45 protein-coding genes (1 of these 45 running past the window's edge) are annotated in these 57,284 nt (G+C 72.3%); 19 read left to right on the top strand and 26 right to left on the bottom strand.

Features of this window, described 5'->3' with window-relative positions:
• The first annotated feature begins 419 nt into the window (after window positions 1-419).
• Both ACWD4O_RS33445 and ptsP read left to right on the top strand, forming a co-directional pair.
• Window positions 420-869, top strand: a complete 450-nt coding sequence (locus ACWD4O_RS33445; RefSeq protein ID WP_450948772.1) for a PTS sugar transporter subunit IIA — start codon at window positions 420-422, stop codon at window positions 867-869.
• Window positions 870-949: 80 nt separating this feature from the next.
• Window positions 950-2,620, top strand: a complete 1,671-nt coding sequence (gene ptsP, locus ACWD4O_RS33450) for a phosphoenolpyruvate--protein phosphotransferase (protein WP_451285679.1) — start codon at window positions 950-952, stop codon at window positions 2,618-2,620.
• A 90-nt stretch (window positions 2,621-2,710) separates the two neighbouring features.
• On the opposite strand, the gene ACWD4O_RS33455 is transcribed toward ptsP, so the two are convergent.
• Both ACWD4O_RS33455 and ACWD4O_RS33460 read right to left on the bottom strand, forming a co-directional pair.
• Complete coding sequence (locus ACWD4O_RS33455) at window positions 2,711-3,604, bottom strand: hypothetical protein (RefSeq protein WP_451285681.1); 894 nt, start codon at window positions 3,602-3,604, stop codon at window positions 2,711-2,713.
• 207 nt (window positions 3,605-3,811) lie between these two features.
• A complete protein-coding gene (locus ACWD4O_RS33460) occupies window positions 3,812-5,779 on the bottom strand; it encodes an acetoacetate--CoA ligase (RefSeq protein WP_451285683.1) in 1,968 nt (655 codons plus the stop codon).
• A 214-nt stretch (window positions 5,780-5,993) separates the two neighbouring features.
• Here ACWD4O_RS33460 and ACWD4O_RS33465 point away from each other — a divergent pair, with 214 nt between their 5' ends.
• Window positions 5,994-8,360 carry a glycoside hydrolase family 31 protein gene (locus ACWD4O_RS33465; RefSeq protein WP_451285685.1) on the top strand — a complete coding sequence of 789 codons (2,367 nt, stop codon included), beginning with the start codon at window positions 5,994-5,996 and terminating at the stop codon, window positions 8,358-8,360.
• A 111-nt stretch (window positions 8,361-8,471) separates the two neighbouring features.
• Here ACWD4O_RS33465 and ACWD4O_RS33470 read toward each other — a convergent pair whose 3' ends face one another.
• A complete protein-coding gene (locus ACWD4O_RS33470) occupies window positions 8,472-9,008 on the bottom strand; it encodes an NUDIX domain-containing protein (protein WP_451285687.1) in 537 nt (178 codons plus the stop codon).
• Between the two features lie 47 nt (window positions 9,009-9,055).
• Complete coding sequence (locus ACWD4O_RS33475; RefSeq protein ID WP_451285689.1) at window positions 9,056-9,865, bottom strand: M15 family metallopeptidase; 810 nt, start codon at window positions 9,863-9,865, stop codon at window positions 9,056-9,058.
• Window positions 9,866-9,965: 100 nt separating this feature from the next.
• Between ACWD4O_RS33475 and ACWD4O_RS33480 the strand changes: the two genes are divergently transcribed.
• The 3 genes from ACWD4O_RS33480 (at window position 9,966) to ACWD4O_RS33490 (ending at window position 13,361) form a co-directional block, all read left to right on the top strand.
• Window positions 9,966-10,391 (top strand): Zn-ribbon domain-containing OB-fold protein, encoded by a 426-nt coding sequence (locus tag ACWD4O_RS33480; RefSeq protein ID WP_451285860.1) that lies wholly within the window; start codon window positions 9,966-9,968, stop codon window positions 10,389-10,391.
• A complete protein-coding gene (locus ACWD4O_RS33485) occupies window positions 10,388-11,578 on the top strand; it encodes a lipid-transfer protein (RefSeq protein WP_451285691.1) in 1,191 nt (396 codons plus the stop codon). The genes ACWD4O_RS33480 and ACWD4O_RS33485 overlap by 4 nt, the downstream gene beginning before the upstream one ends.
• A gap of 130 nt (window positions 11,579-11,708) precedes the next feature.
• Window positions 11,709-13,361: an EAL domain-containing protein gene (locus ACWD4O_RS33490; protein WP_451285693.1), complete on the top strand. Its 1,653-nt coding sequence runs from the start codon at window positions 11,709-11,711 to the stop codon at window positions 13,359-13,361.
• Between the two features lie 464 nt (window positions 13,362-13,825).
• On the opposite strand, the gene ACWD4O_RS33495 is transcribed toward ACWD4O_RS33490, so the two are convergent.
• The 5 genes from ACWD4O_RS33495 to ACWD4O_RS33515 are packed head-to-tail and all read right to left on the bottom strand — an operon-like array spanning window position 13,826 to window position 21,829.
• Entirely contained in the window at window positions 13,826-14,431 is a 606-nt protein-coding gene (locus ACWD4O_RS33495) for a GTP-binding protein (RefSeq protein ID WP_451285694.1), read from the bottom strand.
• On the bottom strand, window positions 14,412-18,068 hold the full coding sequence (locus ACWD4O_RS33500; protein WP_451285696.1) for a hydantoinase B/oxoprolinase family protein: 3,657 nt from the start codon (window positions 18,066-18,068) through the stop codon (window positions 14,412-14,414). Before ACWD4O_RS33500 ends, ACWD4O_RS33495 begins: the two co-directional genes overlap by 20 nt.
• A 24-nt stretch (window positions 18,069-18,092) precedes the next feature.
• The gene (locus ACWD4O_RS33505; protein WP_451285698.1) at window positions 18,093-18,488 is read right to left on the bottom strand and encodes a DUF742 domain-containing protein; all 396 of its coding nucleotides are present in this window, start codon (window positions 18,486-18,488) and stop codon (window positions 18,093-18,095) included.
• A gap of 9 nt (window positions 18,489-18,497) precedes the next feature.
• A complete protein-coding gene (locus ACWD4O_RS33510) occupies window positions 18,498-18,932 on the bottom strand; it encodes a roadblock/LC7 domain-containing protein (RefSeq protein WP_451285700.1) in 435 nt (144 codons plus the stop codon).
• Window positions 18,929-21,829, bottom strand: coding sequence for a nitrate- and nitrite sensing domain-containing protein (locus tag ACWD4O_RS33515; RefSeq protein WP_451285862.1), 2,901 nt, complete (start codon window positions 21,827-21,829; stop codon window positions 18,929-18,931). Before ACWD4O_RS33515 ends, ACWD4O_RS33510 begins: the two co-directional genes overlap by 4 nt.
• 420 nt (window positions 21,830-22,249) lie before the next feature.
• On the opposite strand from ACWD4O_RS33515, the gene ACWD4O_RS33520 reads away from it, so the two are divergent.
• Window positions 22,250-22,909, top strand: coding sequence for a hypothetical protein (locus ACWD4O_RS33520; RefSeq protein WP_451285702.1), 660 nt, complete (start codon window positions 22,250-22,252; stop codon window positions 22,907-22,909).
• Window positions 22,910-23,064: 155 nt separating this feature from the next.
• Here ACWD4O_RS33520 and ACWD4O_RS33525 read toward each other — a convergent pair whose 3' ends face one another.
• From ACWD4O_RS33525 to ACWD4O_RS33540, 4 genes are all read right to left on the bottom strand, one after another.
• A complete protein-coding gene (locus ACWD4O_RS33525) occupies window positions 23,065-27,684 on the bottom strand; it encodes a hypothetical protein (protein ID WP_451285704.1) in 4,620 nt (1,539 codons plus the stop codon).
• A gap of 70 nt (window positions 27,685-27,754) precedes the next feature.
• A complete protein-coding gene (locus ACWD4O_RS33530; protein WP_451285705.1) occupies window positions 27,755-28,633 on the bottom strand; it encodes a hypothetical protein in 879 nt (292 codons plus the stop codon).
• Window positions 28,634-28,739: 106 nt separating this feature from the next.
• Window positions 28,740-30,266, bottom strand: coding sequence for a hypothetical protein (locus ACWD4O_RS33535; RefSeq protein ID WP_451285707.1), 1,527 nt, complete (start codon window positions 30,264-30,266; stop codon window positions 28,740-28,742).
• A 154-nt stretch (window positions 30,267-30,420) separates the two neighbouring features.
• The gene (locus ACWD4O_RS33540; RefSeq protein ID WP_451285708.1) at window positions 30,421-31,122 is read right to left on the bottom strand and encodes a GntR family transcriptional regulator; all 702 of its coding nucleotides are present in this window, start codon (window positions 31,120-31,122) and stop codon (window positions 30,421-30,423) included.
• A gap of 173 nt (window positions 31,123-31,295) precedes the next feature.
• On the opposite strand from ACWD4O_RS33540, the gene ACWD4O_RS33545 reads away from it, so the two are divergent.
• From ACWD4O_RS33545 to ACWD4O_RS33565, 5 genes are all read left to right on the top strand, one after another.
• The gene (locus tag ACWD4O_RS33545; protein ID WP_451285710.1) at window positions 31,296-32,597 is read left to right on the top strand and encodes an MFS transporter; all 1,302 of its coding nucleotides are present in this window, start codon (window positions 31,296-31,298) and stop codon (window positions 32,595-32,597) included.
• A gap of 116 nt (window positions 32,598-32,713) precedes the next feature.
• Entirely contained in the window at window positions 32,714-33,508 is a 795-nt protein-coding gene (locus ACWD4O_RS33550; protein WP_451285864.1) for a putative hydro-lyase, read from the top strand.
• A 20-nt stretch (window positions 33,509-33,528) separates the two neighbouring features.
• Complete coding sequence (locus ACWD4O_RS33555; protein ID WP_450948756.1) at window positions 33,529-34,296, top strand: LamB/YcsF family protein; 768 nt, start codon at window positions 33,529-33,531, stop codon at window positions 34,294-34,296.
• 2 nt (window positions 34,297-34,298) lie between these two features.
• Complete coding sequence (locus ACWD4O_RS33560) at window positions 34,299-34,952, top strand: 5-oxoprolinase subunit B family protein (protein WP_451285866.1); 654 nt, start codon at window positions 34,299-34,301, stop codon at window positions 34,950-34,952.
• Window positions 34,949-35,821, top strand: coding sequence for a 5-oxoprolinase subunit C family protein (locus tag ACWD4O_RS33565; RefSeq protein WP_451285712.1), 873 nt, complete (start codon window positions 34,949-34,951; stop codon window positions 35,819-35,821). The genes ACWD4O_RS33560 and ACWD4O_RS33565 overlap by 4 nt, the downstream gene beginning before the upstream one ends.
• 22 nt (window positions 35,822-35,843) lie before the next feature.
• On the opposite strand, the gene ACWD4O_RS33570 is transcribed toward ACWD4O_RS33565, so the two are convergent.
• From ACWD4O_RS33570 to ACWD4O_RS33590, 5 genes are all read right to left on the bottom strand, one after another.
• The gene (locus tag ACWD4O_RS33570) at window positions 35,844-36,722 is read right to left on the bottom strand and encodes an SGNH/GDSL hydrolase family protein (RefSeq protein ID WP_451285714.1); all 879 of its coding nucleotides are present in this window, start codon (window positions 36,720-36,722) and stop codon (window positions 35,844-35,846) included.
• Window positions 36,719-37,996: a glycosyltransferase gene (locus ACWD4O_RS33575; protein ID WP_451285868.1), complete on the bottom strand. Its 1,278-nt coding sequence runs from the start codon at window positions 37,994-37,996 to the stop codon at window positions 36,719-36,721. The genes ACWD4O_RS33570 and ACWD4O_RS33575 overlap by 4 nt, the downstream gene beginning before the upstream one ends.
• A 50-nt stretch (window positions 37,997-38,046) precedes the next feature.
• Complete coding sequence (locus tag ACWD4O_RS33580) at window positions 38,047-39,174, bottom strand: glycosyltransferase family 4 protein (protein ID WP_451285716.1); 1,128 nt, start codon at window positions 39,172-39,174, stop codon at window positions 38,047-38,049.
• Window positions 39,175-39,390: 216 nt separating this feature from the next.
• Window positions 39,391-40,812, bottom strand: coding sequence for a HEAT repeat domain-containing protein (locus ACWD4O_RS33585; RefSeq protein WP_451285718.1), 1,422 nt, complete (start codon window positions 40,810-40,812; stop codon window positions 39,391-39,393).
• 324 nt (window positions 40,813-41,136) lie between these two features.
• Window positions 41,137-41,529 (bottom strand): ankyrin repeat domain-containing protein, encoded by a 393-nt coding sequence (locus ACWD4O_RS33590; RefSeq protein ID WP_451285720.1) that lies wholly within the window; start codon window positions 41,527-41,529, stop codon window positions 41,137-41,139.
• A gap of 261 nt (window positions 41,530-41,790) precedes the next feature.
• On the opposite strand from ACWD4O_RS33590, the gene ACWD4O_RS33595 reads away from it, so the two are divergent.
• Window positions 41,791-41,985, top strand: coding sequence for a hypothetical protein (locus ACWD4O_RS33595; protein WP_020128927.1), 195 nt, complete (start codon window positions 41,791-41,793; stop codon window positions 41,983-41,985).
• 40 nt (window positions 41,986-42,025) lie between these two features.
• Window positions 42,026-43,669: a hypothetical protein gene (locus ACWD4O_RS33600; RefSeq protein ID WP_451285722.1), complete on the top strand. Its 1,644-nt coding sequence runs from the start codon at window positions 42,026-42,028 to the stop codon at window positions 43,667-43,669.
• A gap of 200 nt (window positions 43,670-43,869) precedes the next feature.
• On the opposite strand, the gene ACWD4O_RS33605 is transcribed toward ACWD4O_RS33600, so the two are convergent.
• A complete protein-coding gene (locus ACWD4O_RS33605) occupies window positions 43,870-45,369 on the bottom strand; it encodes an SCO1417 family MocR-like transcription factor (protein ID WP_351917041.1) in 1,500 nt (499 codons plus the stop codon).
• A gap of 171 nt (window positions 45,370-45,540) precedes the next feature.
• On the opposite strand from ACWD4O_RS33605, the gene yczE reads away from it, so the two are divergent.
• From yczE to ACWD4O_RS33625, 4 genes are all read left to right on the top strand, one after another.
• Window positions 45,541-46,212, top strand: coding sequence for a membrane protein YczE (yczE, locus tag ACWD4O_RS33610; protein ID WP_451285870.1), 672 nt, complete (start codon window positions 45,541-45,543; stop codon window positions 46,210-46,212).
• A complete protein-coding gene (locus ACWD4O_RS33615; protein ID WP_451285724.1) occupies window positions 46,209-46,976 on the top strand; it encodes a glycerophosphodiester phosphodiesterase in 768 nt (255 codons plus the stop codon). Before yczE ends, ACWD4O_RS33615 begins: the two co-directional genes overlap by 4 nt.
• A gap of 52 nt (window positions 46,977-47,028) precedes the next feature.
• Window positions 47,029-48,390: an MFS transporter gene (locus ACWD4O_RS33620; protein ID WP_451285726.1), complete on the top strand. Its 1,362-nt coding sequence runs from the start codon at window positions 47,029-47,031 to the stop codon at window positions 48,388-48,390.
• A 278-nt stretch (window positions 48,391-48,668) separates the two neighbouring features.
• A complete protein-coding gene (locus ACWD4O_RS33625) occupies window positions 48,669-49,043 on the top strand; it encodes an RNA polymerase-binding protein RbpA (protein WP_020128921.1) in 375 nt (124 codons plus the stop codon).
• 218 nt (window positions 49,044-49,261) lie between these two features.
• On the opposite strand, the gene fxsA is transcribed toward ACWD4O_RS33625, so the two are convergent.
• The 4 genes from fxsA to ACWD4O_RS33645 all read right to left on the bottom strand — a co-directional run bounded on the left by fxsA (window position 49,262) and on the right by ACWD4O_RS33645 (window position 53,334).
• Window positions 49,262-49,777 carry an FxsA family membrane protein gene (gene fxsA, locus ACWD4O_RS33630; protein ID WP_451285728.1) on the bottom strand — a complete coding sequence of 172 codons (516 nt, stop codon included), beginning with the start codon at window positions 49,775-49,777 and terminating at the stop codon, window positions 49,262-49,264.
• 46 nt (window positions 49,778-49,823) lie between these two features.
• Window positions 49,824-50,660, bottom strand: coding sequence for a polyprenol monophosphomannose synthase (locus tag ACWD4O_RS33635; protein WP_451285730.1), 837 nt, complete (start codon window positions 50,658-50,660; stop codon window positions 49,824-49,826).
• Between the two features lie 568 nt (window positions 50,661-51,228).
• Window positions 51,229-52,845 (bottom strand): amidohydrolase, encoded by a 1,617-nt coding sequence (locus tag ACWD4O_RS33640; protein WP_451285732.1) that lies wholly within the window; start codon window positions 52,843-52,845, stop codon window positions 51,229-51,231.
• A gap of 48 nt (window positions 52,846-52,893) precedes the next feature.
• Window positions 52,894-53,334 (bottom strand): Lrp/AsnC family transcriptional regulator, encoded by a 441-nt coding sequence (locus ACWD4O_RS33645; protein WP_310433982.1) that lies wholly within the window; start codon window positions 53,332-53,334, stop codon window positions 52,894-52,896.
• 288 nt (window positions 53,335-53,622) lie between these two features.
• Between ACWD4O_RS33645 and ACWD4O_RS33650 the strand changes: the two genes are divergently transcribed.
• A complete protein-coding gene (locus tag ACWD4O_RS33650) occupies window positions 53,623-54,078 on the top strand; it encodes a hypothetical protein (protein ID WP_451285734.1) in 456 nt (151 codons plus the stop codon).
• Between the two features lie 28 nt (window positions 54,079-54,106).
• Here ACWD4O_RS33650 and ACWD4O_RS33655 read toward each other — a convergent pair whose 3' ends face one another.
• The 3 genes from ACWD4O_RS33655 to ACWD4O_RS33665 form a co-directional block, all read right to left on the bottom strand.
• The gene (locus ACWD4O_RS33655) at window positions 54,107-55,201 is read right to left on the bottom strand and encodes a phosphotransferase family protein (protein ID WP_451285736.1); all 1,095 of its coding nucleotides are present in this window, start codon (window positions 55,199-55,201) and stop codon (window positions 54,107-54,109) included.
• Window positions 55,202-55,205: 4 nt separating this feature from the next.
• Entirely contained in the window at window positions 55,206-56,330 is a 1,125-nt protein-coding gene (locus tag ACWD4O_RS33660) for a hypothetical protein (RefSeq protein ID WP_451285738.1), read from the bottom strand.
• A 455-nt stretch (window positions 56,331-56,785) separates the two neighbouring features.
• Window positions 56,786-57,284: the final stretch of an acyl-CoA dehydrogenase family protein gene (locus ACWD4O_RS33665; RefSeq protein ID WP_451285740.1), read on the bottom strand. The gene runs 677 nt beyond the window's last position; 499 of the gene's 1,176 nt are visible here — the last part of the coding sequence; its start codon lies beyond the right edge, outside the window; it ends in the stop codon at window positions 56,786-56,788.

Raw genomic sequence — 57,284 nt, forward strand, 5'->3', positions numbered from 1 at the left:
ATTTTTGGCACGCTGTTGAGTTCTCAAGGAACGGACGCTTCCTTTGTACTCACCCGAGACACTCTCAGGCTTTCCTCCGGGCAGTTTCCCTTCGGCCTTGCGTTTCCGACTCTATCAGGGTTTTTCCGGCCCTCTGACCACCATCCTGCAGGCATGCAGAAAGTGATCCAAAGATAGGATCTGACAAGTTGGATGCTGCTCGGCAAGCGTGTTTGTTCGCGTCGCTCACCCTCAAGCAGGAGTACGACTGTACACGGGGCCGCGGAGCCGCTGCAAATCGACTACGCTAGTGGTCTAGACCACGGATCGGGAGCTCTCGTGCGGAAGCGGTACTTCGTATGACATACCCTGCTGCACAGTGCGCCGTCCTGGCCAGGCAGTAACGGCCCATATACATCTCCACCCCCGGGAGGCTTCCCATGACCACCGTGACGTCCCCTCTTGCAGGACGCGCCATCGGGCTGGCAGCGGTGCCGGATCCTGTCTTCTCCGGGGCCATGGTCGGCCCGGGCACGGCGATCGACCCGGTGCGTGAGCCTTCCGAGGCCGTCGCCCCCGTGGACGGAGTCATCGTCTCCCTCCATCCGCACGCCTTCGTCGTCGTCGACGCCGAAGGCCATGGCGTGCTCACCCATCTCGGGATCGACACCGTGCAGCTGAACGGCGAGGGCTTCGAGCTCCTCGTGAACAAGGGCGACACCGTCACGCGCGGGCAGAGCATCGTGCGGTGGAACCCGCTCGCGGTCGAGGAGGCCGGCAAGTCCCCGGTGTGCCCGATCGTCGCGCTGGAGGCCACGGCCGAATCTCTCGGCGAACTCCGTGAAGAGGGCGATGTGAAGGCCGGCGACGTCCTCTTTTCCTGGCAGTAGTGCCGAGGCCGTCTAGCCGACGGCGTATCAGGACAATCACCGCGGCGGCGGGACCCGCCGCACTATCGGAGACGGGTGAGATGGAGACAACGCTGCGAGGCGTCGGTGTAAGTCACGGTGTGGCGATCGGCGAGGTTCGGCACATGGGAACGGCGGTGCTGGAACCGCCTGCCAAGCAGATACCCGCGGAGGACGCGGAGCGCGAGCAGGGGCGCGCCCGCAAAGCTGTGGAGGCCGTGGCAGCCGACCTCATGGCTCGCGGCAATCTGGCGGGGGGCGAAGCCCAGGCAGTGCTCGAAGCGCAGGCCATGATGGCTCAGGACCCTGAGTTGATGGTCGACGTGGACCGGCGTATCGCCGTCGGGAGCACGGCCGAGCGCGCCGTGTACGACGCATTCGCCGCGTACCGAGAGTTGCTGGCCGGAGCCGGCGAGTACCTCGCCGGCCGTGTGGCCGACCTCGACGATGTGCGGAATCGTATCGTCGCCCGTCTGCTCGGTGTTCCGATGCCGGGTGTCCCGGACAGTGACGAGCCCTATGTGCTGGTTGCCCGGGACCTGGCGCCCGCCGACACCGCGCTGCTGGACCCGACGCTGGTGCTCGGATTCGTGACCGAGGAGGGCGGGCCGACGAGTCACAGCGCGATCCTCGCCCGCGCGCTCGGCGTACCGGCTGTCGTGGCTATGCCGGGAGCCGGTGAGCTCGCCGAGGGAACGGTGATCGCCGTCGACGGCAGCACCGGCGACATCTTCGTCAACCCGAGCGACGAGAAGAAGGCCCAGCTGCGGGCAGCGGCCGCGGAGCGCAAGGCGGCGCTGGCCGCCTCGACCGGCCCGGGTGCCACCGCGGACGGTCACAAGGTGCCGCTGCTGGCGAACGTCGGCGGACCCGCCGATGTACCTGCGGCCGTCGAGGCCGGCGCTGAGGGCGTCGGGCTCTTCCGGACCGAGTTCCTCTTCCTCGACGACAGCAAGAACGCCCCGTCCGAGGAGAAGCAGGTCGAGGCCTACCGGCAGGTGCTCGAGGCCTTCCCCGAGGGACGAGTCGTCGTGCGGGTGCTGGACGCAGGTGCGGACAAGCCTCTGGACTTCCTGACTCCGGCTGACGAGCCCAACCCGGCACTGGGCGTGCGTGGGCTTCGGACGCTGCTGGACCACCCCGACGTCCTGCGGACCCAGTTGACGGCGCTGGCGAAGGCTGTTGAAGGGCTGCCGGTCTACCTCGAGGTGATGGCACCGATGGTGGCGGACCGCGCCGACGCGAAGGCGTTCGCGGACGCGTGCCGTGAGGCGGGCCTGCAGGCGAAGTTCGGCGCGATGGTGGAGATTCCGTCGGCCGCTCTGCGGGCTCGTTCGATCCTGCAGGAGGTGGAGTTCCTGTCGCTGGGCACGAACGACCTCGCGCAGTACACCTTCGCCGCCGACCGGCAGGTGGGTGCGGTGTCCCGGCTGCAGGATCCGTGGCAGCCCGCGCTTCTGGACCTCGTCGCCCTGTCCGCCGAGGCGGCCAAGGCCGAGGGCAAGAGCTGCGGTGTCTGTGGCGAGGCCGCTGCCGATCCGCTGCTCGCGTGTGTGCTGGCGGGTCTGGGGGTCACCTCTCTTTCCATGGGGTCGGCGTCGATTCCCTACGTGCGGGCGTCCCTGGCGAAGTACACGCTGGCGCAGTGCGAGCGTGCCGCGGCGGCTGCGCGTGCCACGGACAGTGCCGAGGAGGCGCGCAACGCCGCGCAGGCCGTGCTCTCCGGCGAGTAGTGGTCGGATCCGGTCGGCGATGAGCCGGTGAGCAGGGGCGCTCCGCCTTCGGGTGGCGCGCCCCTGCTGTGTGTGGGCGTTGCCCTTCGTTCAGTGGTGGTGGCCCGGCGGCCGTCCTTCCGGGCCGAGGTCCGGTGGGAAGCAGTAGTCCACGCCGGACTCGGGTGAGATGAGGTCGCCGGATTCGACGTCGGTGCAATAGGCGTCGAAGACCTCGCCGGCGGTCAGGGGTTCGAGGCCTTCTCCGCGCAGGCGCCACCCGTAGATCCGGTCGGGGGTGTCGGGGGCGATGGTGCGCATGACCAGGCCGCCCGGGCTCTGGGTGGCGAGTCCCAGGGCGAGGACGGTGGTGAACTCGAGTGCTTCCGCCTCGTCGAGTTGTGTGGCGCTGTCGGCCTCTTCGTCCGCGTGGAGCACGGCGACGAGCGTTTCGGGTGTGCCGGTGACGCTGCAGACGAGGTGCCGGTTGCCCGGTGATGCCGTGTCGAGGATGCGGGCGACGAGGCTCGATGCGCGTGTGAAGGCTGCGCGGCCGATGTCCTCCCCACAGGTGGCGCAGGCGCCGAGGCGGGCCAGAAGGGTGGCCGCGTACTCCCAGGTCGCCTGTCGGACGGCTTCGTCGACGAGGGCGGGCAGGAGGTCGGTCAGGGGCTGGCCCTCGTAGGGGATGGTGGGGCCGGTGGTGGCGAGTTCGGCCGTGAAGCGGGTGCGGTTGGCGGGGATGTCGGGGTCGAGGCCCTTGGTTGCGCAGTATTCGGCGTACTCCTGCGGGTCGAAGAGCGCCACGGTGGTGTGGCTGCCCTGCAGTGCGCGTGTCCTCAGGAGGTCTTCGACCTGCTGGAGGTAGGTCGGGTGATCGTCGAAGGTGAAGGTGCGGTAGCGCCGCATGGCACGGAAGTCGTGTTCGTCGGTGAGCAGGCCGATGGTGCCGGCGATTTCACGGCGCAGGACGCGTCGCATCGTTCGGTGGTCGGTGTGTGCCATGTTTTCCCCCTGTGTGCACAGTCGATCAATGCTCACTCACAGTAATCGACGGCACTGACAACGGGAGGTTCGCGAGTCGACCTCGGACTGCGCGATGCCCAAACCTGCAGGTCATGGCGGTAAGGGCATCGAAGATGAGCCTGCCTAGGGTGCCGACGGCGTTCGCCGTGGTGACGGCGAGTGCGGGGTCGCGAGGGGTGGGCGGGCTCAGGACCGCTTGCGGGCGAGGTCCTCGTAGAAGTGCAGGAGGTTGAGGTTGTCGATGGAACCGGGGTTGACGGCCTTTTCCAGTGGGGTGCCCTGGAGGAGGCGTTTGACGGGGACCTCGATCCGTTTGCCGGTGAGGGTGTGTGGGACTCCGGGTACCTCGATGACCTCGTCGGGGATGTGGCGCGGCGAGAGCTGTTCGCGGATGGCCTGTTTGATGCGGGCGAGGAGTGCCTCGTCGAGGACTGCTCCGGGGGCGAGGTGCACGAAAAGGGGCATCCAGTAGCCGCCGTCGGCCTGTTCGATGCCGATGACCAGGGATTCCTTGATCTCGGGGAGCCGTTCGACGACCTCGTAGATATCGGCGGAGCCCATGCGCACGCCTTGGCGGTTGAGCGTGGAGTCGGAGCGGCCGTGGATGACGACGGAGCCCCGTGAGGTGACGGTGATCCAGTCGCCGTGGCGCCATACGCCGGGGTAGGTGTCGAAGTAGCTGTCGTGGTAGCGGCTGCCGTCGGGGTCGTTCCAGAAGCGGACCGGCATGGAGGGCATGGGGTTGGTGACGACGAGCTCGCCGACCTCGTCGATCACGGGGTGACCGCTCGGGTCCCAGGACTGCAGGTCGGTGCCGAGGCCTGCCGCCTGGAGTTCGCCGGTGTACACCGGGAGCGTCGGGACGGCTCCGGCGAAGCAGGAGCACACGTCCGTGCCGCCGCTGACGGAGGCGATCCACAGGTCGTCGCGCACCTCGTCGTGCAGCCAGCGGAAGCCGTCGGGCGGGAGCGGGGACCCTGTGGTGGCGACGCACTGGACCTTCGAGAGGTCGAAGTCGCGGGCTGGGTGCACCTCCGCCTTGCGGCAGGCCATGACGTAGGCCGCCGAGGTGCCGTAGAGGGTGGCGCCCGTGCGTTCGGCGACGCGCCACTGCGCGCCCGTGTCCGGGTAGCCGGGGCTGCCGTCGTAGAGGACGATCGTCGTGCCGGTCAGGAGGCCGGAGACGAGGAAGTTCCACATCATCCAGCCGGTCGAGGTGTACCAGAAGAAACGATCCTCGGGGCCCAGGTCGCAGTGCAGTCCGAGCTGCTTGATGTGCTCGACCAGAATGCCGCCCTGGGACTGGACGATGGCCTTGGGCAGGCCGGTCGTACCGGAGGAGTAGAGCACCCAGAGGGGGTGGTCGAAGGGGACCTGTTCGAAGACGGGCTCTTCGTCCGCGGCCGTCAGGGCCGCCCAGTCCAGGGCACCCTCGGGCGGCTCCGTGCCCAGGAGGGGGATGTGGACCACGGCGCGCAGCGTGGGCAGTTCGGCGCGCAGTTCGGCGACGACGTCGCGGCGGTCGTGCTCCTTGCCGCCGTAGCGGTAGCCGTCGACGGTGAACAGGACGACGGGTTCGACCTGCTGGAAGCGGTCGAGGACGCTGCGGGCGCCGAAGTCGGGGGCGCAGGACGTCCAGACACCGCCCACGGCGGCTGTGGCGAGGAGGGTTGTGACGGCCTGCGGGATGTTCGGGAGGTAGCCGCTGACCCGGTCTCCCGGGCGGACGCCGAGGGCGCGCAGTTCGGCGGCGAGGGAGCCGACCTGGCGGCGCAGCTCGGACCAGGACACCGGGCTCGGCTCATGGATCTCGTCGACATACAGCAGGGCCGGTTCGGCCGGGCGGGTGGCGGCCGCGCGCAGGGCGTGCTCGGCGTAGTTCAGCGTCGCGCCGGGGAACCACTGGGCGCCGGGCATGGAGCGGTCGCCCAGCACGCGCGCGTAGGGCGTCGAGAACCGTACGTCGAACCATTGCGTGACGGCTTGCCAGAACGTCTCCAGCTCGTCGACGGACCAGCGGTGCAGCGCCGGATAGCCGCCTTCGGACGGGGCTCCGTGATGCTCGGCCGCCCAGGTCTGGAACTTCGTCACCTGGGCCTGGGCGATGCGCTGCGGATCTGGCCGCCAGAGCGGCTCGGGGTTCACGGTCGGCATGGGGCGGCTCCCGAACTCTGCGCGTCGTGTGCGTCGCCCGCGCACGAGCTGGGGTGGTGCGCGTGACGCGGCTGACACGGACGATGCCATGTGATCGACTTCTGCACCAGGGTGGGCTCCACACAGTCCGTGTCGTGAAGATGTGGTCCCGCCACAGGTGAACGGCAGTTGAACGACCCGCGTATGTGGCGCGGTCAGTGACAGGGTGAACAGCATGGACGGTCGTGACCTGGTGCGTTCGATGAAGGCGGTCGGTTCTGCGGGGACCGCCCAGGGTTTGCGCACCGTGAGGTCCGCATGGCGCAGGAGGCGCGCGGACGCATCCGGGTTGCCGGTGCGGGGTCCCGAGCGGGCGCGGGTGCCGGGTCCGGTGCAGGAGGCGGAGCCGGGGCCCGGCGGGGGGACGCTCCGGTTCAGCCGGTCGGAGCTGAGGATCCATGTCGCGGTGAACGGGGCCGTGTTCTGGGGTTGGGACGGTGCGGAGCCCGAGCCGTCGTACGCGTTGGCCGGCCGTTGTCCGGAGCCGGATCCACGGGCGGTGCTGGAGCCGGACAAGGACGGCGGATGGCGGGTCGTCGCCGAGCGGGTGACGGTCGTGGTCTCACGGCACGGCGCCATCGAGGTGTGCACGCCGGGAGGCGTGATGTTGCGCCGTGATCTGCCGCCCCGGTGGTGGGATCCGCAGGACGGTGGCCAGGCGCGCTGGATGCAGCGCTCGGAGGTGGCGGCGGACGCGCGTTTCTTCGGCCTCGGGGGACGGGCGTCCGGGCCGCGGCTGCGGGACGGGACATACCGGTTGTGGAACACGGATCCCGGACACGCGTTCGATCGTGGCGATGATCCGCTCTATCTCACGATGCCGGTGCAACTGGTGGTGGCCGATGCCGCCACCCATCTGGTGTTCCACGACACGTCCTGGGACGGCACGGTCATGCTGCGTGAGGGCGAGGAGGGGGCCGGCTCCGGGCACGACCGGCCGGGAGCGTGCGAGGTGCGGATGGACGGCGGACCGTTGCGCCGTTGGGTGATCGTGGGCACTCCCGCGCGCGTGCTCCTCGCCTGGGCCTCGCTCACCGGGGCTCCGGCGGTGCCGCCCGGGTGGGCGCTCGGTCATCATCACGCGCGCTGGGGCTTCGGCACCGAGCAAGAGGTCCGGCGGATCGTGGCGGGCTATCAGGAGCACGGCCTGCCGCTCGACGCGGTCCATCTCGACATCGACCACTACGACGAGCATCAGGTGTTCACCGTCGACCAGGACCGCTTCCCGAAACTGTCGGTGCTCGCCGACGAGCTGCGGCGGGACGGGATACGTCTGGTGTCGGTCGTCGACCCGGCGGTCAAGGCCGCGTCGGGCAACGCCGTGTACGAGAGCGGGGTCGCCGAGGACGCGTTCGTGCGCGATGCGTCGGGGCAGGTCGTCGAGGGCGTGGTGTGGCCTGGAGAGGCGGTTTTCCCGGACTTCACGCACGCGCGTGTGCGGCAGTGGTGGGGTGGTCTCTACGCCGAACGGATCGCGCAGGGGTTCGCCGGGTTCTGGCACGACATGAACGAGCCGACGTCGTTCGCCGCGTTCGGGGAATCGACGTTGCCTCGCTCCGCGCGGCACTCGCTGGATGGGCGCGGCGGTGATCATCGCGAGGCGCACAACGTGTACGGGCTCTGCATGGCCTGGGCGGCCTACGAGGGCTTGCGGGAGCTGGTTCCGGACCAGCGTCCGTTCGTCTTCTCGCGGTCCGGCTGGGCAGGCCTGCAGCGGTACGGCGGCACCTGGTCCGGGGACGTCGCCACAGGGTGGCCGGGACTGCGGGCGTCCTTGTCCCTGGTGATGGGGCTCGGGCTGTGCGGGGTGCCGTATTCGGGGCCGGACGTGGGCGGTTTCGACGGCAGTCCGTCGCCCGAGCTGTATCTGCGCTGGTTCCAGCTGGGCGCGTACCTGCCGCTGTTCCGCACGCACGCGAGCCTGCGGGCGGGGCGCCGGGAGCCGTGGGAGTTCGGGCCCGAGGTGTTGGAGCACGCGCGTGTGGCGCTCGTGGAGCGTCGGCGGCTGCTGCCGTACTTCGTGACGCTGGCGCATCTGGCCCGGCGTACCGGCGCCCCTTATGTGCGCCCGTTGTGGTGGGGCGCGCCCCGGAACCGGGCATTGCGGGATTGCGAGGACGCCTTCCTGCTGGGTGACTGTCTTCTGGTGGCACCCGTAATGGACCCGGGCGCCGACCGTCGTGCGGTGCAGCTGCCGCGGGGGCTCTGGTACGACACGGCGACGGGGCGGGGGTACCAGGGGCCCGGGCAGGTGCTCGTGGACGCCCCGTTGTCGCGTATTCCGGTGTTCGCGCGCGCCGGTGCCGTCCTGCCCGTGCGGGGCGACGACGGCGGACTGGAGCTGGAGGTGTGGGCGCCGGTCAAGGGGCGGACGGGTGGTGGCCTGGTGGTGCGGGACGCGGGCGACGGCTGGGAGGAGCCGGAGACCGAGCGGTACATCGCCCGTTGGCAGGGCTCGCGGGTCGTCGTCGAGCGGGAGGGCGAGGGCGGCGTGTACGCACCGTCCGACCCGGTGCGCGTACGCGGGCTCGACCAGTGGTGAGCTCCGGTCTGTCCGGCGGATCAGGTCGGAGAAGGGCGACGGTGTCTGATCGGGGCGGGTGTGCCCACGGACCCGGCTCCGCCGCTCCCGCGTGATCCGCAGGCACCGGCCCTAGATGTACCGGCCCTCGAAGAACGCCCGCGCGGCGTGCGTGTGCAGGGGGAAGGCGAGTTCCTCCGCCCTGCGCAGGAGGTGCCAGCCCTCGGTCTCGTCCGTGACGGCGGACTCCGGGAGACGCTCCGCGGGGCACTCCGGAAGGAGCCCGAACAGCAGCAGGTGGCCGTCGGAGGAGCTCATGGCGTCGGCCAGCCGCACATCGCGGGGTGCGGCCTCGATGCCGGTCTCCTCCTTGAGTTCGCGGACGATGGCCTGCTTCCAGTCCTCACCGTCGTCGATGTAGCCGCCGGGCAGTGCGACGCCCCCGCGCGCGGGTTCGATGGTTCGGGTGATGACGACCAGGGCGGTGCCCTTCGTGTCGTACACGGGCTGGAGCGCGACAGCCACCGGTAGCGGGTTGCGGTATGCGACGGTGGCGCAGGCCGGACAGGTGCGGGGCCAGCCGGTGACGCCCTCCCCGTAGGGCGCTCCGCAACTCGAACAGTGGGAGTCGCGCGCGGAGTTCGAAGTGGAGTGCAGAGTTTCGGACACGCGGCGGAGCGTATCCGATCTTGGGGAGGGCGCCGTACTGAGGCTGCTCAGTGGCCGTTGGAGAGGGACCCGACGGAGACGGGGAAGTCGAAATAGGTGTCGGGGTAGGGCTCGGGCTTGAAGGTGTAGTGCCACCATTCCTCGGCGAGGTTCACGAAGCCGAGGTCTTCCAGGGTGCCTTTGAGGAGCAGCCGGTTGGCCCGTTGCTGCCCTTGTACGCGCGCGTCCAGGGTGTGGGCCAGGGTGTCGAAGCAGTCGAACCCGGTGGCCATGTCGACCGAGTTGTCGGGGAAGCGCTGCTCCTGCGGTGCGTAGCAGGGGACGAGCGGTTCGCCGGGCACATAGGGCCTGGTCGGTGCGGCAGGGAGCTTCACGATGGTGAGGTCCATGGTCGAGCCTCGGCTGTGACCGGACTTCTCGGCGATGTAACCGTCCGCGAACAGCCGGGTCTTGTCGACGTTCGGATAGAACTCGGCCTTCGTCGCCTCGTCGTTCAGGTCCTCGGCCCAGCGGACGAAGTGGTCGACGGCTCGCTGGGGGCGGTAGCAGTCGTACACCTTGAGTGTGTATCCCTGCCGCAGCAGTGTGGTCTGGGCCTCGTGGAGGGCTTCGGCGGCCGGCCGGGTGAGGATGCAGACGGGCTGCTGGTAGCCGTCGACGGGGACGCCGACGAAGTTGTGCGGGGTGAAGTAGCGCATCTCCTGAAGGATGGTCGGGTCCACGGTTCTCAGGGCCACGAAGTCGGCGGGGGCCTCGGGGTCGGTGTGCGCCCGCGCCGGGGCGGAGGCGGTGGTCACGGTCAGCAGGGCGGCGAGCACGGTGACGACGCTGCGTACGGCACTGGAGAGTCGTGTCATGCCCCCTCCCTGCCCAATTCCGGGCGGGCATGCCACACTCCTGACGATCCGTCAGATGAGACACCCGGAGGGAGACCCCTTGTCGCGTACACGTACACCCGTGGTCGCCGGCTGGTTCACCGGGAAGGGCGACGACTTCAGACTGCTCGGAACGCGCTGCTCGGGGTGCCGGGCGGTCTTCTTCCCGCGCGAGGACACGCACTGCCGTAATCCGGGCTGCCAGGGCGGCGCGCTGGAGGAGGTCCCGCTCTCGCGGCGCGGGCGCGTCTGGTCGTACACGGACAGCCGGTACCGCCCTCCGTCACCCTATGTGACCGATCCGGAACTTCCATGGGAACCGTACGCGTTGATCGCTGTGGAGCTGGAGTCCGAGCGGATCGTGGTGCTGGGACAGGCGGTTCCCGGGGTCACCGTCACCGATCTGGCGGTGGGCATGGAGATGGAGGTCGTACCGGGCGTGCTCGACGAGGACGCGGAGACGACCTGGACGACCTGGCGATGGCGGCCGACGGGGGTGGCGGGATGACGGCAGAGGTGGCGGTGCTCGGCGCGGGGATGCATCCGTGGGGCAAGTGGGGTCGCGGCTTCGTCGAGTACGGGGTGAAGGCGGCGCGCGCGGCCCTCGCGGACGCGGGCGTGGACTGGCGGGACGTCGATTCGATCGTCGGCGCGGACACGGTGCGTGGCGGCTATCCGGGGTACGTGGCCGGAGCGACGTTCGCGAGAGCCCTGGGGTGGCAGGGAGCCCGGGTCACGAGCGTGTACGCGGCGTGCGCGTCGGGGGCTCAGGCGATCGGCACGGCCCGGGCCCAGATCCTGGCGGGACTGGCGGACGTGGTGCTGGTGGTGGGGGCCGATTCCGCCCCCAAGGGCTTCTTCCGTCCGGCAGGAGGGGACCGGCCGGACGACCCGGACTGGCTACGGTTCCGGGTGCTCGGGGCGACCAATCCGACGTACTTCGGGCTGTACGCGCGCAGGCGCATGGCCGTGCACGGGGACACACCGGAGGACTTCGCCCAGGTCAAGGTGAAGAACGCCGCCATGGGGGCGCTGAATCCGAACGCCCGGTACCGCAAGCGCGTGACCGTGGAGGAGGTCGCCGCGTCCGCGGTGGTCGCCGATCCGCTGCGACTGCTGGACATCTGCGCGACGTCGGACGGCGGCGCGGCGCTGGTGCTGTCCAGCATGGAGTTCGCCCGTCGGCACGGAGCGGTGGATCCGGTGCGGATCAGGGCCGTGTCCACCGTGACGCCCCGATACCCCAACACGGTGCTGGATCTGCCGGACATCGCGACCGACTCCGCGACAGGGGCCGATCCGGCCGCTGAACCGTTCCGGGCCTCGATCGCCCGAGCCGCCTACGAGGAGGCGGGCATCGGTCCCGAGGACCTCTCGCTCGCCGAGGTCTACGACCTCTCCACCGCCCTGGAGTTGCAGTGGTACGAGGACCTGGGGCTGTGCGGCGACGGCGAGGCCGCCAAGCTGCTCCGGGAGGGCGCGACGGCGTCCGGCGGCCGCATACCGGTGAACGCGAGCGGTGGGCTGGCCTCGTTCGGGGAGGCGGTGCCGGCGCAGGCGATCGCTCAGGTCTGCGAGGTCACCTGGCAGTTGCGGGGGCAGGCGGGAGATCGCCAGATCGCGGACGCGCGCGTGGCCGTCACGGCGAACCAGGGGCTGTTCGGTCATGGTTCGGCGGTGGTCGCGGTGCGATGAAGAGCGCCGAGAGGCCTCGCGCCCCGTGCCCTTGATCGAGGTCTTTCACTCTCTGCGATCGCCTCGGAATCCTGTGTGAACGTCTCGTGAACTGGGCTTGGGCGCACGCCGGCAGCGTCATCATGCTCCCGTGCGCTCCTCGACGGACACTCTCCGCTTCGCCTTCCAACCGGTGGTCAACCTGGCCACCGGAGGGGTCGCAGGGCTGGAGATACTCGCCCGCCCGGAGGGCGGCGACGTCCTGGCCCAGGCGCGCCGGGATCCCGAACTCGACGGCCGGTTGGCCGTGTTGGCCGTTCGCGCCGCGGCACGCCAGGAGACGATGCTCCCCCTGCATGTGAACGTGTTCGCAGGCACCCTCGCCGATCTCGGCGGGCTCGTCCCCCTGCACGGCGCCGTGCGCGAGGCGGGGCGGCTGCCGTGGGAGATCACACTGGACGTCGTCCCGCCCTACACGCACGTCCCGCAGGCCGCGCTTCTGGAGGCCTTGGCCGCGCTCCGGGGCCAGGGTTTCCGGATCAGTGCGGACGGCGTCGGGGACGGGGACGCGCCGCTGCGGTTGCTGGTCGACATCGCGCCGGACCTGGTGAAGCTCGACGCCTCGCTCCTGGCACGGCCCGCGGCGGTACGGGCGATGCGGACCCTGTGCGACGAGCTGGGGGCGCTCCTGGTCGTCGAGGGTGTGGAGACCGAGCTGCAGTGTGCGGCCGCGCTGTCGGCCGGGGCGCAGTTGGCGCAGGGCGCGCTGTTCGCGCCGCCGAGCCGGTTGCCCGCCGCGGATGTGTACATGCCGTCGCTCAGCCCCGGCTTCGTGTCGGCGACCAGGTCGGGGCCGTCGGTGCGGGAGTTCGTCCGACCGGCGGCGCTGCTGCCCGCGAGCGCGTCCGCCGGTCAGGTGCGGGCGCTGTTGACCGGGTCGCCGGACGTGTCCGGAGTACTGCTCGTGGACCGCACGGGGGTCCCGGTCCGGTCGGTGCATCGGTCGCGCTTCCTGCTGTCGATGTCGGGGCGCTACGGCCACGCCCTCTACGCGGACCGTCCCGCGGCCAAGCTCGGCGATCCGCCGCGGACGGTGGGCGTCGACGCGACCGCGTGGGAAGTACTGGACGTGGTCGCGGACGGCGACCCGGACCGCACCTCCGACGATGTGGCCGTGGTCGACCACGACGGGCGATGCGTGGGCGTCGTCCGGCTCGCGGATCTCGTGCGAGCGCTGGCCGAGAACCGGGTCGAGGAGGCGGCCGGGCTGAATCCGCTGACGCGGCTGCCCGGTTCGGACGCGATCACCGGGGAGGTGGACCGCCGGATCACGGAGGGGTGGGCGTTCGCGCTGAGTTGGCTGGACATCGACCACTTCAAACAGGTGAACGACGGGGCCGGGTTCGCGGCGGGCGACGAGCTGATCCGGTCGGTGGGACGAGCGTTGCAGATCGCCACGTCCGGGAACGCGCGCGTGGGGCACATCGGCGGGGACGACTTCCTGGTCCTGGCCGATCCGGAGGGCCTGGATCCGCTGGCCGTCTCCGTGCTGGACGCGCCGTGGTCGGCAGGCGGGCTCCCGGTCACGTTGTCGCTGGCCACGGTCCTGTGCCGGCCGGGCAGCGTGACGGATCACCGCCAGGCTGCGGCGTTTCTCGCGCCGTTGAAGAAGGCTGCGAAGTCATTGCGAGGGGCGAGTTGGGTGGTGGGACAGGCGGGGCTGACCGGATACGAGATCCGGCGCGGGTCGCAGCCGATGGCTGCGGGAACCGGGGCGGTGGGTGCGGAGCCGGGGGTGGGCTGACCGGGGGCAGACCGACCGGGACAGCTCGGCGGCCGGTGGCTTCGATGCCACGAGCGGCTGGAAGGGCCGACAGGCGGCGCCGGCGCCCGTCAGAAGCGCCGAGGCCCCGCAGGATCCAGGGAGGACCGCCAGGCCCGTGAGGGGGCCGTCCCGGTCCTTCGCCCCCTGCGCCCCCAACCGTTGTCGTCGGCCTCCTTGACGCTCCCTGAGCGTCGGTGAAAACTTCCCGGTGTCAACGGGACGGACAGTTTTCTGCTGCTCAACACCGGTGACCGGCCGGTGCCGTCGAAGAGTGGGCCAACTGTGTGTGCCAACTGTTCGCACAGTGCTGGTACTCCGACGCGCGCGGTGTCCTCACCGGACTCATCCGCTACGAAGGCACACCTCGCACGCGCGTGTCCCTTTGAGCCACGGCCCGTACCCCGGTCGGCGGGGGTACGGGCCGTGTCGGCCGTGCGGGCGTCTCAGGTGGTGACGGCCTTGCGGCGGTCGGCCCCGTAGTCCATCGCGTGTTGGACCACGCCGACGAGAACGTCTCGGACCGACCTTCGATCGCGGGCGTCGCACAGCATCACCGGGACATCGTCATCGAGGTCGAGGGCCCCGCGTACGTCCTCCTCGGGGTAACGATCGGCGCCCTCGAAGCAGTTGACGGCGATGAGGAAGGGTATGGAGCGCCGTTCGAAGTAGTCGACGGCGGCGAAGCAGTCCTCCAGGCGGCGGGTGTCGGCGAGCACGACGGCGCCGAGCGAGCCCTCGGAGAGCTCGTCCCACATGAACCAGAACCGCTCCTGTCCGGGCGTGCCGAACAGGTAGAGCACAAGGTCCTCGCGCAGGGTGATGCGCCCGAAGTCCATGGCGACGGTGGTGGTGTGCTTGGCCTCGACGCCGGTGATGTCGTCGACCGGCCGGCCGGCCTCGGTGAGGTACTCCTCGGTACGCAGCGGCCTGATCTCGCTGACGGCGCCGACGAGCGTCGTCTTGCCCACACCGAAGCCGCCGGCCACCAGGATCTTGAGCGTGACCGGCTCGACCGGGGGCTTGCCGCGCTCAGAACGCCCGAAGATCATCGATCACTTCTCCTGCTTGATGGCTTGACTGGGGGTTGTCGGGCGGCGGGCCGTAGCCTCCGCCGCCAGGGGTCTCGATGACGAGCACGTCGCCGGGGCCGACGTCCGCGGAGTCGCTGCCGCCGAGCCGGACGACGGTGCCGTCCACGCGTTCCACCCGGTTGGTGCCCAGCGCGCCTGGGGCGCCGCCCGCCATGCCGTACGGGGGGACCCGGCGGTGCTGGGACAGGGTGGAGACGGTCATGGGCTCGTGGAAGCGGATGCGGCGGACCGCGCCGTCCCCGCCGCGCCACCGTCCTGCTCCGCCGCTGGCGGGCCGGACGGCGAACTCGTCGAGCTGCACGGGCAGTCGCCACTCCAGGACTTCGGGGTCGGTCAGCCGCGAGTTCGTCATATGGGTCTGAACGACGCTCGCGCCGGGGAAGCCGTCGCCGGCGCCGGACCCGGAGGCGACTGTTTCGTAGTACTGGTGGCGTTCGTTGCCGAAGGTGACGTTGTTCATGGTTCCGGAGCCCTCGGCCTGGACGCCGAGAGCCGCGTAGAGGGCGCCGGTGATCGCCTGGGAGGTCTCGACATTGCCGGCGACGACGGCGGCGGGCGGTTCGGGCGCGAGCAGGGAGCCACGCGGCACGACGATCCTCAGCGGGCGCAGACAGCCGTCGTTGAGCGGGATGTCGTCGGCGACCAGGGTCCGGAAGACGTACAGGACGGCCGCGTTGACGACGGAGAAGGGCGCGTTGAAGTTGGTGGCCGACTGCGCCGAGGTGCCGGTGAAGTCGACGGTCGCGGAGCGGTTCTCGCGGTCCACGCGCACGCGTACCCGGATGATCGCGCCCGAGTCGGTCTCGTAGGAGTACTCGCCGTCGTCCAGGGCGTCGATGACGCGGCGCACGGATTCCTCCGCGTTGTCCTGGACGTGCCTCATGTAGGCCTGTACGACGTCGAGCCCGAAGTTCTCGATCATGCGGGCCACTTCGTCGACGCCTTTCCGGTTGGCGGCGATCTGGGCGCGCAGGTCGGCGAGGTTGGTCCCCGGATTGCGTGAGGGGTGGGGCGCCTCGGTGAGAAGGCGGAGGGTCTCCCCCTCGCGGAAGCGGCCGTTCTCGGCGAGCAGCCAGTTGTCGAAGAGGACGCCTTCCTCGTCGATGGTGCGGCTGTTGGCCGGCATGGAGCCGGGGGCGATGCCGCCGATCTCGGCGTGATGGCCGCGCGAGGCGACGTAGAAGAGCAGCTTTTGATCACTGTCCGTGATGGCGGCGCTCTCGGTACTGCCGGTGTCGAAGACCGGGGTGATCACGGTGACGTCGGGCAGGTGCGTGCCGCCGTGGTACGGGTCGTTGACCGCGTAAGTGTCGCCGGGGCGCATCGCCGAGCTGCGGCGGCGGATGACCTCTTTGACGCTCGTGCCCATGGAGCCCAGGTGGACGGGGATGTGCGGGGCGTTGGCCACCAGGTTTCCGTCGGGGTCGAACAGGGCGCAGGAGAAGTCGAGGCGCTCCTTGATGTTGACGGACTGGGCCGTGGACTCCAGGCGGGCGCCCATCTGTTCGGCGATGGACATGAAGAGGTTGTTGAAGACCTCGAGCAGAACCGGGTCGGCTCTCGTGTCGAGATCGGAACTCTGCGTAATCGCCGCGCGTTCCATGACCAGATGCCCGTCGTGGGTCGTCGCGGCCTCCCAGCCCGAGTCGACGACGGTCGTCGTGCCGGCCTCGGTGATGATCGCGGGGCCGGTGAGGGTCTCGCCGGGAGGGAGGTTCTCCCGGCGGTGGAGAGGGACGTCGTGCCAGGCGCCGCCGGTGTGGAGGCGGACGGTCTCGGGCGCGGCGGTACGGCCTTCGTACGGGGCGAGGGCCGACAGGTCAGGGGGTCGAGTGATGCCGGTGGCTTCGACGGAGAGCGCTTCGACGACGATCGGGCGGTCGAGCGTGAAGGAGTACGTGGCGCGATGACGTTCTTCGAAGGTGTGGCGCATCGCGGTGGGATCGGTGAGTTCGACGGTGAGGGCAGTGTCGGTGCCGTCGTAGCGGAGCTGGGCGCGGCGGACGATCCGGACACGGTCGTCGGGAACGTCCTCGGCGCGCAGTTCGGCGCGGGCCGCCGCTTCAAGGTCGTCGGCGGTCTTGAGGATCCCGGGCAGGGAGGCGGCTTCCAGGGGCTCTTCGACGGACTGTTCGCGCATGGCGGTCGTGTCGGCGAGCCCGATGCCGAGCGCGGACAGCACACCGGCCATGGGCGGGACGAGGACGGTCCGGATGCCGAGCGAGTCGGCGACCATGCACGCGTGCTGGCCGCCCGCGCCACCGAAGGTGGTGAGGGCGTAGCGGGTGACGTCATGGCCCTTCTGGACGGAGATCCGCTTCACCGCGTTGGCGATGTTGGCGACGGCGATCTGCAGGAAGCCCTCCGCGACCTGCTCAGGGGTGCGGTCGTCGCCGGTCCGCTCGCGGATCTCGCGGGCGAGGGCGGTGAATCGGTCCCGTACGAGTGCCTGGTCGAGGGGCTGGTCGCCGTCGGGTCCGAACATCTCGGGGAAGTGGGCGGGTTGGATGCGGCCGAGCATCACATTGGCGTCGGTGACGGCGAGCGGGCCGCCGCCGCGGTAGCAGGCCGGCCCGGGGTCCGCGCCCGCCGAGTCCGGCCCTACGCGGTAACGGGAGCCGTCGAACCGGAGGACGGAGCCGCCGCCCGCGGCAACGGTGTGGATGTCCAGCATCGGCGCGCGCAGCCGCACGCCCGCGAGCTGGGTGGTGAAGACCCGTTCGTACTCGCCCGCGAAGTGGGAGACGTCGGTGGAGGTGCCGCCCATGTCGAAGCCGATGACCCGGTCGAAGCCCGCGAGCTGGGACATCCGGGCCATGCCGACGATGCCGCCCGCAGGTCCGGACAGGATGGCGTCCTTGCCGCGGAACTGGCTCGCCTCGGCAAGCCCCCCGTTGGACTGCATGAACATGAGCCGCACATCGCGGAGCTCGTCGGCGACATGCCTGACGTAGCGGCGCAGCACGGGCGAGAGGTAGGCGTCGACGACTGCGGTGTCCCCGCGCGGGACGAGTTTCATGAGGGGGCTGACCTCGCTGGACAGCGAGATCTGCGGGAAGCCGGTGCGGGCGGCCAGCTGCCCTACGGCCTGTTCGTGCGCCGGGTGGAGATGGCTGTGCATACAGACGACGGCGACAGCCCTGATCCCGTCGTCGTACGCCTCCCGCAAGGGCCCGGCCAGTGCGTCCAGGTCGGGGGCGCGCAGGACCGTGCCGTCGGCGCAGATGCGCTCGTCGACCTCCAGGACCCGCTCGTACAGCAGCTCCGGGAGTTCGATGCGGCGGGCGAAGATGTGCGGGCGGTTCTGGTAGGCGATGCGCAGCGCGTCACGGAAGCCGCGGGTGATGACGAGCAGGGTGCGCTCGCCCTTGCGTTCAAGGAGGGCGTTGGTCGCGACCGTCGTGCCCATGCGGACGGCCTCGACGGGCTCCGACGCACCTTCCAGGAGGGTGCGGACGCCTGCGACGGCCGCGTCGGCGTACCGCGCCGGGTTCTCCGAGAGCAGTTTGTGCGTCAGGAGCCGGCCGTCCGGGCGACGGGCGACGATGTCCGTGAAGGTGCCGCCCCGGTCCACCCAGAACTGCCAGCCGCTCACGTCTTCACCCCGCTTCCGCGCTGCTCACAGCGCTCGGAGGCCGTTGATCACATCGCGCAGAATACTCTCGTCCGGCAGCTCGGCAGGGGGTACAGGCCGGTTCACATGGACGAATTCCGCGTCCACGAGGTCACCCACGAGGACCCGTACGACTCCGATGGGCAGGTTGAGTTCGGCCGAGAGCTCGGCGACCGACTGCGGAGCGTCCCGGCACAGATCCACGATGTCCACGTGCTCGGGGGACAGCGAGGAGTCCGCGTCCGGATCGTCGGCGTGGGGCTCGACGACGACCACCGCGATCAGATCGAGGCGGTGCTGGACCGCACTGGAGGTACGGCCCCGCGTCATGGCGTAGGGACGGACGACCGGTCCGGCCTCGTCGTCGAACCAGTGACTTCTTCCCTGACCGTCTGTGCTCATGCCATCCCACTACCCGCCTGCGGGCAGATCGGTGCGCGGGGAGGTGCCCAGATGTACGCCGACCCGCTTGACGAGAAGCGTCATCTCGTAGGCCACGAGCCCCACGTCCGAGTCGGCGTCCGAGAGGACGGCGAGGCAGCTGCCGTCACCGGCGGCCGTGACGAACAGAAAGGCGTCGTCGAGCTCGACGACGGTCTGGCGGACGCTGCCGGCCTCGAAGTGGCGGCCGACGCCCTTGGCAAGGCTGTGGAATCCGGAGGCGACGGCGGCCAGATGCTCGCCGTCCTCCCGGGTCAGGTCCTTGGACACCCCCGTCGCAAGGCCGTCGCCGGAGAGGACGACCGCCTTGCGGATGCTGGCGACGCGGTCGACGAGTTCGTCGAGGAGCCAGTTCAGCTCGCCGTTGCCGGTGGTGCTCTCGCCGGTCGCCTTCGGTGCGGTCATCGACCGTCCCCCTTGTTCGTTCCTTGTGGTGCTGTGCCGCTGTGGGCGTCATCGCCCGCGGCGTTCTCTACGCGGCCGCGCTGCCAGCCGCGCTGGAGCGAGGCCATCCGGCTGCGTACCTCGTCGGCGTCCCGGTCTGCGGGGTCGGCTCGGTTCTCGGCGCGCGGAGCCGGACCCTGTCTCAGCTGTGGGGCCAGGTTCGCCTGCCGTACGCGCCGCGGCAACGCTCCGGTGCCGGAGCCGGTGTCGTGAGCCGCGCTTCCCTGGTTCCGGGTGCCGGCTCCGGGCGGGGCGGACGCGGTGTCGGAGCGCTCGGCCGTGTCGTCGGGGCCTCCGGGCCGGGCCGTGGTCTGCCGTGTGCGCCGTGGGAGGGCGGGGGGCTGGGCGGGCTCTTCCGCGCCACGGCCGGGACGCTCCGGCAGCGCGGGGCGCTCGGTCGCGCCGCCGCTGCGGGGTATCTGGGCCGTCATACCGCGGCGGCGGGACGGCAGAGGCGCCGGTCCTTCGTTCTCCATGCGGCGGGGGCCGGGCCGGGCCGGGGACTCCGCGTCCGTCTCCGTCCGCCGGAGTCGCTGTTCCGGGACCGGGCGACCGTGCGAGCTGACCAGTTTGGGCGCGCGGCGGCCCGGCAGCAGCGGTACGGGGCCGGCCGGGTCGTCGGTGACGGACGCGTCGGGTTCGCCGGGGCTGTCGGACAGCCTGCGGTGCGGGTCGACGGCGCCTGCGGCCGACTCGTCCTCGGCGCCACGGGTGAGGGAGCGGCGGGGGCGGAACAGGCCGCCGTGGTCGTCGTCCTCCTCGTCCAGAGTGGCCGGGAAGCCACCGAGGGCGTCCAGGCCGACGGGGGCCTCCAGCTCGACCGGACCGTCGATCATCGAGGCGGGCACTCCGGGCAGCTGCACCGAGGCCGGGGAGAGTGCGGGCCGGCGAGCCTCCGCCGGCTCGCCCTCCTTCGGAGGGCGGGGGCGGTCGAGCCGGAACCCGATGCCGTTGGTGTCGGGGACGTCGTCGGTCAGCAGGGCGTCGGGGATGAAGACGATGGCGGTCGTCCCGCCGTACGGCGAGGGCTGCAGAGAGACGCGGACGTTCTGCCGCTGGGCGAGCCGGCTGACGACGAAGAGCCCGAGGCGGTCGGTGTCGGACAGTTCGAATTCCGGCGTCTCGGCGAGCCGGAGGTTGGCTTCCAGGAGGGCTTCGGGCGCCATGCCGAGGCCCCGGTCGTGGATCTCGAGGGTGAAGCCGTTGGCGACCCGGTCGCCGAACACCTGGACGGCGGTGTGCGGTGGGGAGAACACCGTGGCGTTCTCCAGGAGTTCGGCCACCAGGTGGGTGAGGTCGGCGACGGCCGGGCCGGTGGCCGCGAGGCGCGGCAGGCGACGGACCTCGATGCGTTCGTAGTCCTCGACCTCGGCGACCGCGGCGCGCACGATGTCCATGAGCTGGACGGGTTTGCGCCACTGCCGGGAGGGAGCGGCGCCGGAGAGGATCACCAGGCCCTCGGCGTGTCGGCGCATGCGGGTGGTGAGGTGGTCGAGGCGGAAGAGGTCGGCGAGCTCCTCGGTGTCCTCGGTGCGGCGCTCCATGGTGTCGAGCAGGGTGAGCTGCTTGTGCAGCAGAACCTGGCTGCGGCGGGCGAGGTTGACGAACACCTCGGAGACCCCGGAGCGCAGCTCGGCCTGTTTGACGGCGGCTTCGACGGCGGCGCGCTGAAGGGTGTTGAGGGCCTGGCCGACCTCGCCCATCTCGTTCTTGTCGTATTCGAGCCGCGGCACTTCGGTCTCGACGTCGACCTGCTCGCCGGCGGACAGCCGGCGCATGACGCTCGGCAGCCGTACACCGGAGGCGTCGTGGGCCTCCAGCCGGAGCTGGCGCAGATCGCGGATGAGGCCGCGGCCGATGCGCACGGACAGGACGAGGGAGACGAGCAGGGCTATCAGTCCGAAGACGCCCGCGAAGACGGCCTTGACGATGACCTCGATCGCCACCGGCCGGACGCGGTCCTGATAGCGGTCGTTGGCCTGTTCGTCCAGTGTGCCGAGCTCGTCGAGGACGTTTCCGGCCGCGGTGTCCCAATTCTTGGCGCTGGCGCCCCGGGGGAGGTCGCCGGGCGTGGCGGCGACCACGGCCTGTTCGACCGTGCGCAGCGGGGCGGTGGTGGCGTTCTTCCAGAAGCTCTCGTAGCGTTCGCGCTCCGCGGTGGGCAGCTGGGCGAGGCTGATCTCGTAGACCACCTCCCGCTGGGCCGCCAGATCGGAGACGTCGCGGATCTCCTCGCCGCTGAGGCGGCCCACGACCAGGGCGGACCCGAGCAGCGCGTCCTCCTGGGACAGCAGCTCACGTGCGCGGGCGACGCTGACGAGGGCCCGGTACTGCTTGTCCATCTCCACGCTGTCGACCACGTCCAGCTTGGCCAGCAGGGCGTAGCACGGGTCGATCAACTGCGTGTAGAGGTCGAGGGCCTGGGCTCGGGTGACGGTGCCTTCCTCGACGCTTCGGCGCAGGGAGTCGACGCCCTCGAAGGCGTCGAGCACCGCGGTCAGGCCCTCGCCGTCGTCCTGGTCCAGGACGTCGCGTACATCGGGGTCCTGGGCGTTGCTGCGGATCTCGGCGAGTGCCTCGTCGGTGGCGGTGCGGGTGCGGCGCAGGGCGGACAGGGCGTCGGAGGCACGCGGGTCGGCGAGGTAGACCAGGGTCTGTCGGCGTTCCTGCTGGACGACGCGGACGGTGTCCTCGATGGGGTAGCCGACGTTCTCGACCAGGGACGACACGGTGAACAGGCGGCTCGCCTCGCGTCCCGTGAGTACCGTGGCGAAGCCCCAGATGACGGTCAGGGACACCAGCGGCACGAGAAGCAGCGCCACGATCTTCCGGCGGATGGACTTCCCGCGAAAGCGCATGGCCTCCCCCAGCTCGAACCCCCACCGGTAGGGGGTACGCATGTGCGTCAACAAACGGCGTGAGCCTACTACCGACACACAGTTAACTCGAAGAGCTGTCCGGAAGCTGAACTTCCGTACCGAGGGCGAGACATGGTGCGTTGTCCGGGCAATGCGGGAGATTCCCTCCCCGAATCCGGCCGACCGGGCCCGGCCGGAACCGATCGGCCGGGCAAACGAGTTGGCCAGAATTTTTCGCAACTTGGGAATCTTCGGGGCACGTCGTTCGTCCTACTCATTGGGAATTGGGGGCGGAATCGGCCACACGAGCCGTATGCCGCACCTGGGCGGCGTAAATCAGCGCAAGCCGGGCAGCCACTGGGGAGCCGGGTCTTCGACCCGGAGGCAAGCGGTCTGTCGGCGGTGGGGAGTGACACGGTGATGGGCACGGCGGAGCGGCGTGAGGCACCCGAGGAGGGTGCGACGGCGCGCGGTACAGCGTTGCGGGATCCCAAGGCATCTGAACGCGACATTCCTGGGAACGGGCACGTGACAGCGGAGCGGCGCGATATTCCGGCGGTCAGGCGCGAGTCGCCCGACCGCGCCGTCCCGGCGGCCGCGGGTGCCGCCGCGGCCACGCGGGAAGGCGTCCGGCGGAGCGGTGACACCGGCGTCGGCGGTGCGTCCGCCAAAGGACGGGAGCGGGCGGCCTACCGGCCGTTGTGGGTGGAGGAGCCCGCGCGGCGACGGCGGATGCCCGACCCGGTGCGCACGGCGGCCGTACGAGCGGTGCTCATCATCGCCGTGACGCTGATTCAGGCGATGGTCGCCTTCCTGTGCACCCTGGCCGGATCCTGGCTGGCCTTCCCCATGGTGATCAGCAGTGTGGTCAGCACGGTGCTGGCCACATGGGGCGCACTGGACATCTGGGTGACCCGGCAGGTGTGGAACCAGCGCAACGGCGTGGTGTCGACGCCGAGCAGCACCGCGCGCTCGCTGCGCCGCGAGCGCCGCCGGGCGCGACGGCAGGCACGGGCCACCGAGCGGGCGCACGAGCGGATACGCAGGCAGGGCGGCGCCGGACAGCTGTCCCACTCCTGAGGTGGATCGAGGGCTCCTGAAGCGGGCCGCGGGACCGCACCATCGCGGTACGGTCCCTCTCGCTTCATGGGCCACGCTCGCCGGCCTCCTCCCCGTGGTGGGAGGCGGCGGGCGCCTCCCACCTCATCTGGGCGGACGACCGGGATCGGCCGGGGTCATGCCGGTCGCTTGAACATCCGTGTCGCCGTGATCTCGCTGTGCACCTGGGCCGCATCGCCTTCGGCAGCCGGCGCCTGCTGCGGCAGACCCGGCCGGAGGTGTTCCTCGACGCTGATGTACTTCAGGCCCGCACGGAGGTCGGCGTCGTTGCGCAGGCGGATGACCAGCGGGAACTCCGCCAGCGCCGTCGTGTCGAACAGGCCGGTGGTGTAGAGGAGCTGCACGCCCAGGGCGTCCGAGACCGCGCGCTGGAGTTCCAGCAGATAGGTCGCGTTGGCGCGCCCGATGGGGTTGTCGAGGAACAGCGTGCCGGCGTAGCGGTGCTTGTCCCGGCCCCGGTCGTTGCTCCTGAGCGCCGCCATCGTGCAGTACAGGGCGATGGCCGCGGTGAGCAGCTGGCCGCCGGAGAACACATCGCCCATCTGGCCGACGGGGACGCGCTCGGCGCGCAGGACGGCGTCCGGCTTGAGGATCTCGACGGCGATCCCCTTGGGCTGGAGTGCCGCGCCGACGCCCCGCAGCAGCAGTGACATGCCGTCGCGCCGCAGGTCGGAGTTCTTCTTCACGGCCGCCCGCGTCGCCTCGTCGATGACCTCGCCGAGGCGCTCGGTGAGGGTGGCCTGGTCGGGCTCCTCGAAGCGGATGCGCAGGAATTCCTGCCCCGACCACTCCCCGAGGCCCTCGGGCAGCCGGGAGAGCCGCTGGGCCGAGCGCAGGGTGGCGAGCGCGGACTCCACGAGGCCCCGCAGCCGGTCCACGATCGAGTCCCGGTTGCGCTCCAGCTGCGCCAACTCGTCGGTGAGGACACGGAGTCGGGGCGCGAAGGCGTCCGCCCACTTCTGGGCGTGCTCCGGCAGCGCGGAGGCGGGCAGCTCGCGGATCTGCTGGCGGGCCGGGGTGCGGACCTGCTCATAGCGCGTGGAGTTGGCATGCCGTACGAGGATGTCGCCGGCCTCGCGTACGGCCGACTCCGCGGCGGACAGGTCGGCTGCGCAGCCGCGCAGTGACCGGCGGGCCTCCACGGCCGACTGCCGGGCCTCCTCCAGGGTGCCGGGGTAGGGCTCCGGCTCCTCCTGCTCGTCCTCGGGCGGATGCTCGCGCAGCAGGTCGCGGAGCATCGCGGCGATCTCGTCGAAGCCGCCGGCCGCGTCCTCGGCGGCGCGGTGGGCGGCCAGGAGTTCGGCGTGGGCGTCCCGGGCCTGGCTCAACGCGTCGGTGCGGGAGGCGAGTTCGGCCGTCGCCGTGCGCAGCAGCGCCTGGGCGTGTTCGGCGTCGCGCGGCTGGAGCTCCTCGGTCAGCTCGGTGTGGGCCTCGCCGTCCTCGGGCGCGTGCCGCTCGGCCTCGCCGCGCAACCGTCCGAGCTGCTCGCTCGAGGTGGACACGCGGGTCTCCAGGAGCTGCACCAGCTCCTCCGCGCGCGCGGCGGCGGCCTGCCGGGAGGGCCCGTCGGAGCCGTCGGGCGACTGCAGCAGCAGCTCCGCGCGGGTGCGGACCTTGTTGCTGAGCCGGTCGAGTTCGGCGCGGGCCCCGCTCTCGTCGCTCTCGGCGCGGGCCTGCTCGGCGCGCAGATCGGCGCCGACGCCGACCTTCTCGTACAGCTGGGAGGCTGCCCGGTAGGCCTCGCGGAGGGCGGGCAGGGAGGACTGGGAGGCACCTGCCGCGTCCGCCGGTACGTCGTCGGGGGCGCCGGCGATCTCGGCGCGCTCGGCGCGCAGCGCACGTGCGGTGCGGCGGGCGTCGTCGGCGGCTCGCTGGGCGCCGCGCCGGTCCTCGTCGGCTGCGCGGGCGCGCTCCAGGCAGGACTGGGCGCGGGCCTCCGACTCGGCGGCCTCGTCGGCGAGTTCACGTACCTTCACCTGCCAGCCGGCGCGCTCGCGCAACCGGAAGGCGAGCCCGGCGAGGGCGTCGGCGGCACGCCGGGCCTTCTGCGCGGCCTCCTGGCGCTCGTCACGCATCTGGGCCGCTTCGGCGGCGGTCTCGTCGGCCTCCGCGCGCAGGGTGCGCGCCTCGGCCAGCTCGGCCTCGGACTCCTCGGCGAACGCGCGCGCCTCCCCGGCGGCCTGGGCCAGCTCGGTGAGCCGCCCGGCCGGACAGCCGGTACGCCAGGAAGCGAGCCGCGCCGCGAGCTCGCGGTCCTTGCCGAGCCGTGCCGCGAGCCGACGGATGTCCTCGTCCCGCTCGGTCGCCCGTGCGCGCAGCGTCTGCCGCTCCTCGTCGGCGGCGTGCTCGTCGTGCATGGCCGGGTTCGGCGGGACGAGGAAGACGTCGCCGCTGTGGGCGTCGGCCGGCGGGGTCGGTGCGAGCAGGGCGGCGGCCGTGCCGACGGCCACGGCCGAGCGCGGCAGGAGCGCGGCGTCGCCGAGCGCCTCACGCGCGCGTGCGTGCGAGTCCGGATCGGTGATGATCACGCCGTCGACCAGTTCGGGCCGGGCGGCGAGCACGCGCGCGTGGTCGGCGGGGTCGACGGCCTGTGCGAGGTAGCGCCAGCCGGGCAGCGCGGGGATGCCGTGTTCGCCGAGGAACTCGACGGCGGCCAGCACGTCCGGGCCGGGCGGCAGCAGTCCGCCGTCGCCGAGCGCGCCGAGGATGCGGGAGTCGTCGGCGGCGGCGGTGCGCAGTTCGAAGAGCTGCCGTTCGGCGGAGGAGACGGCGTCGTCGAGGAGTTCGCGCAGTTCGTCGGCGCAGCGGTCCAGGTCCTCGGGGGTCAGCGAGGGGCCGTTCTCCGGTTCGCCCTCCTGCCGAGGCTGCGGGATCGGCCGACGCGCGCCGCCGCCGGTCAGCCCGAGCAGCTCCGTGAGGCGTTCCTCGCCGGCCAGGGACTCGGCGAGCCGCCGCTCGACGTCGTACGACCGTTGCCCGGCCGTCGCCGCGTCCGCGGCCCGGGCTGCGGTGAGTTCGGCGCGGGACTCGGCGGAGGCGGCCTCGCGCGCGTGCTCGCCGGCCCGGCGCGAGGCCTCGCGGGCGGTGTCCCAGGCGGCGACGGCCGTCTTCTCGGCGTCGCTGGCGGCGAGGGCCGCGCGGGCGGGGTCCGCGTCGGGTGCGCTGTCGTCGAGCCAGCCCGCGCGGACGGCCTCGGCGGTCTCCTGTTCGACCTCGGAGAGGCGCTGGCGCAGGTGCCCGACCTCGCTGCGGGCGCGCTGGGCGTCGGTGGCGGCGGAGGTCGCGTCCCGGTGCGCGGACTCGCCGACCTCCTGGAGCGCCGCCGAGCGCTCCTCCTCCTCGTTGGCGAGGGTCTCGGCGCGCTCCGCAGCCGCGTGCAGGGCCCGGACGAGATCGACGGCGGCCCTGGCGCGGGCGGCGAGCGCGGGAGCGGCGTCGCGCTCGGCCTCCTGGATCGCGGCGGAGACGCGCGCGACCCGGTCCGCGGCGGCGCGGTGGCGCAGCACGGCCTCGGCGGCCTGCCAGGCGGCGTGCAGGGTGCGGGCGTCGGCCAGTTCGCGCTTCTGCGCGGCGGCGGACTTCTCCGCGGCGGCGAGCGCCAGTGAGGCGTGCCGGAAGGCGAGTTCGGCGGCGATCAGCGCGCTGCGCTCGCGGGCCCCCTCGGAGTGGGTGACGGCGTAGGCGGCGGCCGTGACGCGCTGGGCGAGGTCACCGGCCCGCGCCTTCTCCTGCACGCCTCGCGCCGAGAGCCGTCGGGCCAGCGCGCGGGTGCGCCGCTCGGCGCCGGCGTGCACGTCACGCGCACGCGCGCGGGCCTCGGCGGCCTCGACGATCCGCCCGAGGAGGTCCACCGACCCGGCGGTGAAGTCCCGTTCGGCGATCAGCTCGGCGCGGCGGCCCAGCTTGTTGCCGAAGCCGCTGACCAGGTCGGCGAGCCCGTCGGTGTCGCGGGTGTCGGTCACCGCGCGCAGCAGCAGGTCGGTGAAGTCGGAGTCCTTCTTGACCGCGAAGAGGCCGGCGGCCTCGCCCTCGTCGGCGTTCATCTCCCGCTGGTAGCGGAAGAGTTCGGGGTCGAGGCCGAGTTCGGTGAGGTGCTCGACCCAGCGGTCGTGGATCTCCTCCCAGTGCACCTCCAGGTGCGGATACGCCTTCCCCGCCTCGGTGATGGCGTCCCGGAACCCCTTCATGGTGCGCCGCCGCCCCTGCGCCCCGGAGGCGCCCTCGACGGGCGGGCGCACGGCGGTGGACTCGGCGACGGGGAGGTTGTCCAGGCTCAGCCCGGGGCCGGGCCGGAACGAGTACCAGGCTTCCGCGAACTTCCGTGGGTCGTTGGACACCTGGCGGCCGCGCCACTCGCTCGCCTTGCCGACGACGACGCACTCACCGGTGAGCACGTGCTGCCACTCCAGCGCCACGTGCCCGCAGTCGTCGGCGAGCAGGAACTTGCGCAGCACGCCGGAGCTGGCCCCGCCGAGGGTGTTGCGGTGTCCCGGCAGCATCACGGAGAAGATCAGCTTGAGCAGGACGGACTTGCCGCCGCCGTTCTCCAGGAAGAGCACGCCCGCGGGCGCGGGCCGGCGCGGCGGGCCGACGGGCTCCTCGTCGAAGAACTCCGCCTGTGTGGGGGCGGGGTCGGGCACGATGTCGCCCACGCCCCGCAGGTCAAGCACGGTGTCGGCGTAGCGCGCACCGGCAGGCCCGATGGAGTAGAGGCGGACCCGGGACAGCTCGTACATGGCGGACTCTCGTAAGTCTTCGGCAGATCAGGGGGGTGGGGGGAGCCTTGAGGCCCTACGGCTCGAGGCTCTAGGAGTGGAACGGCAGCCCGGCGTCGGACACCAGCTCCAGATCGTCGCTCTCCTCGGCGGGCAGCAGGGTCGGCGAGCCGTCGGTGACCGGGACGACGCCCAGCTCCAGCAGCTCGGCCATGGCGGCGGCGCCGGCCATGTCGCGCACCTGGAGCTGGTAGCGGGCGGTCGTCCGGTAGGTGCCGCCGTTGTCGTCACCGGTCCGCTGCAGGAATCCGGAGTCGGTGAGGAACGCGACGGCCTTGCCGACGATGCCGGTCGTCGAACCGGCGAGTCTGCGCGCGTCCTTGGTGGCGCCGGTGGCGCTGCGTCTGGTCCAGATCCGCCAGGCGGCCTCCAGACCGGGCGCGTCGGTCGCGGGGTCGGTGTTCTGGCCCTGCTCCTCCGCCCGCTCCTCCAGCCGACGGCAGGCCTGGCGCACGAAGGCGTCGACCCCGTTGACGCTGACCCGCCCGATGTACCCGTCGTCGGCCAGGTCCTCGGGCCGGGGGAAGGCCATCGCGGCGACGGCGAGATGGGCGAGTCCGTGCAGGAACCGGTCGCCGCCGTCGGCGGACGTGCGACGCGCGTAGTCCCCCATCCGCACGGCGAACACCGAGTCCTCGGCGGCGGTCACCGCCATCCCCGCGCGCGGGGACACCTCCAGCACGATCAGCCCGAGCCCGGCGGCGACGGCGTCGGCGAGCCGTGCGAACGCCGGGTCCTCCCGGTATCGGCGCAGCAGTTCCGCGTACTCCTGGTCCCGCGCGGGCTGCAGTTTGGGCTGCAGCCCGAAGGCGACGAGCCGCGCCGCGTCCGCGGCGTCGGCGGGGGTGACGGGGGCGTGCGCCGCCGGGGCCGGGGCCTCCGTGTCACTCCACTCGACGTGCTCGGTCACGGCTTCGGCTCCTTGCTGCTCTCGTGCTCGTTGCTGCGCTTGCTCTCGGTACCGCTCACGTGCTCGGTACCGCTCACGTGCTCGTTCATTCGGTTCCCGGTGCCGCTCATGCCGCCTCCGTGCGGTCGGCCGCCATCCCCGCGGCGTCCAGCAGGGCGGTGCCGACGATGAGGTCGGCGCCGCCGAACTCGGGGTCGTCCAGCTCCGTCCCGTCGTCCACGGCGAACACCAGTTTCTGCTCGCCCTGCCGGTAGGCGGTGCCGACCGCCGGGCTGGCGGCGTGCACCGCCAGCAGGGCCACCAGGTACGGCAGGTCGGCGTCCCGCCTGCGCGCCTCGGCGAGGAGCCCCGACAGCCGGCGCGGCGCATCGGCCGGCAGATCCAGCAGCTCCGTCGCCGCGGCCAGCTGCTCCTCGCTGAACCGGCTGTCGTCCGGCGTCGCGATGAGGTCCGGCTCCGGCATCTCCGCGCCCAGATGCTCGCGCTCCACGGGCGGGGTCAGCAGCAGGTCGACGAGGTCGCCCACCCGCACGGACACCGGCGTGCGCAGTCCGGTCCCGCGCGCGAAGAAGGCGTCGGTGACCCGGACCGCCCGTTCCAGGGGCAACGGCAGCACGGGCGCGACGAGGTGTCCGTAGAGGTCGATCCCGGACGAGGTCATGGGCGTGGCGAAGGCCTGTCGGTCCTGCTCGGCGCGGAACAGCGGGCCGGCCTCCAGCAGCCGGGACTGCAGCTGTGTGTGGCGGCGGATGCAGTCCTTGACGATGTCGACGAGTTCGGCGGCGCGCCGCTTGTTCTCCGCGTCCTCGATCTCGTCCCGTGCCTTGCGGATGTTGGTGAGGATCGCGTTCTCGTGGCGGTAGCGGTCGGCGACGTGGTCGAGGGCCTCGGCGATCATGTCGGGCACCGCGTTGAGCCAGTCCACCGCGCGTACGTTGCGCCGGGTCGCCTCCAGGGCGCGGCGCAGCGTCTCCGAGTACTGCACGGTCCGGTAGCGGGCCTGCTCGGCGGCCAGCTGGGCGTCGGCGAGACGGCCGCGGCGGATGAGCACCTCGAGCTTGACCTCGGCGGCGATCTGCGCGCTGGTCACATCGGTGTCGAGGGCGCCGACGAGGACGTTGACCGCCTCGTCGGTCGTCCGGAGGTAGACCACGCCGCCGTGGCCGGGGACCTCCTCGATCAGCTTGAAGTCGTAGTCGCGGCGCACATAGGTGCCGTCCGGCGCGAAGGTGCCGTACGCGGCGCGGAAGCCGCGGTCGACGCTGCCGACGTTGATCAGGTTCTCCAGGACCCAGCGGGCAACCCGCTCGTGCTCGGCAACGGGCCGCTGCGGGGCCTGTGCGGCGATGCGCGGCAGCAGGCGGGCCACTATCTGGTCGTGGTCGGCGCCGGTGTCGAAGTCCATGTTGAGCGTGACGAGGTCGATGGCGGCGAGGGCGATCTCCGCCATGCCGTAGACCGAGTACTCACCCGCGAGATTGGCTTTGCGCATGTCGAGGTCGTGGATCGGCGCGGTGCAGGCGAGCGCGCGCAGCCGCCGCGCCAGGCCCTCGTCGGCGGCCGGGCCCAGAGCGGGTCGCGGCCCCGCGCTGAGCTGGGGCGGAACACGGTCCGTCGAAGCAGGCGAAGTCACGGTGCACAGACTAGGTCCTCGGTCTGACATCGACCCAAACGGCGCCTATCGCCTCCGGCGGGTGGCCGGGCGACTGCGGGTGGTTCTCCGGCCGCGGGCCGGTGGGGGCCGGTGGGGGCCGGTCGCGCAGTTCCCCGCGCCCCTGGAAAGACGACTACGACGTGCCGTCCTCCTCGACCCTTCCCCGATAGGCGTCGACCACGCGTTCGAGCGAGTCGGCCAGATAGACGGCCAGCAGCCGCTCGGCCTCTTCCGCGTCCCGCGCCTGGAGGGCCTCCAGGATCTGGCGGTTGCGCTGGAGGTACGGCTCGTGCAGCCGACGCGGATCGTCGACGACGTGGAAGGCTAGGCGCAGCTCGGCGAAGACACTGTTCATCAGCTCGGCGGTACGGGCGCTTCCGGCCAGCGCCACCAGTTCCCGGTGGAAGTGGATGTTGGCGGTACCCAGTCCTTTCCAGTCATTCTCGACGGCCGCCACCTGCCCCTCCGTGACGGCCGCCCGGAGGCCCTCCAGCGGGTACGGCGGCTCGCCCAGCCCTCGCACGACGGCACACTCGACAAGCGTGCGCGTGCGGTAGATGTCCTCGACGTCCTCGACGGTCAGGACCCGGACGAACACCCCGCGGTTCAACTCGTGGACGAGCAGCCGCTCGTGGGTGAGCAGCCGGAACGCCTCGCGCAGCGTGTTGCGGGAGACCCCGAGCGCCCCGCCGATGCTGTCCTCCGACAGCCGTGTCCCCGGCGGGAAATAGCCCTCGGCGATGCGGCTTCTGAGGATGTCCGAAACCCGTTCGGCCGTGCTCGTACGGCCCAGGAGGGCACGGTCGTCGGCCAGTCCCGCCAGCTGCTCTGCCATGCCCGGAATTCAACCGCAGACACGAGAACGAAACAACACGGGTATTGAAGGATCGTTCAACGATCCTCTACCTTCCTTTTCATGGCACCGCCCCGTCCCCACCGTGGCGACCCGCCTCCCGCACGGCACGGCTCACTCCCAGCACCCTCCGTCATCCCTCAGCGAGGTGCCCCATGAGCACGACCCGTCCACCGAAGGCCCCCACCACCGACGTCCGCCCAGGGACGACCGAACACACCCCCGACGACGGCGCGCTGGCCTGGCTGCGCGCCCTCGGGCCGCGCGGCCGACGCGCCTTCGCCGGCGCCTTCGGCGGCTACGCCCTCGACTCCTACGACTACTTCACGCTGCCGCTGAGCATGGTCGCGCTGGCGGCGTACTTCGGTCTGGACAGCGGCCAGACCGGCCTGTTCACCACCGTCACCCTGGTCGCCTCCGCGGTCGGCGGCGCCGTCGCGGGCGTCCTGGCCGACCGGATCGGCCGGGTCAAGGCCCTGATGATCACGGTGATCACATACGCCGTCTTCACCGTCGCCTGCGGCTTCGCGCCCACCTACGAGACGCTGTTGGTCTTCCGCTCCCTGCAGGGCCTCGGGTTCGGCGGCGAGTGGGCGGTCGGCGCGATCCTGGTCGCCGAGTACTCGAGCGCGAAGCACCGGGGGCGCACGCTCGGCGCGATCCAGAGCTCGTGGGCCGTCGGCTGGGGCCTCGCGGCACTCGTGTACACGCTGGTCTTCTCGTTCTTCGGCGACGACGTGGCCTGGCGCGTGATGTTCTGGACGGGCGCCCTGCCCGCACTGCTCGTCGTCTGGATGCGACGCCGGGTGCAGGACGCGCCGGAGGCCACGGCGGCACGCCGGCAGAGCGCCGAGAAGGGCTCGTTCCCGGCGATCTTCAAGGGCCCGCTGCTGCGCACCACGCTCTTCGCGGGCCTGCTCTCCACGGGTGTGCAGGGCGGCTACTACACCCTGGCGACCTGGGTGCCGACGTACCTGAAGTCGGAGCGCGGTCTGTCGGTGGTCGGCACCGGCGGCTATCTGACCTTCCTGATCTCGGGCGCCTTCCTCGGCTACCTGACCGGCGGCTATCTCACCGACCGGCTGGGCCGGCGCCGCAACATCTGGCTGTTCGCCCTGCTGTCGGCGGTGTGCATCCTGGCGTACGCGAACATCCCGAGCGGCGCGGACACCCTGCTGCTCGTGCTCGGTTTCCCGCTCGGGTTCTGCATGTCGGCGATCTTCAGCGGCTTCGGCTCCTACCTGAGCGAGCTGTATCCGACGGCCCTGCGCGGCACGGGGCAGGGCTTCACCTACAACACCGGCCGCGCCGTGGGCGCCGTCTTCCCCACCACGGTCGGTTTCCTGGCCGACAGCTGGGGTGTGGGCGGCGCGCTGGTCTTCGGTGCGATCGGGTACGCGATCGCCGCCGTGGCGCTGCTGGGACTGCCGGAGACGCGCGGGACGGAGCTGGTGTGAACCGTCCGATCCTCACCCAGGACCACCGTCCCCCTCTCCTTGCCGAGCAGGACCGCCGTCCCCCTCTCCTCCCCGCGCAGGACCGCCGTCCGCCCCGCAGCGAGGACCGTCCCGTCATCGTCGTCGACGAGCACGCGCACGCGTGGAGCCCCGCCGTCGCCCGGTCCCGCTTCCGGGCGGGCCTGGCGGGCCCCACGGCCGGGGTCTCGGCGGGTCACACCCAGGTCAACCTGATCTCGGTGCCCGCGGACTGGGCGTACGACATGCTCCTGTTCTGCCAGCGCAATCCGAAGCCCTGTCCCGTCCTCGACGTCACCGACGCCGGCTCCTGGACGACCGTCCTGGCCGAGGGCGCCGACCTGCGCACCGATCTGCCGCGCTACCGGGTGTGGGAGGACGGCGAGCTGGTGGACGAGCCGACGGACGCACGCGCGTACTGGCGTGACGACCTGGTGTCGTTCCTGATCGGCTGCAGCTTCACCTTCGAGTGGGCGCTGTCCGGGGCCGGCGTCCCGATCCGGCACCTCGAGCAGGGGCGCAACGTCCCGATGTACGTGACGAGCCGTCAGTGCCGGCCCGCGGGCCGGCTGCACGGCCCCCTGGTCGTGTCCATGCGTCCGGTGCCGCCGCAGCACCTCGCGGCGGCGATCCGGGAGAGCAGTCTGCTCCCGGCGGTCCACGGCAGCCCCGTACACTGCGGCGATCCGTCGGGACTGGGCATCGACGACCTCGGCCGGCCCGAATTCGGCGACGCCGTGGACGCCGCGCCGGACGACATCCCGGTGTTCTGGGCCTGCGGAGTGACCCCGCAGGCCGCGGTGATGGCCTCACGCCCGCCGTTCGCCCTCACCCACGCCCCGGGGCAGATGTTCCTCACCGACGCCCGCGACGAGCAGTACCGCGTGGCCTGAGAAGGAGACACGAAGGAACCATGACCGCGACGACCGCGATCGATCTGAACGCCGACCTCGGCGAGGGGTTCGGGCGCTGGCAGCTGACCGACGACGAGCAACTGCTGTCCGTCGTCACCAGCGCCAACGTGGCCTGTGGCTTCCACGCCGGGGACGCGGCCACCATGCGGCGGGTGTGCGAGCTGGCGGCCGAGCGCGGTGTGACGATCGGCGCCCAGGTCTCCTATCGGGACCTGGCCGGATTCGGGCGGCGCGCCATGGACGTGCCCTCCGCCGAACTGACCGCCGAGGTGGCGTACCAGATCGGCGCCCTGGAGGTGTTCGCCCGGGCGGCGGGCGCGCGCGTGGCGTACGTGAAGCCGCACGGCGCGCTCTACAACCGGGTCGTGCACGACCCGGAGCAGGCCGGCGCGGTGGTCGACGGGGTGCTCCTGGCCGACGCCGCGCTGCCCGTGCTCGGGCTGCCGGGCTCGCGTCTGCTGGAGCTGGCCCGGAAGGCGGGGCTGCGGGCCGTCCCGGAGGCCTTCGCGGACCGGGCGTACACCGACGAGGGCACGCTCGTGCCGCGTGCCCTGGCCGGAGCCGTGGTCGCCGACCCGGACGCCGTCGTGGAACGGTCGGTACGCCTGGCCCGCCTCGGCCGGGTCACCTCCCACACGGGGTCCTCCGTCGAGGTACGCGCGCGTTCCCTGTGTCTGCACGGCGACACGCCCGGCGCGGTGGAGCTGGCCCGCAGGGTCAGGCGCCGGCTGGAGGAGTCGGGCGTACGGGTGGAGGCCTTCGCATGAGCATCCGTGTCCTGCCCGTCGGCGACGACGCCCTGCTCGTCGAGGTGGCGTCGGGCGCGGAGGCCGAGGCCCTGCACGCGGAGCTGTTGCGGCGCCGCGCGGCGGGCCTGCTCGGCGCGCGCGAGATCGTGCCGGCGGCCCGCACCGTCCTCCTGGACGGCCTGACGGATCCCGACCGGCTGGCGGCCGAGCTCGCCGCCTCCGTCGTACCGCCCGCTCCCCCGCGCGTGCAGGACGTGGTGGAGATCCCGATGCGTTACGACGGCCCCGACCTGGCCGAGGTCGCCGCGCACTGGGGCGTCGCGGAACAGGAGGTGGCCCGTATCCACGCGGCCGCCGAGTTCCGGGTCGCCTTCTGCGGGTTCGCGCCCGGCTTCGGCTATCTGACCGGCCTGCCCGGGCGCTACGACGTCCCGCGCCGGGCCACCCCGCGCACCGCCGTGCCGGCCGGCTCGGTGGCGCTGGCGGGGCCGTACACGGGCGTGTACCCGCGCTCGTCGCCGGGTGGCTGGCAGCTCATCGGTACGACGGAGGCGGTGCTGTGGGACCACGCGCGCGTGCCGGCCGCGCTGCTGTCGCCGGGCACGCGCGTGCGCTTCGTTCCGGCGGAACCGGTGACGGCGGCGGAACCGGTGAAGACGGCGGCGCCCGCATGAGCGACCGCGCACTCTGCGTCGTCCGTGCCGGAGCGCTCACCACCGTTCAGGACTTGGGCCGGGCCGGACACGCGCATCTCGGCGTGCCGCGTTCCGGTGCGCTCGACGCGCCCGCTGCGGCCCTGGTCAACCGGCTGGTGGGCAACCCGCTCGACGCGGCCGTCCTGGAGACGACGCTCGACGGCTGTGCCCTCAGGCCGCGTTCCGACGTGATCGTGGCGGTCGGGGGCGCGCCCTGCCGGGTCACCGTGAACGGCCGTCCCGCCGCCTGGGCCGCACCGGTGCGCGTGCCGGCCGGGGCGGTGCTGGACGTCGGACCGGCCGTCCGCGGGGTACGCGCCTATGTGGCCGTGGCCGGGGGCATCGCCGTCGAGCCGGTCCTCGGCAGCCGGTCCACGGACCTGCTCTCCGGCCTCGGCCCCGCGCCGCTCACGGCCGGTGCCGTCCTCCCTCTGGGGGGTGAGCCCGCCGGGGCGCACACGCGTGTGGACGTCGGCCCGCAGCCGGGACCCCCGGCCGAACTCGTCCTGCGGGTGACGCTCGGCCCACGCGACGACTGGTTCACCCCGGACGCCGTCCGCGCCTTCGTCTCGCGGACGTTCCTCGTGTCCTCGGCGAGCAACCGCATCGGGCTGCGCACCGACGGGCCCGCCCTGGAGCGAGCGGTGGGCGGGGAACTCGCGAGCGAGGGCATGGTCCTGGGCGCCGTACAGGTTCCGCCGGCCGGCCGGCCGGTGGTCTTCCTCGCCGACCACCCGACCACCGGGGGCTACCCGGTGATCGGGGTCGTGCGCGCGAGCGACCTCCCGGCCGTCGCCCAGGCGGTGCCGGGGACACCGGTCCGCTTCGTGGCCGTACGCCGACGGTGACCCCGGTGCCGTCGGTGATCGCTCACGCCGCGTCCGGCTGCCGCTCCGCCACCGACAGGGCGGCGAGTGCGGCGGACACGGCCGCGGACGCCCGCAGATCGAGCCGCGCGCTCGTCCCGCGCGCGCGGTGACGCATCTCGTCGGCGGCCAGGGTAAGCAGTTGCGGAAGCAGGTCGGTGCACCGCCGGGCCACCCAGCCAGTGCCCGCGGTCGCCAGCCACCACAGGCTCGCCGAGGTCGTGGGCGCCGGGAACTCGGGCTCGGGCGAGGGCGCGCGCCCGGTCGCGAGGCCCGCCTCGGCCAGCAACGCGTGGAAGCGCACGGCCAGTTGCCGGTGCCCCCGTTCGCCGGGGTGGAGCCGGTCCGCGCTCCACATGGCCCGGTCCGTCAGCCAGGCGCCCTCGGAAGCGTGCAGGTGGACGGCGCCGTAACGCTCGGAGAGCGCGTGGACGACGGCGTTGACCGCGCGCTGCCGACGGGCCAGCGGGCGGGCGAGGGCCCCGGGCAGCCCCAGCGTGCCGCCCGGGTCGGGCAGACACGCGGTGAGCAGGACCGCGCCCTGCTCGGCGAAGGCGGCGTACACCGTGTCGAGCCGGGCGGCCACGGCGTGGATGTCGAAGGTGCAGCGCAGGGTGTCGTTGACGCCGACGACGACGGAGACGACGTCGGGCCGCAGCTCCAGGCCGGCCGGGAGCTGCCGTTCCAGCACGTCCCGTGTCTGCGCCCCGCTGACCGCGAGGTTGGTGAACTCCACGGCCTTGGCACCCTTCACGGTTCCCTCGGGCTCCGCGGCGAGGCCGTCGGCGAGCAGTGCGGCCCAGCCGCGCCAGCCCTCGCCGACGGGGTCCCCCACGCCCTCGGTGAGCGAGTCACCGAGGGCGACGAAGCGGACCGGTCTCATCCGAGGCCTCCGGGCACAAAGGGCGCCACCGGAGCAACCGGAGCAACCGGAGCCACCGGCGTCGGCAGCATCGCGTCGTGCGCCGCGAGGAACGCGTCGACCGCCGTCCCCCAGCCGAAGCACTCGGCACGCGCGCGTGCCGCCTCCCGGCGTGCCGCAGAGGGGCGCTCCAGGATGTGCTCCACGGCGTCCGCGAACGCCTCGCCGCGGTCGGCCGCGGTGGCCCCCGCGGCCCCGATGACCTCGGGAAGCGCCGAAGAGGAGCTCGCGACGACGGGGGTCCCGCAGGCCATCGCCTCCAGGGCGGCGAGCCCGAACGTCTCCGCGGGCCCCGGCGCCAGGCACACGTCGGCGGAGGCCTGCAGGGCCCCCAGCGCACCGCGGTCGGCGACATGCCCGAGGAACGTCACGGGCAGCCCGCGCTCCCGTGCCCGCTGCTCCAGCCGCGGCCGCAGCGGTCCGTCCCCGGCGACGACCAGCACCGCCCGGGCACCGCGCCGCAGCAACGCCTCCAGGGCGTCCAGCGCCGTGCCGGGCCGCTTCTCCACGGAAAGGCGGGTGCACATCACCAGCAAGGTCTCGTCCACGCGCGCGTGGACGGCCCGCAGCCCTTCGTCCCGCAGGGCGGGGTGCCGTTCGACGAGGTCGACGCCGAGCGGCGCCCGCACCACGTTGCGCGCCCCGATCCGCACGAACTCCCGCTCGGCGAACTCCGTGGTGCACACCACGCGTGCGTACGTGTGGGCGGTACGGAGGTTGAGCGAGTCGGCGGCGCGCCGGGCCGCTCCCTCCGGCACGCCCCAGGTGCGCAGGACGCCGTCGGCGGTCTCGTGGGAGACCATCACTGCGGGCACCCGGGCCCGCCGCGCCCACTTGCCGGTCCAGCGCAGCGTCGTCCGGTCGGAGACCTCCAGCCGGTCGGGGGCGAGCTCCTCCAGCAGCCGGGCGACCCGCCGCTTGTCGGCGAGCACGCGGTAGCCGCCGGTGCCGGGCAGCAGCGGCCCCGGCAGGGTGATGACCCGGCCCTGCTCGGTCTCCCGGTCGCTGGTCCGCTCGCCGGGCACGATCAGGACCGAGTCGTGGCCGGCCGCACGATAGCCCTTGCCCAGCTCGCGCAGGGCGGTGCGCAGGCCGCCCGAGGCGGGAGCGACGAAGTTGGCGAGGCGCACGATCCGCAGCGGCCCGGAGCAGGTGCCGGGGACGCGGCCCGCGACATCCCTGTCGTCCACGCCGGTCCTGCCGTGCACGTCGCTCACGCCGTTCGCGCCGGTCATGCCGATCACGCCGTTCGTGCTGTTCATACTGTTCGTGCCGTTTATGCCGGTCATGCCGCCACCACCAGTCGGCGTGCGGCGAGCACGTCCTCGTAGTGGCCGATGAGCCGGTCGCCGACGGCGGCCCAGGTGCGCCCCTCGACCGTGGCACGGCCGGCGGCGGCGAAGACGGCCCGCTGCGCGGGGTCAGCGGCCAGTGACGCGACCGCATCGCGCACGGCGGCCTCGTCGCGCGGCGGGACGAGCAGCCCGGTGCGCCCGTCGTCGACCAGGTCCAGAGGACCGCCCGCGGCGGGCGCGATCACCGGCACGCCGCTGGCCATGGCCTCCTGCACGGTCTGGCAGAACGTCTCGAAGGGGCCCGTGTGCACGAACAGGTCCAGCGAGGCGAAGATCCTGGCGAGTTCGTGGCCGGTGCGGTTGCCCAGGAAGACCGCGCCCGGCAGGGCGTCCTCCAGGCCGGGGCGGCTCGGCCCGTCGCCCACCACCACGACCCGGACGCCCTCCAGCCCGCAGGCGCCGGCGAGGAGCTCGACGTGCTTCTCGGGGGCGAGCCGGCCGACGTAGCCGACGATCAGCTCGCCGTTGGGCGCGAGTGCGCGGCGCAGTGCGTCGTCACGGTGTTCGGGGCGGAAGCGCGCGGTGTCCACACCCCGCGGCCACAGCTTGACCCGGGGCACGCCGTGCGTGTCCAGGTCGTGCCGGGCCGCGCTGGAGGGGGCGAGGGTGAGGTCGGCGGCGGCGTGGACGGACCGTATCCGACGCCAGGCCGCGGCCTCGCCGGCGCCCACGTAGGTGCGGGCGTATCCGCCCAGGTCGGTCTGGTAGACGGCGACGGCGGGGATGCCGAGCCGGGCGGCGACCGCCATGCCTCGGACGCCGAGGATGAAGGGGCTGGCCAGATGGACCATCTCGGCACGGTGCTCGGCGATGGCGGCGGCGACGCGTCGGCTGGGGAGGGCGACGCGGACCTGGGGGTAGCCGGGGAGCGGGAGGGAGGGGATGCGGATGACGGGGCAGGGCGCTTCGGCGTCCGGCCCGGTCCCGGCGGCGGTGGCCGGGGCGACGACGACGGGGGCGTGACCGCGATCGACGAGGTGTCGGGCGGTCTGGAAGGCGCAATGGGCCACGCCGTTCACGTCGGGGGGAAAGGATTCGGTCACGATGACGACACGCATACCCGTGTTGTCGCCGCCTTGGACGTGGCCGCGTCAAAGTGGATCTTTCCGAATGACAAACGTCCCATGAGCGTTGCGCTGCGCAGTCGGTGCGGAGCCGATCCGCACCACGCAGGTCGGACGCCGTCCATGCCCGTCCGCCCCGGCGTCCACTTCATGTTCATGAACAGACGCAGGCCCCGCCAGGCTCCCCTCCGGCGGTGGCCTGCTCCGTGTTCACATGGCGGACGCCGCGTCCGGTCCGATCCGGCTCCGTACGGCCGTCTGGACCTCGGCCTCCTCGGCCGGGTCGGCGGCGAGCCGGCGCAGGCGCTCCACGACCCGGGCGTCACCGGTCTCGGCGTGCCGGGCGGCGATCTCGCGGGTGCCCTCCTCACAGTCCCAGAGGCATTCGACGGCGAAGCCGGCGGCGTAGGAGGGATCGGTGGCGGCGAGTGCGCGGGCACAGCGCCCGCGCAGATGGGACGAGGCCGTCTCGCGGTAGATATGGCGCAGCACGGGCGCGGCGCAGACGATGCCGAGCCGTCCGGCGCCGTCGACGAGGGTCCACAGGGTCGGCGCGTCGCAGCCCTCGCCGCGTACGGCCTCGCGCAGGGCGCCCAGGACCAGGTCGCTGTCCCGGGTGCCGCCCCGGCAGGCGAGCATACGGCCGGCGGCGGCGCCCAGGGCGTCGGGCCGGTGGGCCCAGCCGCGGGCCCGGTCGACGGCGGCGACGCTGCGCATGCGCTCGAAGGCGTCGACGGCGGCCTCCACGACCGGCGTCGGGCCCGCCGCGGTGGCCTGTTCGATCAGGAGCAGGGCGTCCGGATCATTGGCGTCGGCGAGATAGCGCAGGGCGGTGCAGCGGGCTCCCTCGGTGCCGTCCTTGGCCGCCTGCACGATCTCGGGGCGGTCCTCGGGTCCGGCCACGGCGGAGAGACAGCGGGCGGCGGGGACATGGAGCGCGGCTCCGCGTTCGATGCCCTGTTGGGCCCACTCGAACACGGCCTGCACGCTCCAGCCCGGACGGGGTCCGCTGGGGCTCATCTGCCGTTGCCATCGGTCGAAACAGCCGGCCTCCTGAGCGGCACGCACACGCGTGGAGACGTGTTCGCGTGGATCCTCGGCCCATAGCCGCCAGGGCCGTGGCTCGAAGGCGTCCCGTACGACGGCGGCCAGTTCGGCCTCGCCCTCGGGGTCGGTGGCGAACCGGGCGAGCACGGGCGCGGCCAGGGCGCGCAGGCCGGCGTCGTCGTCCCGCAGGGCGAGCTCGTCCAGTGCCCAGGCCCAGTTGGAGCCCGAGGCGGCGTATCTGCGCAGCAGGTCGAGGGCGTCCCGCCTGCCGTAGGAGGCGAGGTGACCGAGGACGGCCAGGGTGAGGCCCGTGCGTGACTCCTCGGTGTCGAAGACGTCCTCGACGTCGAAGAGGTGGGCCTCGATCTCGTCCAGCTCGCCGCTGAGGTCGAGGTAGAGGCGGGCGTAGTAAAGGGAGCGGTTCTCCACCTGCCAGTCGTGGCGGGGGTCCCGCAGCACACAGTGGTTCAGCGCCGCGAGCGCCTCGGCGCGCGGGGCGGTGAGCGCATGCAGCGTGCCGTCGCCGCGGCCCCTCTGGAGCAGGCCGAGCAGCGTACCGCTGGGCGCTATGACCGGATCGAACATGGGAAACAGCCTCACATCAAGCGTCGACGCAACCGGGGACGTGCATTACCTGGCCGCGTGACAACACGTCGGGGCGCCCGCCGTTTCCTGCTTGCTGTAGACCATTTTCCTCTGCCTCTCGTCGGTGGCCCATGCGGACCGCATCACGGCCCGCGCGGTGCGGCAACACCTGCCCAGCCATCGCGTCCGTGAATCACGACGTCATGATGACCCGGCTGTTCTACCTGCCGCGACCGAAATTTCCGGCGGCCTTGTACCGCCTCCCCCGTGGTCGTTGTTTTACCTGGTCAGGAACCTCTTTTGACCTGCTCAGGACACGTCGGCTCAGTGCGCGCCGAAGAGCTCCAGCAGCTCCGTCCTGCCGAACATGCGGGCCGTGTCGACGGCCGACGGCGTGCCCTGGGAGGGGTCGACGCCGGCCTCGATCAGGACCTTGACGACTTCCGTCTCACCCTTGAAGACGGCCCCGGCGAGCGGGGTCTGGCCCCGGTCGTTGATCCGGTCGGCCTCGGCGCCGCGGGCCAGCAGGGCCCGGACCGCGTCGGCGTGCCCGTGGTACGCGGCGAGCATCACGAGCGAGTCGCCGCGGTCGTTGGTGAGGTCGGCCGGAACGCCCGCGTCGACATACGCCACGAGCTCCTCGGTCTGCCCCTGCCGGGCCAGATCGAAGATCTTGGTCGCCAGCTCCACGACCTCGGGGTCGGGGGCTTCAGTCATCGGCCGGACCGCCTCTCGCTACAACCGTTCAGGTGAATCGCCAGGGTACTGGCTCGTCGGACACCTGGCCGGTACGGCCGTCGGCAAAGATCACGGACGGCCCCTTTCGACGTAGTTCTCCTGGTCAGACACCCTTCAGACCTCCGCCACCCGGGGGAAATCGGCAGTATTTCACCCAGTTGCACCTTTTATCGTATGGATACATCCTGTGAGCCTGGAAGTACTCATGGTGACTGTCCCCCGCGAACCAGGAGAACCCAAATGATCCTGTCCATGTCAGGCGTAGTCCTGCTCGGCATCATCGTCTTCCTCTTCTTCCGCAAGGACGGGCTCAAGGCGTCCCACGCCGTGGTCTCGGCCCTGTTCGGGTTCTACATGGCCAGTACGGCCATCGCCCCGAGCATCAAGGCCGGCGGCGAGAGCCTGGCCAGCCTTCTCGGCGGCATCAAGTTCTGACGCCGCACGTCCCGCCCGTACGCACCTCCAGGAGACAGCAGTGGCCCGGCGCCCCCTCCCCAGCATCCTGAGCACAGGCAGCGCGCAGATCGCCCGAAGCCGGGAGCTGGCCCGGACGGCGGCCGACAGCGCCACCGATGTCCTCCATCCGCTGATCACGATCACCCGCGGACTGCGCCGGCTGGCCTCGGCCGGGCGGCGCAGATGGGCCGAGACGCCCAAGGACAGACGCGGGCCGCTGCTGTTCCTGGCGGCCTCGGCCATCCTGGTCGTCGTACTGGTGCCGTACGGTCCGCTGCTCGCCGTCATCACCCTGATGGCGGCGGCGGCCTGGCAGGGCAGGGACCGCACCCCACCGGTTCCCGAAGGCCCTGACGAATCGCAGATCCAGCGACTCCAGGTGCTGTACGAGGCCCTGGTCCCGTACTTCTCCACGGCGGACGACCCTTCTCCCCTGTACGCCCACGGCGGCGACTGGGAGAAGGGCTTCCCCGAGCAGGAGTTCGACGACTCGGGCCGAGTCGCCCACCTCTTGATCCACTACCCGGCGTACTTCCCGGACAGCGAGGCCGGCCCCCGCGCGCGGATCGAGCAGCTGGTCGCCGCGAAGTCCGGCCGCGGCCGCGAGTACCTCTTCGCCTGGGACCAGGAGGCCAACGAGCTCACGGTCAGCGTCCTGTCCGCGCTCCCCACCGACATCTGCGCCCAGCGCTTCGTCACCGCTCCCGGCGAGACGGTCCTGGGCTTCACCGACCCCTCCCGGGTCCAGCGGACGCTCCCGCTGGCCTTCGGCGAGGACCAGCGCGACGTCCCGCCGGTCGTCTGGCGCACCGGCCTGCGCTCCACCGAGCCGCATCTGCTGGCGGTCGGCCAGCCCGGCAGCGGCACCTCGACCCTGCTGCGCTCCATCGCCCTGCAGGCCCTGCCCCAGGGTGACGTCCTCGTCGTCGAGGGCGGCGGCACGGGCGAGTACGCGTGCTTCAGCGGCCGGGACGGCGTCCTGGGCGTCGAGGTCGGGCTGGACGGGGCGCTGACCGCCCTGGAGTGGGCGGCCGGTGAGACGGAGCGCCGGCTCATCGCCGCCAACCGCGCCCGCCAGGCGGGCCACCTGCCGCCGGAGGACACCAAGCGGCCGCTGTGGATCCTCCTGGACCGCCCCACCACGTTCACCCATCTGGCCGAGGCGGACGGCCGCAAGGACCCGCAGTCCCTCCTCCAGGTCCCGCTCCGGCACGGCCGCGCGGCCGCGGTCACGGTGGTCGTGGCCGAACAGTTCGACACCGTGGACTCCCTGAGCGACGCGGTACGGCAGCACACACGCGCGCGTGTCGTGCTGGGCCCGGCGACGACCGACCAACTGGAGACGGTCCTCGGCGCGCCCCCGCACACCACTCCCGTCGACCAGGTCCCGCCGGGACGCGGCTACGCCCGACTGGGATCCGGCCCGGTACACCGGCTACAGGTACCGGCGACCCCGGACCCCTACGACGACGCGACGAGCGACGCCCACCGCCAGGCGGTGCTGGACCTCCTGCCCCCACGCTCCACCCCGGCCGACACCAAGACACTGCCGCCACCGGCGAAGGCCGAGGCCACGGAGGCGTCGGTCACGGAGACAGCGGTCACGGAAGCAGCGGTCACGGAAGCAGCGGTCGCCGAGCAGGTGCCGACCGCAGGCGGGTAACCGGGCGCATCAGCGCGGCCGGGCGGCCGACCAGGCCTCCCGGCACGGGCGAGCACGGGCGGGCCGGGCGACCGGATCGCCGCGAGCCGCCGGCGCGCGACAGGTCCGTCGGCGAGCGCAGGCGGGCGTGATCAGCCCCACAGGCAGGGCAGGCGAGCCTGATCACGCCCGCCTGCCATGCCGGCGGGCGGTCTGCGTCTCTACGCGACGAACGTGCGCGGGCCCTCGCCGCCCGCCGTGCCGCCGCTCTCGACGATCCGGGCGGCGGCGGCCAGTCGCGCGGCCGCCTCCTCCGCGACCGCGCCTCCCACGGTGAACGGCAGCCGCACATACCCCTCGAAAGCGCCGTCGACCCCGAACCGGGGTCCGGACGGCACCCGCAGGCCCACCCGCTCCCCCGCCTCGGCGAGCCGAGACCCGGAGAGGCCTCCGGCCCGGACCCAGAGGGTCAGCCCGCCCTTGGGCACGGAGTACTCCCACTCCGGCAGCTCCCGGCGCACCGCCGCGACGAGGTCGTCCCGGTTCCCTCGGGCCTGGCTCCGCCGCAGTTCGACGGCCTGCTCCCAGCCTCCGGTGCTGAACAGCCAGTTCACCGCCAGCTGCTCCAGCACGGGCGTGCCCATGTCGGCGTAGGCGCGCGCCGCGACCAGGCTGCGGATGACGTCCGGGGCCGCCCGCACCCAGCCGATGCGCATCCCGGCCCAGAAGGCCTTGCTGGCCGAGCCGACCGTGATCACCGTCGACCCCGCGGGATCGAAGCCGCACACGGGCCGCGGCATCTCGACGTCGTCGTCGAGCCACAGCTCGCTCATGGTCTCGTCGGCGACCAGCACGGTCCCCGCGGAGCGGGCCGCCTCCACGAGCCGGCGCCGCTGGTCCTCGTCGGCGAGCGCGCCGGTCGGGTTGTGGAAGTCGGCGACGACGTAGGCGATGCGCGGCGCGGCGTCGCGCAGGACCTGGCGCCAGCGGTCCATGTCCCAGCCGGCGAGCCCGTCGGCCATCGCGACGGGCACCAGGCGGGCGCCCGCCTCACGCATCAGCTGAAGGATGTTGGCGTAGGAGGGCGACTCGACGGCGATGCGCTCGCCGCGCCCGCCGAACAGATGGCAGATGGCGTCGATGGCCCCCATCGCGCCGGTCGTGACCATGATCTGCTCGGGCATCGTCGCGATCCCGCGCGCGGTGTACCGCTCGGCGATCATCGCCCGCAGCGCGGGCAGCCCCGCCGGATAGTCGCCGTGCGTGTGGGCGTACGGCGGCAGCTCCTCCAGCGCGCCCTGCACGGCACGGGTGAGCCAGGGCTCCGGCGCGGGCAGGGCCGCGCAGCCCAGGTCGATCATCGAGCCGAGGGCCTCGGGCGGCAGCGGCTCCAGGCCGCGCGCCGGCACCGGGTTGCCCGCCGGGACGGCCGTCCAGCTGCCCGCGCCGCGCCGGGACTCCAGGAACCCCTCCGCGCGCAGGGCCTCATAGGCGGCGGCGACGGTCGTACGACTCACGGACAGGGCGAGGGCCAGTTCGCGTTCGGCGGGCAGCCGGGCGGCGACCGGAACGCGGCCTTCCAACACCAGCAGCCGGACTCCGTCGGCGAGCGCGCGATAGGCGGGCGGACGGCGCGTTCCCGGGCCCGCCGGGCGGTCCTGTTGGGACTTGAGCAGTCGCGCGAGCTGCGCGGCCCCCACCGCTGAGGTCCACTGCGCCATGGTGATCAGTCCACCTTCCCCGAATTGGCCATGGATGACGTTCGCTTCCAAGCCACAGAGTGTCACGAGTCAGGCCACTATCACCACCACGACCGCTACCAGGGGGACCCAGTGTCCGAGTCGCCGCCGCAGGAATCACGGCCGCAGGAATCACCGCCGCAGAAACCGCCTCTGCAGGATTCACCGCTGCGGGATCCGGGCGGCCGCCTCGCCCGTCGGCTGATCCAGCTCTACGTCGGCCTCGTCCTGTACGGCGCCAGCGCCGCCCTCTTCGTGCAGGCGGGGCTGGGCCTGGAGCCCTGGGGCGTACTGCACCAGGGGCTCGCCGAGCTGACCGGACTGACCATCGGCGTGGTGTCGATCGTCGTCGGCGCGGCGGTGCTGCTGCTGTGGATCCCGTTGCGCCAGCGCCCGGGCCTGGGGACCGTCTCCAACGTCTTCGTCGTCGGCCTCGCGATGGACGGCACGCTCGCGTGGATCCCGGAGGCCCGCACCCTGGCCGTTCAGGTGCCCCTGCTGCTGGCCGGGATCGTCCTCAACGGGGTGGCCACCGGCCTCTACATCGCGGCCAGTTTCGGTCCGGGCCCGCGCGACGGGCTGATGACGGGGCTGCACCGGCGCACCGGGCGTTCGATCCGGCTGATGCGGACCGCGGTGGAGGTGGCGGTCGTGGTGACCGGGTTCGCCCTCGGCGGCACCATCGGAGTCGGCACGCTGCTCTACGCGGTGGCGATCGGCCCGCTGGCCCAGGTCTTCCTTCGAGTGTTCGCCGTTCCCGCGGCATCCGGCGGCAGCACGGTCGTTGCCACCGGGACACCCCAGGGAGCAATACTTCGTCCGTGACCACCCTGATACGCCACCCGTACCTCGACCATCCCGGGCCCATTCCGTTCGCGCACCGCGGCGGGGCCGCGGACGGTCTGGAGAACACCGTGGCGCAGTTCCGGCACGCGGTCGAGGCGGGCTACCGCTACCTGGAGACCGACGTCCACGCCACGCGGGACGGCAAGCTCGTCGCCTTCCACGACGCGACGCTGGACCGGCTGACCGACGGCGCGGGCCGCATCGCCGACCTCCCGTGGTCGGACGTGCGCCACGCGCGCGTGTCGGGGAAGGAGCCGGTGCCGCTCTTCGAGGAGCTGCTGGAGACCTTCCCCGAGGCACGGTGGAACGTCGACCTCAAGGCCGAGCCCGCTCTGCACCCTCTGCTGAAGCTGATCGCGTCCATGGACGCGTGGGACCGCGTCTGCGTCGGCTCGTTCTCGGAGGCCCGTGTCGTGCGCGCCCAGCGGCTGGCCGGGCCGCGCCTGGCGACGTCGTACGGCACCCGGGGCGTGCTCAACCTGCGGCTGCGGTCCTGGGGCGTGCCCGCGGCGCTGCGCGGCTCGGCGGTCGCCGCGCAGGTGCCCGAGGCCCAGTCGGGAATCCAGGTCGTGGACCGGCGCTTCGTCCGCACCGCCCACGCGCGCGGGCTGCACGTGCACGTGTGGACGATCAACGACGCGGATCGGATGCACCGGCTCCTGGACCTGGGAGTCGATGGCATCATGACCGATCACATCGACACGTTGCGCAAGGTCATGGAGGACCGGGGCGTCTGGGTCTGACCTCGGGCCCGCCCCCGCGCGCGGTTGCGGGAAGCGGGAAGCGAGGGCGCGGGTGGGCATCGACACCGTGCGGACGGCGGCGTCCGACGAGGCCGCCGGGCGGCGGCGCGAGCAGCGCGGCTGGTACTTCTACGACTGGGCGTGCTCCGTCTACTCGACGAGCGTGCTCACCGTGTTCCTCGGCCCTTATCTGACGTCGGTCGCCAAGCACGCGGCGGACGCCGACGGATATGTGCACCCCTTGGGCATCCCGGTCCGCGCGGGCTCGTTCTTCGCGTACTCGGTGTCCCTGTCGGTGATCGTGGCCGTCCTGGTGATGCCCCTGGTGGGCGCTGCCGCCGACCGCACCGGCCGCAAGAAGCCCCTGCTGGGCGCCGCCGCCTATGTGGGCGCCGCGGCCACCACCGGCATGTTCTTCCTGGGCGGCGACCGCTATCTGCTCGGCGGCGCGCTGCTGATCGTGGCGAACGCGGCCCAGTCGGTGTCGATGATGCTCTACAACTCCTACCTGCCGCAGATCGCCCCGCCCGAGGAGCGCGACGCGGTCTCCTCCCGGGGCTGGGCGTTCGGGTATGCGGCGGGCTCGCTGGTGCTGGTCGTCAATCTGGTGCTCTATCTCGCCCACGACTCCTTCGGCGTCTCCGAGTCGACGGCCGTGCGCATCTGCCTGGCCTCCGCCGGGCTGTGGTGGGGCGGCTTCACGCTCGTCCCGCTGCTGCGGCTGCGCGACCGGCCGACCGCCGCCCGGACCGAACGCAAGGAGGGGGCGACAGCTCCGGGGCTGCGCCAGCTCGCGGCGACGGTCCGCGACATGCGCCGCCATCCACTGACCCTCGCCTTCCTCCTCGCGTACCTCGTCTACAACGACGGCATCCAGACCGTGATCTCCCAGGCCTCGGTCTACGGCTCCGAGGAACTCGGCCTCAGCCAGTCCACGCTGATCGGCGCCGTCCTGCTGGTGCAGGTACTCGCCGTCGCGGGCGCGCTGGGCATGGGACGCCTGGCCAGGACGTACGGCGCGAAGCGGACGATCCTCGGGTCCCTGGTGGCCTGGACGCTGACGCTGGGCGCCGGGTACTTCCTGCCGGCCGGGGCGCCGGTGGGCTTCTTCCTGCTGGCGGCCGCGATCGGACTGGTCCTCGGCGGCAGCCAGGCCCTCTCGCGCTCCCTCTTCTCCCATCTCGTCCCGCCCGGCAAGGAGGCCGAGTACTTCTCCGCCTACGAGATGAGCGACCGCGGCATGAGCTGGCTCGGCCCGCTGCTGTTCGGCCTCACCTACCAGCTCACCGGAAGCTACCGGGACGCGATCATCTCCCTGGTGGTCTTCTTCGTCATCGGGTTCCTGCTGCTCGCGCGGGTCCCCGTGCGGCGGGCGATCGAGGGCGTGGGGAATCCGGTGCCCGAGAGGATTTAGCACTCAGGGCGAAAGGGCGGTAGTGTACGCGTTTGGCCTGCCAGGCGTACCGTTACTGCGCGTCAAAGATGCCGAAACGCTGGGTGACATCTCCTTTCAGATGTGACAAACCGGGCGCCGGTGGGTACTGCACTGGTTGACAAGGCTGCGGCTACGACGGCGACGCATGACCCGGAACGGGACTCGGAACGGGAATCTTTACCGCCGACCGGACGTTGACCGGATGACGACGACAGCGACACCTGTCCTGTGGGCGACAAGCCCGGGAGGCACGATTCATGAGTGAGCGAGCTCTTCGCGGCACGCGCCTCGTGGTGACCAGCTACGAGACGGACCGCGGTATCGACCTGGCCCCGCGCCAGGCCGTGGAGTACGCATGCGAGAAGGGACATCGCTTTGAGATGCCCTTCTCGGTCGAGGCGGAGATTCCGCCGGAGTGGGAGTGCAAGGTCTGCGGAGCCCCTGCACTCCTCGTCGACGGCGACGGCCCTGAGGAAAAGAAGGCCAAGCCCGCGCGTACGCATTGGGACATGCTGATGGAGCGGCGGACGCGCGAGGAACTTGAAGAGGTCCTCGAGGAGCGGCTGGCCGTTCTGCGGTCCGGGGCGATGAACCTTGCGGTACATCCCCGGGACAGCCGCAAGTCCGCGTAGCCCTGCGGGGCTGGGGCGGCCATACAGCGCACGCCGAATGACCGCGGGCGCCGTACGTGAGGTTACGTACGGCGCCCGCGGTCATTGGCATGCGGTGAGTCTGGCGACGGCATGCGGTGAGTCTGGCGACCGGCCCTGGGGGCTGTGCCCCCAGACCCCCCCAGACCCCCCTTCGGCCCCGAAAGGGCCTCGTCCTCAAACGCCGGACGGGCTGACCTTCACTGCTCGTCCCTGATGACCTCGCCCGGGACCACCTTGGCGTCCGGGCGGTGGATCCGGGCCTGCTGGAAGGCGTCGCCCAGGGTGCCGGGGGCCGCCTGGCGGAGTTTGCGTTCGGCGTAGGCGCCGATGGCCTTCTGGACCGGCGGGAGCAGCAGGAGCAGGCCCAGGGCGTCGGAGGTCAGGCCCGGGATCATCAGCAGGAGGCCGCCGAGCATCATGAGGCCGTTGCCGCCGCCCCGGCTGGGGGCAGTGCCGCGCTGCAGTGCCTCGTTCAGGTTCCTGAAGGCCCGTCGGCCCGCCCGCTTGATGACCACCGCGCCGAGCAGGAACCCGGCGAGCAGCAGCAGGAAGACCGTGAAGCCGCCGGCCGCGCCCGCGACCACGGTCAGCAGCCAGATCTCCAGCACCAGCCACCCGGCGAGGCCCAGCGGCAGGAACGTCCGCAGGCGGGAGCGGCGGGGCTGCGGAGTGGAAGTCGTCGGGTACGCGGGGGTCGGGGCGCCTGTCGTCATGCTTCCAGTGTGCCCGGACCCGGCTCAGAGCGGGATAAGGGGACGGTCAGCCGTCGCTGTGAGACTTCGCGGAGGTCTCCGAGCGCTCCGGCTGGTCGGCGGTGCGGCCCGTGATCTTGCCGACCCGCTCCCCCACGCCCCAGGCCGTGACCCGCCAGAGCGCCTCGACGAGGATGTCGCGGCTCATCTTAGAGTCGCCGTGCTCGCGCTCGACGAAGGTGATGGGCACCTCGACGACGTGGAAGCCGGCCCTGACCGCGCGGCGGGCGAGGTCGACCTGGAAGCAGTAGCCCTGGGAGGAGACCTCGTCGAGCCCGAGGCCCTCCAGGGTCTCGCGGCGGAAGGCGCGGTAGCCGCCGGTGATGTCGCGCAGCGGGAGGTCGAGGGCGAGGCGGGAGTACAGGCTGCCGCCGCGGGAGATGACCTCGCGGGACTTGGGCCAGTTCACCACCCGGCCGCCCGGCACCCAGCGCGACCCGAGGACCAGGTCGGCGCCCTTGAGCGCGGTGAGCAGGCGCGGGAGTTCCTCGGGCTGGTGGGAGCCGTCGGCGTCCATCTCGATCAGCACGCCGTAGCCGTTCTCCAGGCCCCAGCGGAAGCCCGCGAGATAGGCGGCGCCGAGGCCTTCCTTGCCCTTGCGGTGCAGGACCTGAACCTGGTCGTCCCCGACGGCCAGTTCGTCGGCGAGCTTGCCGGTGCCGTCGGGGCTGTTGTCGTCGGCCACGAGGACATGGGCCTCGGGGACGGCCTGGCGCACCCGGCCGACGATGCTCTTGATGTTCTCCGCCTCGTTGTAGGTGGGGATGATCACCAAGGCCGTGCCGAGCGGGCCCAACCGCCTCCCTCGGTCCTGTGCCGCGAGGGTCCCGTCGCCGTCGTTCACTACTGCCCCTTCATGTCCGTACGCAGGGGACCACCATAGTGGCCGCTGCTTAAGCGGACGTGACTGGACGTTCGAATGGTGGTGTCGTATCCGCAAGGGCGGGGTAAGAATCTGCTTTTGGGCTCCTATGTGCACACATACCCCGCACAGGTGCCGGCAAGCCTGCTGCGGATGGGGGCCCGGCGCCCTTCGGGCCGGCCCGGGACCCGCTGGCTGCGGGTCGACCGAATGCCGTTGTCTACTGAGCGCCCGGGCCCCACCCGGGTCACACCTCCCCGACCGGCCGGAACGTTCCCTCGCTGCGGCACGGGCGCTGAGCCTGGCTGCCAGTGGCGGTGCGCCGGTGCGGCACACCGTCCCTGACCCAGCGGCGCCGCGGCGAGTGCGCGGATGTTCCCCGGCGGGGCGTCCGGTGGTGGACTCCGCCGAACCTACCGGCCCGCCGCAGTCGGCTGTCAACAGCTGTTCGACCTGCGGTTCTTCGGTCAATGCGCTGGTCAGCGGGGAGGAGACGCAGGTCGCACTGCGGCGGGCGGACGGGTGATCTTCGCCGCGCGGCCCCGGGAGATCACTCGCTCGGCCGCACGAACACCGTGCGGCCGCCCACCACCGTGCGCAGGCACACCGGCAGGTCGACGCCGGGGGTCAGATCGGGCAGCCCGGGGGTGCCGGATCGAGGGTCGGTGGACCAGCGGGCGACCCGGTCGTCGGGGGCCTGGACCACCAGTTCCTCCGTACGCCAGACCGCGTAGTCCGCGGGCGCGCCCGGGACCAGGACGCCCGCGTCGTCGCGGCCGATCGCCCGCCAGCCGCCGCGGGTGTGGGCCGTGAAGGCGGCGCGTACGGAGACACGGTGCTCGGGCGTGCGGTGGAAGGCGGCTGCGCGGACCGTGCCCCACGGGTCGAGGGGGGTGACCGGGCTGTCGGAGCCGAAGGCGAGCGGGACACCGGCCCGCAGCAGGGCCGCGAAGGGGTTCAGGGTGCGGGCCCGCTCGGCGCCCAGCCGCTGGGCGTACATGCCTTCCTCGCCGCCCCACAGGGCGTCGAAGGCGGGCTGGACCGAGGCGGTGAGGCCGAGTTCGGCGAAGGCGGCGATCGTCTCGGGCGTGAGCATCTCCGCGTGCTCCACGCGGTGGCGGGCGGCGCGGATCCGGGTGAGGCCGACCTTCTCCGCTGCGGCGCGCACGCCCTCGACGACGGCGGTCACGGCGGCGTCGCCGATGGCGTGGAAGCCTGCCTGGAGACCGGCCTCGGTGCAGGCCGTCACATGCGCGGCGACCTCGGCGGCGCCCAGGTAGGCGGTGCCGGTGTGGGCGGCGTCGGTGTACGCGGCGTGCAGACAGGCGGTGTGCGAGCCGAGGGCGCCGTCGACGAACAGGTCCCCGGCGGCGCCGAGCGCGCCCAGCCGCCGGGCCTTGTCGACATCCTGCTCGGCCCAGTAGCCGACGACCCGCGGGCCGGGTTCCTCGGCGGCGAGCCGCAGCAGACCGGTGAAGTCGTCCTCGGAGGAGATCTCCGGCCCGGCGCACTCGTGGACGGAGCCGATGCCGAGGGCGGCGGCGTGCGCGAGGGCGGTCCGCTGGGCCTCGGCGCGCTGAGCGGGCGTCACAGCTGCGAACGCGGCGGCGCGGACTGCGTGGTGGGCGTCGCGGGTGAGCGGCTCGCCCTCGGCCCAGCCGGCCGCCGTGCGGGCCCCGGGCGCGAGATCGAGCAGGGCGGTGCCGACCACGGCGGAGTGGACGTCGATCCGGCTGAGGTAGAGCGCACGGCCGCCGGTGGCCTCGTCCAGTTCGGCCCGCCGGGGCGGGCGGCCCTCCGGCCAGCGGGAGGCGTCCCAGCCGTGCCCGAGCAGCACCTTGTCCTGCGGACGGGCCGCCGCGAAGTCCCTGACGAGGGCGAGGGCGGCCGCCAGCGAGGGGGCGGCGGACAGGTCGAGTCCGGTCAGCGCGAGGCCGGTGGAGGTGGTGTGCACATGGGCGTCGGTGAACGCCGGGGTGACGAGGGCGCCGTCCAGGTCGACCACTTCGTCGACGCCGTCCGCGAAGGCGTCGGCGGCGCCCTCGGAACCGACCCAGGCGACCTGGCCGCGCTCGACGACCATCGCGGTCGCGAACGGGTCGGCGGGGCTGTGGACCTCTCCTCGGCGGAGCAGGACGGTGTTCGGCTCGGGGGTGCGCTCACTCATGGGGAACAGTCTCGCGCCTCGCCCGGGCCGCCCGGGCACGGGGACCCCTCAGATCCGCGGCGGCCGGGCCTCGTAGGGGGTGGACAGCACGACCGTCGTGCGCGTCGACACCCCGGCGAGCGCCCGGAGCCGTCCCAGCAGTTCCTCCAGCTCGTGCGGGGTGGCCACGCGGACCTTGAGGATGTAGTTCTCGTCGCCGGCCACGCTGTGGCAGGCCTCGATCTCCGGCACGCCGGCCAGCCGTTCGGCGATGTCGTCGGGGGCGCTGGGGTCGAACGGTTTCACCGAGATGAAGGCGGTCAGGGGCAGCCCGACGGCGTCGGAGTCGACGACGGCCGCATACCCCCGGATCACGCCCCGCTGTTCCAGCCGGCGCACCCGCTGATGCACGGCCGAGGTGGACAGGCCCGTGGCCTTGCCCAGATCGGTGTAACTCATCCGCCCGTCCTTGACGAGCAGCTGCACGATTTGTCGGTCCAGCTCCTCCATGACGCAAGAACTTACCGTGCGTGCGATCTCCACGTATACCTATACAGCCCAGGTCATAGCCGGTTTGTGATGTGTCCGAAGGTCGACCACGAGCCCGCTGTGGGTCACTTGTGAGTCACCTGACGCACTCGGCCGCGTCCTGGGCACCTGCAAGTGGCATGTGACGAATGCCACAGCGCTCGTCAAGGCTTCGTGATGCCCTCGTGATTACCTCCGAGACGGGCTGGGAAGTGCTTGCTGTGGTCGAGGCCGCAGTGCCTAACGGCCCAGCCCGAGGGGGAGAATCCCATGCAGAGTCTTAAGCGCCCTGGTCGCACCGCGCCCAAGCGGCTCCAGTCGGTCGTCGAGCCCGAGCCGGAGGGCGTCGAACCTTTCGACGCCGACGGCTTCGACGGCGATGACGCCGACCACTTCGACGCGTACGACACCTTCGAGATGTACCGGGTGATCTGCCCGGACTGCGCGCAGCCCATCGCGCTGCTGGCGGACGAGGAGGTGCTGCCGGAGCACGCCCTGTGCGCCTCGCCGTGGAACCCGTTCGGGCTCACGGTCTGCGCCGGGACCGGGCGCGGGGCCTCCGAGGCCCGGCCCGCGGACGAGTCCGTGGAGCTCCAGGAGCAGGACACCGCGCTCCTGCTGACGCTCCCTCAGGGGCTGGACTGGCGCACCCAGCCGTTCTCGCACGTCGGCGGCCCGGCCTCGCGCCCGATGCGCGTGCCGGCGATGCGCCGCGCGGCCGCCTGAGCACGGCTCCCGCGCTCAGCGCACCGGCTCAATCCCAGTAGCTGCCCTGCACCATGGCCCGCAGGCTGCCGTGGTGCAGGATCAGTGTGTCCGGATCGGCCGGGACGGCGACCTCGCCGAAGTACACCTGCCGGTAGGCCACCCGCAGCATCACGATCGCCTGCCGCAGCGCGGCGTACAGCGTGTAGAAGTCCATGTCCCGCGGGGTGTGGCCGGTCAGGCGCGCATAGCGGTCCTCGACGCGTTCCCGGCGCAGGAAGTCGGGCAGTCCGCGCCCGCCGGAGGCGACCGTGAGGTCCTGGAAGAAGCGGTGCAGGTAGAGCGTCCAGCCGAGGTCCACCTCGCGCGGGGCGAGCGCCGCCATCTCCCAGTCGAGGACGGCCACGGGCTCGAAGCCGTCGTGGATCACGTTCCCGATGCGGGCGTCGCCCCAGTTCAGCACCGGTGCGCCCGGATCCCGCGGCCAGAGCTCCGTGAGCCGGTCGAAGGCGTCCTCGATGAGCGGTGAGCGGGGCAGGCCGTCGACGACCCAGTCGTAGTAGGCGCGTTGGGCGGCGACATGCCGGCGCAGCGCGTCGCCTTCGCCGGGAAGAGCGAGGAACTCGGCCTTCTCCAGGGGCACTTGGTCGTGCAGCCGGGCCAGCAGGCCGATCGTCGCGGCCTCCAGGCGCTCCCGCTGCGTGTCGCTCGCCGCGTGCAGCCAGTTGCCCTCGTAGGTGTAGGGCATCACGTCGGGCGGGACCCGCCCCTCGACGCGTTCCATGACGAGGAAGGGCGCGCCGAGCGGGCCGGGGTCCTCCTCGAGCCACAGCACACGAGGCACGGGCACGTCCGTGCACTCGGCGACGACTCGCATCGTGCGGTACTGCCGGGCCATGTCGTACACGGGGAAGACGGTGTACGCCGCCGGATCCGCCGCGAGCCTCAACACACAGGCGCGGACGGGCGGTCGAGGGTGTTCGACGTCGAAGAGCAAGGTGTCGCTGGACATGCCGTTGGCGGCGGGGACGGTCACGCCGACCGCCTCGGCGCCCGGCAGCCGGGTGGCGAGCCAGGCGGTCAGCCGACGGGCCAGTTCCTCCGGATCCCGGGTCGTGGTGCGGGGCCGCGATGCCGCGGGCATGCTCTCAACTCCCCTGCGGAGCGACGGAGTCGAAGCCGGTGAAGCCGCTCGGGTCGTGGCGGCCGAACGAACCGTGTTCGAAGATCCCGTGGCCCTCCCGCCCGTCGAGACGGAACCGGGCGGCGTGGTCGGTCACCCCGTACCCGGCCAGGGGGTGCGGGCCGGCCAGATCGTAGGTGCGGCGGTCGGTCCAGCGGGGGCCGCGCCAGGTGCCGTGCTGCCAGTCGTCGGCGGGCGGATAGCCGGCGCCGACGGCGAGCGGGGAGGAGGTGAGGATCTCCGCCTCCAGTTCCAGCGGTTTGCGGCGGTCCCCCAGGTGGATGAGGGCGCGCTCCGGCCGCCGGGTGCCGGGCCGGTAGGTGATCTCCGCCTGGGGCCAGCCGAGTTGGCGGTCACGGCGGCCGGGGCGGACGAGCGTGGCGTCGTTCAGGGAGCGGTAGCCGTCGGCGTCCTCCTGCGTGATGACCATCAGGAAGCGGTCGTCGAAGCGGACCGGGCACCAGATCCAGTGGAATCCCTCGGTCGGATGGTCCTGGGCGAGCCGCCCGCCCTCCTCGCCCGGCACCGGCCGGACGCCCCAGCTGCGGTCGCGGGTGCCGGTCCACGCGCCGGCCGTCAGCCGGGTCAGGGCGCCGCCCGCGCGCAGCCACCCCACGCACCGTCCCGCCTGTACGAACCGCTTCCCCTCCAGCGTGAGCCGTCCACCGCGCCGCTGCTGGTGGTGCGGCTCCCACAGGGCCGGGAAGTCCGCCGACCAGTGGATCTCGAACGACAGCCCTTCGGGGTCGTCCGGGTCCGCCGCGCAGCTCAGCACGAAGTCCCGCAGCGGGCGCTCGACCCGGATGCGCAGCGGGCCGACCTCCAGCCGCATCCGGTCCTCGCCGAGGGCGTCGGAGGCGCGGACGGCGAAGAGGCGATCGCCGAGGCGCAGGGTGGCGTAGGCGTCGGTCACGCCCAGGTTGGGGTAGACCCCGAGGCCGACGATGAGCAGGGCCCGGCCCTGGTGGTCGAGGACGTGGAAGATGCAGCGGTCGTAGGCGTTCCGGTCCCCGGTCGCGACGTGTTTCATCGACAGGGGCACCTGGTGGACGGGGTACTCGTCGAGCGGCACGGGGCGGTCGTCGCCCATGAGCGCACCTCCCTGAAGGCAAGGGATTTGACGGTACGTCAGACGTTGTTCCGCGACCAGATGAAAGTCGGCCCGGAACCGGGGCACTGCCCGAACTCACGCTCGACCACGCCTGGCGGTGACCTGCCTCGCGGCCGCGCGTTGCCCTGGTATGACCCCCACCTATTCGGCTGCGCCCGGGCGTCACCGCCAGCTCCTCGTCCCCCTTCGCCCGGAACCCGTCCGCGCAGAGGCCCTCCGCGCGGAAGCCGTCCGCGCGGAGTCCGGTCGCACGGAGTCCGGTCGCGCCGAGGCCGGCCGTGCAGGATCGGTTCCGCCGGCTCCGCCGGCCCCTCAGGACCCGCCCATCTACCGCGCCCTGCTGCGTCTCTGGGCCGACCGGGGGCGCACCCTGCCGGGACGCCACGACCCGGAGTGGGCGCGGCTGGCGGCCCCGCAGGTGCGGCCGGGGCAGTTCAGCGGGTCTCCGGACCCAGCAGGTGACGGGCGATGACCATCCGCTGGATCTGGTTCGTCCCCTCGACGATCTGCAGGACCTTGGCCTCGCGCAGGTAGCGCTCGACGGGGAAGTCGGCGGAGTAGCCGTACCCGCCCAGCACCTGGACGGCGTCGACGGTGATCTGCATGGCGGCGTCCGTGCAGTGGAGTTTGGCCATGGCGGCCTGCCGGGCGAACGGCCGGCCGGCGTCCCGCAGCCGCGCGGCCGCCAGATACAGCGCCCGGCCCGCCTCGATCCGGGTCGCCATGTCGGCGAGCAGGAAGCGCAGCCCCTGGAAGTCGGCGATCGGCCGCCCGAACTGCCGCCGCCGCCCCGCGTAGGCGACGGCCTCGTCGAGGGCGGCCTGGGCGAGGCCGACCGCGCAGGCGGCGATGCCGAGCCGTCCGGAGTCCAGCGCGGCCAGGGCGATCGCGAAGCCCTGGCCCTCGTCGCCGATGCGCCGGGCGTCCGGGACA

Source organism: Streptomyces sp. NPDC002623, from assembly GCF_053592635.1.

Excerpts from the sequence above, each read along its gene's own strand:
- ACWD4O_RS33445 (WP_450948772.1), top strand. The coding sequence starts at position 420 with ATGACCACCGTGACGTCCCCTCTTGCAGGACGCGCCATCGGGCTGGCA.
- ptsP (WP_451285679.1), top strand. The coding sequence starts at position 950 with ATGGAGACAACGCTGCGAGGCGTCGGTGTAAGTCACGGTGTGGCGATC.
- ACWD4O_RS33455 (WP_451285681.1), bottom strand. The coding sequence starts at position 3,604 with ATGGCACACACCGACCACCGAACGATGCGACGCGTCCTGCGCCGTGAA.
- ACWD4O_RS33460 (WP_451285683.1), bottom strand. The coding sequence starts at position 5,779 with ATGCCGACCGTGAACCCCGAGCCGCTCTGGCGGCCAGATCCGCAGCGC.
- ACWD4O_RS33465 (WP_451285685.1), top strand. The coding sequence starts at position 5,994 with ATGGACGGTCGTGACCTGGTGCGTTCGATGAAGGCGGTCGGTTCTGCG.
- ACWD4O_RS33475 (WP_451285689.1), bottom strand. The coding sequence starts at position 9,865 with ATGACACGACTCTCCAGTGCCGTACGCAGCGTCGTCACCGTGCTCGCC.
- ACWD4O_RS33485 (WP_451285691.1), top strand. The coding sequence starts at position 10,388 with ATGACGGCAGAGGTGGCGGTGCTCGGCGCGGGGATGCATCCGTGGGGC.
- ACWD4O_RS33495 (WP_451285694.1), bottom strand. The coding sequence starts at position 14,431 with ATGATCTTCGGGCGTTCTGAGCGCGGCAAGCCCCCGGTCGAGCCGGTC.
- ACWD4O_RS33505 (WP_451285698.1), bottom strand. The coding sequence starts at position 18,488 with ATGAGCACAGACGGTCAGGGAAGAAGTCACTGGTTCGACGACGAGGCC.
- ACWD4O_RS33510 (WP_451285700.1), bottom strand. The coding sequence starts at position 18,932 with ATGACCGCACCGAAGGCGACCGGCGAGAGCACCACCGGCAACGGCGAG.
- ACWD4O_RS33515 (WP_451285862.1), bottom strand. The coding sequence starts at position 21,829 with ATGCGCTTTCGCGGGAAGTCCATCCGCCGGAAGATCGTGGCGCTGCTT.
- ACWD4O_RS33520 (WP_451285702.1), top strand. The coding sequence starts at position 22,250 with ATGGGCACGGCGGAGCGGCGTGAGGCACCCGAGGAGGGTGCGACGGCG.
- ACWD4O_RS33525 (WP_451285704.1), bottom strand. The coding sequence starts at position 27,684 with ATGTACGAGCTGTCCCGGGTCCGCCTCTACTCCATCGGGCCTGCCGGT.
- ACWD4O_RS33540 (WP_451285708.1), bottom strand. The coding sequence starts at position 31,122 with ATGGCAGAGCAGCTGGCGGGACTGGCCGACGACCGTGCCCTCCTGGGC.
- ACWD4O_RS33545 (WP_451285710.1), top strand. The coding sequence starts at position 31,296 with ATGAGCACGACCCGTCCACCGAAGGCCCCCACCACCGACGTCCGCCCA.
- ACWD4O_RS33555 (WP_450948756.1), top strand. The coding sequence starts at position 33,529 with ATGACCGCGACGACCGCGATCGATCTGAACGCCGACCTCGGCGAGGGG.
- ACWD4O_RS33565 (WP_451285712.1), top strand. The coding sequence starts at position 34,949 with ATGAGCGACCGCGCACTCTGCGTCGTCCGTGCCGGAGCGCTCACCACC.
- ACWD4O_RS33570 (WP_451285714.1), bottom strand. The coding sequence starts at position 36,722 with ATGAGACCGGTCCGCTTCGTCGCCCTCGGTGACTCGCTCACCGAGGGC.
- ACWD4O_RS33575 (WP_451285868.1), bottom strand. The coding sequence starts at position 37,996 with ATGACCGGCGCGAACGGCGTGAGCGACGTGCACGGCAGGACCGGCGTG.
- ACWD4O_RS33580 (WP_451285716.1), bottom strand. The coding sequence starts at position 39,174 with ATGCGTGTCGTCATCGTGACCGAATCCTTTCCCCCCGACGTGAACGGC.
- ACWD4O_RS33585 (WP_451285718.1), bottom strand. The coding sequence starts at position 40,812 with ATGTTCGATCCGGTCATAGCGCCCAGCGGTACGCTGCTCGGCCTGCTC.
- ACWD4O_RS33590 (WP_451285720.1), bottom strand. The coding sequence starts at position 41,529 with ATGACTGAAGCCCCCGACCCCGAGGTCGTGGAGCTGGCGACCAAGATC.
- ACWD4O_RS33595 (WP_020128927.1), top strand. The coding sequence starts at position 41,791 with ATGATCCTGTCCATGTCAGGCGTAGTCCTGCTCGGCATCATCGTCTTC.
- ACWD4O_RS33605 (WP_351917041.1), bottom strand. The coding sequence starts at position 45,369 with ATGGCGCAGTGGACCTCAGCGGTGGGGGCCGCGCAGCTCGCGCGACTG.
- ACWD4O_RS33625 (WP_020128921.1), top strand. The coding sequence starts at position 48,669 with ATGAGTGAGCGAGCTCTTCGCGGCACGCGCCTCGTGGTGACCAGCTAC.
- fxsA (WP_451285728.1), bottom strand. The coding sequence starts at position 49,777 with ATGACGACAGGCGCCCCGACCCCCGCGTACCCGACGACTTCCACTCCG.
- ACWD4O_RS33640 (WP_451285732.1), bottom strand. The coding sequence starts at position 52,845 with ATGAGTGAGCGCACCCCCGAGCCGAACACCGTCCTGCTCCGCCGAGGA.
- ACWD4O_RS33645 (WP_310433982.1), bottom strand. The coding sequence starts at position 53,334 with ATGGAGGAGCTGGACCGACAAATCGTGCAGCTGCTCGTCAAGGACGGG.
- ACWD4O_RS33650 (WP_451285734.1), top strand. The coding sequence starts at position 53,623 with ATGCAGAGTCTTAAGCGCCCTGGTCGCACCGCGCCCAAGCGGCTCCAG.
- ACWD4O_RS33655 (WP_451285736.1), bottom strand. The coding sequence starts at position 55,201 with ATGCCCGCGGCATCGCGGCCCCGCACCACGACCCGGGATCCGGAGGAA.
- ACWD4O_RS33660 (WP_451285738.1), bottom strand. The coding sequence starts at position 56,330 with ATGGGCGACGACCGCCCCGTGCCGCTCGACGAGTACCCCGTCCACCAG.